The following is a 56,077-nucleotide window of genomic DNA, read 5'->3' as shown; positions in this document are numbered from 1 at the left end:
CGATGTCGGCGAAGGCTCGCCGCACCACATTGCCCTTGCCCTTGGTGTGCTCGGCCCGCACGATCGCCCCGGCCGCGCGCGCCCGCTCGGCGGTCGCGTCGGTACTCAGGTTGTCGTACACATAGACGACAATTCCCGGCACGGCAGCCTGCAGGTCGGCGACGACCTTGGCGACCGAAGCCTCCTCGTTGTGGCACGGGACCACGGCGGCGATACGAAGCTCGGTGGAGTCCACCCGGGTCAATCCTCGAGGTCGGCGGTGTGAATAGGAACACCGGGAGGTTACAGGGCAGCGCGGCGTAGCGCGTACCCCGGTAAGGGTCTGCGTGCGTTCGGTTCACCGAGCCTAATGCGTGCGGTCGGAGGAGTCGGGGTAGGACGTTGCGCCGGGCGGAGCGAAGGCGCGGTCCGCGCCGGCTGGGGTACCGTCGCCCGGTGTCCTACCCCGAGCAGCCCGTGTCAGCACCCGAGCGGTCCGGCTCCGTGCCACCGGTTCCGGCCGCCGAGCCGCTGGTCGCGAAAGTGATCGGCGCCCTGCGGCGCGGCGGGGCGTTCCTCGTGGTCGGTGCGATCGGGTTCCTTGTCGATGCGGGCACCTACAACCTGCTCGTGTTCTGGGGCGGGGAGGGAATTCTGTACCACTCTCCGTTGCCCGCCAAGATCATCGCGATCGCCGTGGCTACCGTGGTCACCTACTTCGGCAACAAGTGGTGGACGTTCGCGCACAAGAAGACCGGCAACCCTGGCCGTGAATATCTGCTCTACGCCGTGTTCAACGTAGCGGCCATCGGCTTGCAGCTGGGCTGTCTCGGCTTTTCCCGCTACGTGCTCGACCTGTCGACGCCGCTGTCGGACAACATTTCCGGCACCCTGATCGGGCAGATCGTCGCGGTGGTTTTCCGTTATTGGGCCTACGACAAATTCGTCTTTGTCGGCAGCCCGGCGAATGCCGAGCAACAGAAGTAATTGCGGCACCTTGGTTGCTGAACAGGCACGGGACGAGGTCGGTTGATATCCTCGCACCCGCCGCGAACGGCATCCAGGGGCTGTCTGTCCCGTCAACACCCGGAGCCAGCACCGGGAGCGCCGCCAATCGACACCGAGGATTTCGAGGACTTCATGGATCAGTCGGCTACCCAAGCCGTTACCGAAACGAACGATCGACCTTCGGCTGCTGAAGCGCCCGCCTCGCTGCGCGCCGACCATCGGGCGCCCGATCGGCTGCTGCTGCAGCGCGGCATCTTCACCGGACCATCGGCGAAGGTGAGCGACGAGCTGTATGCCGTCGTGAAGGGCCGCGCGCATCGGGAGCGACTGGCGTTACGACTGGAAAAGGGCGCGACCGCCCACACCAACACCTACTTCGGCCGGTTCGCCGCCAGCTATTGGCAGCGCTGGACCACCGTCACCGAGGTGCGGGCGACGATGGTGCTCGACGTGGCCGCCATGGCAAGGGTCCGGGTGGTCGCCTCCGATATCGCCGGGCATCGGCGGATCATCGAGACCGCCGAAATCACCGAGGACGGCCCGGTGACACTGACAGCGCCGCTGGACCAATACGTCGACGGTGGCGCGTTGTGGCTCGAGTTCGATGCCATCGGCGGCGACCTCGGGATCACCGAACTCACCTGGACCTCGGTCGCGCCCGACCATGTGCGGCCGGTGGCGATCGCGATCTGCACCTTCAACCGGGCGGCGGATTGCGCCGAAACGGTGGCCGCGCTGGCCTCGGACGCGACCGTGCTCGCCGCGATCGACGCGGTGTACGTGGTCGACCAGGGCACCGATCTGGTGGAGGACCGTCCGGTCTTCCAGAACACCCTGCCGGTCTTCGGCGACAAACTGCGCTACATCCGGCAGCCCAATCTCGGTGGTGCGGGCGGCTTCACCCGCGGCCTCTACGAGGTGTCCGCGGTGAACGAGCACGCCGATGTGATCCTGATGGACGACGACATCCTGTGCGAGCCGGAAACGGTGCTGCGGCTCAATGCCTTCGCCAATATGACGGTGGAGCCGACGCTGGTCGGCGCCCAGATGCTGTTCCTGCTGAACCCCGACTACCTCAATGTCGGCGCCGAAGAGGTGCACCTGCACGAACTCAAGCACGGGCAGAAGGTGCCGAAGGCCTTGCGCAACACCAGCATGCTCAAGCGCAACCAGGAGCGGCGCGTCGATGCGGGCTACAACGCCTGGTGGACCTGCCTCATCCCGGCGGAGGTCGTTGCCAAGATCGGTCTGCCGATCCCGATCTTCTTCCAGTGGGATGACGTCGAATACGGCGTCCGGGCCCGCGAGAACGGGTTCGTGACGGTCACCCTGCCGAACGCCGCGGTGTGGCACGCCGACTTCTACTGGAAGGACTACGACGACTGGGCGCGTTACTTCAGCACCCGTAACTCGCTCATCGTCGGTTCGATGCACGCCGATCTCGATGCCAAGGCCATCAGCCGCCAGCTGTTCCGCAGCCTGGCCGAACACCTGGTCGCCATGCAATACGGTCTGGTGCACACCACCCTGCAGGGCATCGAGGACTTCCTCCAGGGCCCGAAGGTGTTGCGCGACGGCGGAATCGAGGCGCTGGCCGCCGCCCGCACCAGCCGCGGCGACTATCCGGAGACGGCCAAACACGCGGCCGCGACCCCGCCGGTGCGCTCCGGGGATATCCAGCTGCGCAGGGCAGGCGGCGAACCGAGCCGCGCGACAGCCGTGCTGATCAAGCGCGCCATCGGCCAGTGGACCGGCCGTACCCAGCACGGCTTGATCGGCATCACCCGCGAGGACGCGCACTGGTGGCACGTCGCACTGTTCGACCATGTCGTCGTCACCGATGCCTCCCAGTCCGGCGTCCGAATCCGCCGCCGCGACAAGACGAGGGCCCGCGCCCTGCTGCTGCGCACTCTGCGCGTGCTGCGCCGCCTGCGGCGTGAACTGCCCGCCTTGCAGCAGCAGTACCGCGCCGCGGTCCCGGAGCTCACCAGCCGCGCGAACTGGGAACGCCTCTACGGCATCGAGTCCGACTAAGTCGCCGTACCACGACAGCCGAGCCGCGCCTGCCTCGCAGGTGCGGCTCGGCTGTCGTGCGTCACCGGCCGGTCAGAGGAACAGGTCGGTGGTCAGTTCGCCGTCGCCGGGGACGACGCGGTACTTGTCGAGATCGGTAATGCCATGGGCGGCAAGGACTTCATCGTCGAGGAAGAAGTTGCCGCTGGTCTCCTTCGACGGTGCGGTGAGGACCAGGTACGCGGCGTCGGCGTAGATGTCGGGGGTGCGGGAGGTGGCGACCATTTCTTCGCCGCCGAGCAGGTTCTTCACCGCGGCGGTGGCGATGGTCGTGCGCGGCCACAGCGAGTTGACCCCGATGCCGTCGCCCTTGAGCTCCTCGGCCAATCCCAGTGTGGTCAGCGACATTCCGTACTTGGCGATGGTGTAGCCCAGCGCCATGCCTGCCCACTTGGGGTCGAGGTTCAGCGGCGGCGAGAGGGTGAGGATGTGCGGGTTGCGGCCCGCCGCCGCCGACTCGCGCAGAGCCGGAATGCTGAGCTTGGAGAGCAGGAAACTGCCGCGGCAGTTGATGTCCTGCATGAGGTCGTACTTCTTCATCGAGATGGCGTCGGTGGGGGAAAGGTCGATCGCCGAGGCGTTGTTGACCACCAGGTCGATGCCGCCGAAGCGCTCGACCGTCTGGCGCACGGCCTCGGCCACCGACTCGTCGATGCGCACGTCGCCGACGAAGGGCAGCACCTGGCCGCCCGCGGCCTGCAGCTCGGCCGCCGCGGTGTGGATGGTGCCGGGAAGCTTGGGATGCGGCTGGTCGGTCTTGGCGATGAGGGTGATGTTCGCGCCGTCGGCGGCGGCCCGCTTGGCGATCTCCAGACCGATGCCGCGGCTGCCGCCCGACATGATCATCGTCTTGCCTGCGAGCGGCTTCGATCCCGGTTCCGTCATGACCTGCTCCTGTCGTCTGTGCCGCAGGTGGCGCCCCGCGGCCTTCCGCGTTTTGCACGTTAAGGGTAAACCCTGCCCCTATGCAACCAGTTGCATAGGGTGGTCGAAGAGAGGGCATCGGAACCGCGGGGTTCCGATGCCCTCGACTTCACCGGACCGTTAGATGCTCGCGATCATGACGATATTGAGCAGCATGATCAGTGCGGCTAATCCCCAGGTGATATAGAGGAACACCATGCCCGGCGTCTTCTGTGGCACCTGACCGATAGCGCCGTTGAGGAAGATGACCACGGGCGCGCGGTAATAGAACCGTGTGCCCTGCCCCTCGGCGATCGGTGCTGTGACATTGGCGGGGCCCATGTCGAACAGCCACGGGGTGCTGACCTTGACGTGGTACTGGCCCGGCCCGACGGGGATGTGATTCTGTCCCCAGCGCGTGTTCGGCACCCGCTGACCATTGACCAGGATCTTCGGCTTGGTCAATGCCAGCAGGAAGGCGACCCCCGAGTACGACGCATCGATGGTGATTCCGGGCGGCGCGGGCGGCGCACCGTAGGGCGCCTGTTGCGCGAACTGCGGTGCGGGCTGTCCGTACGGCTGCCCGTACGGTGCGGCCTGTTGCCCGAACTGCGGAGCTTGCGGCTGGCCGTAGGCAGGCTGCGGCTGGCCGTAGGCAGGTTGCGGGATCTGCGGTTGGCTTGCGTGTTGCTGATCCGGTGCGTACTGCGGCGGCGCACCGTATGGTTGCGGCGCACCGTACTGCGGTGCGGGCTGGCCGTATGCGGGCTGCCCAGGCCATTGCCCGGGCTGCTGGCCCTGAGGCGGATACCCGCCGGGGTAACTCATTCAACCCTCCCAGTTAGCGATCAATGCGAGCCGACCCTACCGTGATTCGGCCAGTTCACCGCCGCCGAGAGTTCCGCTCCTGGTAAGTCCTCCGGTGCTGCTTGGTGATGTCGCGCCAGGCTCGCTCCCGCTCGGCTTGCAGGCGTTTGTCGGTGCGGGCGGCCATCCAGGCGTTCTCGCGGGCCAGTTTGCGATAGCTGTCGACCCGGCGCTGGGTCAGCTCGCCGTTATCGATGGCCTTCTGCACCGCGCAGCCCGGTTCGCCATCGTGCGCACAATCGCCGAAACGGCATTGCTCGGCAATGGATTCCAGATCGCTGAAGGTCTTTTCGATGCCATCGGCCGCATCCCACAACCCGATGCCGCGCAATCCGGGCGTATCGATCAGCGTGCCGCCACCGGGCAGCGGTTGTAGCTCCCGGTGCACCGTCGTGTGCCTGCCCTTCTTATCGGCCGCGCGGACAGCATTGGTGGCGAACGCCTCTCGGCCGAGCAGGGCATTGGCGAGCGTCGATTTGCCCGCGCCGGAAGGGCCGATCAACGCGACGGTTCCGTCGAGCATCGCGGTGAGCACATCCAGCCCGAACCCACTGCTCGCACTGACCGCGAACACCGCAGCGCCCGGTGCGACGGCGCGCACCTCGTCGAGCGGAATATCCAGCGCCGCATCCGCTTTGGTGAGCAACACAATCGGCTGTGCATTACTTTCCCAGGCCAGTGCGAGCATCCGCTCGATGCGCCCGAGATCGACATCCCCGTCGGCCGCGGTGCAGACCAGCACGGTGTCGACATTCGCGGCGAGCACCTGCCCCTGCGACCGTCCCGATACCGCCGATCGCATGATCGCCGACCGTCGTGGCAGCAGTTGGCGCACCGTCGACTCGGCATCGACGCTCACCCAGTCACCGGTGCACAGGCCGCTGATCTCGGAATCCGATCGCGGACACCGAGCCCGGGCCTGCCCCGCAGGCGTCGCGACATCGCATTCGCTGCGGTCCATTCGAATCACCCGCGCGGGCACGCACCCATCCGTGATGAGCGCCTCGTATTCAGTAGCTACGGTTTCGGTCCAGCCGTAAGGGACAAGCAGGTCATAGTCGACCATGATGGAAGGAATCCTTCGTCGAGCACCGAGCCCGACCAGGGCTCAGCGAATGGAGTGAGAGGTGGAGGTCCGTCCGGCGGCGCGCAGTCGCGCGGCTCGCCCGGGCATGACAATCCGAAGCTCGGTAGTCACGCGGCCCACCTCCTCACCCATCTCGTCGAAGTTCCCCAACACACTGACAGCTGCGCCCAGCCCCGCGCAACCTATTTTTCCCGCGCCGAAGCGCGTGCGCGGTTGGGCGCGGGCATGGGGTGCGGCGGTCGGGTGCTACGAGGTCAGCGTTTGTCCGGCTTGCCGAACTGCTCGTTGCGGCCGAGGCTGCGCAGGTGGAACCATTCGCGCAGGCCGGCGGGGTCGCGGCGGGTGACGAGGAAGAACCAGGAGAAGCGGATCCATTCCTGGGGGAGCAGCTTTCGCATACCGGGCTGTGCCATCAGGTAGCCGCGGTTGCGGTAGGTGAAGTAGCGCTTCACCGGGTCATCGGGGTACTGGGTGTGCATGCGGCCGCCGAGGATCGGCTTGAATTCGGCGGCGCCATTGGGATGTAGGTAGGCCGTTTGTAGGCAGGTGCCGAAAGGTAGGCCGGAGCGGACCAGACGGCGGTGCACCTCGACCTCGTCGCCGCGGACGAAAAGGCGCAGATCGGGTACGCCGATCACGTCGACCGCCTTGGCGGAGATGAGGGCGCCGTTGAACAGGGAGGCGATACCGGGCAGGAAGTCCTCGTCGCCCAGTTCGGAACGCAGCCGCCGCCACACCACGCCGCGGCGCAGCGGGAAGGCGAGCCGATCCGGTTCGTCGATATCGCAGACCACGGGCGAGACCTCGGAAAGGCCGTGCCGGGCAGCGCAATCCAGCAGGATGGACAGCACCTCGGGGCCCTCGGGCCTGCCGTCGTCGTCGGCGAGCCACACCCAGTCCGCGCCCTGGGTGAGCGCGTGCAGCATGCCGAGCGCGAAACCGCCCGCGCCACCGAGGTTGTGCGCCGATCCCAGGTAGGTCGATTCGATCGGCTGCTGCCGGACGAGCTCGGCGACCTCGGGCTCGTTGCCGTTATCGATCACGATCAGGTGATCCACCGGCCGCGACTGGGAGGTGACGACTTTCAGCGATTCCGCGAGCAGCTCACGCCGCTTATGTGTGACTACGACCGCGATGATCCTGGCGTCTGGGCCGGTACCGGTGGGAGTGAATTCGGCGGGAGCGGTCGCCGGCGCCGCATCGATCGCGGTTGCCTCGACCGTCTGCGCCGCATCGATCGAGGCATCAGCCGCAGCCGCGGTCTCGGAGGTGTCCTGCGGCGTATCGACCGGAGACTGCCCCTCTGCGACGATCGGGGATTGCTGCCCGGTCGATTCGCTCATGCCTCCGCCTCGCTGACGCTCGGCTCCGGCATGCGCGGTGCGCACTGGCACACGATTCGCTCGCTGCGCTCGCTCATGCCTCCGCCTCGCTGACGCTCGACTCCGGCATGCGCGGTGCGCACTGGCACACGATTCGCTCGCTGCGCTCGCTCATGCCTGATTCCGCTCCAATTCTCGTTCGGTGCCCATTGTCCGCTCGGCTTCCATTTCGCGCAGCACGGTGGCGACGTGGTTTCCCGCGTCCGGTCCTTCGTACGCGCGCACGACTTCTTCGATACCGCCGCGCAAACGGATCTGCCCGTGGTCGATCCACATGGCGGTATCGCAGAGTTGCGCGAGGAATTCATTGGAATGACTGGCGAACACCAGGATGCCGGACCTGGCCACCAAGGACTGCAACCGAATGCGGGCTTTCTTCATGAATTCGGCGTCCACCGCGCCGATGCCCTCGTCCAGCAGCAGGATTTCCGGGTCGATCGAGGTGACAACTCCCATGGCCAGGCGAACCCGCATACCCGTCGAATAGGTGCGCAGCGGCATGGACAGATACTCGCCGAGTTCGGTGAAATCGGCGATCTCATCGATCTTGGACAGCATCTGCTTACGTGTCTGCCCGAGGAAAAGGCCGCGGATGATGATGTTCTCGTAGCCGGAAATCTCCGGGTCCATGCCGACGCCGAGGTCGAACACCGGCGCCACCCGGCCACGGATGCGCGCACTGCCGCGCGAGGGCTCGTAGATTCCCGAAAGCAACCGCAGCAGGGTCGATTTGCCCGCGCCGTTGTGCCCGACAAGGCCGATCCTGTCGCCTTCCTTCAGCGAAAGCGTGATGTCGCGCAATGCCTCGACGACCACGACATCGGACTGATTGCGTCCGATCGCGCCGCCCGCCTTACCGAGGAACGCCTTCTTCAGCGACCGCGATTTGGCGTCGAAAATCGGGAACTCGACCCACGCCTGGCGGGTTTCGATACTCACATGGTCGGTCATCGAGCCCCTCCTAAACCCAGTACGGCACGCGTGAACGGAACTGCTTCATCGCGAAGATCGCCACGATCCAGCCGATCACGGTGATGGCGCCGACGATCACCCAGTGGTACAGATGCTGATCGTCGCCGAGCAACGGCGCACGGATGATCTCCAGGTAATGGAACGTCGGGACGATTTCCGCGAGTTTCGCGCGCTCGCTGACCTGGCCGCCCTGCGCCTCCAGGCTTTTCGTATTCCACATGACCGGAGTCAGCACGAACAGCATCAGCGTGAGGCTGCCGAGGATCGGCGCGATATCGCGGTAGCGAGTGCTGAAGATGCCGAACACGATCGACACCCACATCGCGTTGAGGAACAGCAGCCCGAGTGCGGGGATGGCGAAGATCGCGGTCCAGTGCAGTTTCTCCCAGACACCGAATGCGACCAGCACAACCAGATAAATCAGCATGTTGTGCGCGAAGAACAGCAACTGCCGCCACACCAGGCGATAGACATGCACGCTCAGCGCCGAGGGGAGCTGTTTGATCAGTCCCTCGTTGGCGATGAACACATCAGAGCCCTCGAGGATGCTCGCGTTGATCACATTCCAGACGATGATGCCTACGGCCACATAGGGCAGGTAGTCCTTGATCGGCTGATCGAGCAGCGCCGCGTACAGCAGGCCGATCGCCGCGGCCTGCACGCCGGTCGCGATGGTGATCCAGAACGGCCCGAGCACCGAACGACGATAGCGCTGCTTGATGTCCTGCCAGCCGAGCGACAGCCATAGTTCGCGCTGCGAAAAGCCACTGCGGAAATCCTTGAAGGCGCGCTGGAAGGTCTGCGAATCCGACACGATCGGCGTCTCGACCGCGACGGACTCCACTGCGGAAGCGTCGTCTGCCGATGTGGTCGGCTGCTCGTCGGGGGTCACCGGATTCTCATTCGCTGACTTCTCGTTCGCGTCTTCCACCGAAGTCTCCGCGGAAGGCTCGTCGGAAAGTGCTTGGCTGGTATCTGAACGCACTGGGCTCTCTTCAGGACGCCCCGGGTCGACAGCGGAAACCGAGTCGGGACGAGCGGCAGCGGCGGGCACGGTGCCCGAGCCTACCCTCGTAAATTCCGGTCGGCCCGCGTGGCCACGCGGGGTCTACAGATACTGTCCGGTTCCGCCGGTGGTCTGGCCCGGTGCACCACCTCGCGGGTCGACCGCATGGATGCCGGGCGGCAGCGCGCCCTGACGCATCTGTTCCAGCTGGGCGCGTGCCGCCATCTGCTGCGCGAAGAGCGCGGTCTGGATGCCGTGGAACAGTCCTTCCAGCCAGCCGACCAGCTGCGCCTGGGCGATGCGCAGTTCGGCGTCGGTGGGGATGGCGTCGTCGGTGAACGGCAGCGTGAGCCGCTCGAGCTCGTCGCGCAGTTCGGGAGCGAGGCCCTGTTCCAGCTCGCGGACCGAGGATTTGTGGATCTCGCGCAGCCGGGTGCGGCTCGCGTCGTCCAGCGGTGCGGCGCGTACCTCTTCCAGCAGCTGTTTGATCATGGTGCCGATACGCATGACCTTCGCGGGCTGCTCGACCATGTCGGCGAGCGATTCGCCGGCGTCGTCGCTGTCATCCGACGCGTCGGATTTCTTGTCGCTGTCGGTGACAACCTGCGCGGTGAAGGGCGAGTCCGATCCGGCCTCCGCGGGGGCGGCCAGCGGTCGGCCATCGGGTCCGATCACGACGATGGATTCCGGTGCCTCATCCGATTGCGTCATGATCCCTATCATGTCGCGTCTGCCGCGAACACGCTAAGGCGGGCGGTCGGGGTCGCCGGAGTCCGTGCCGCGGCGGTGCGCAGGCGTTCTATTCTGTTCGGGTCGTGTGGTTCGGATTTGCTGAAAGTCGGTTGCCATGCTGAGTCCCAGGTCGTCACGCTCGTGCCTGCTGGTGTCCTTCCCCTCGAGAGGGAACGCGGTTACACAGCCTCGCCCGCTGCCCTTAGAGTGGCCAACATGACTTACGACGTCGCGAGGGTTCGGGGCCTGATACCGTCCCTGGGCGACGGCTGGATCCATCTCGACCCGCAAGCGGGCATGCTGGTCCCGGATTCGGTATCTCGTGCCGTTTCAACAGGTTTCCGCACCTCATCGTTTTCGCATATCGGACGCAACGGCGCCGCTGTGCGCAGCGCCGCGATTCTGGACGCGGCCCGTGAGGCCGTCGCGGACCTGGTCGGCGGCGATCCGGCGGGTGTGGTGCTCGGACCGGACCGGGCGGTGCTGCTGGCCTGGTTGGCGGAGTCGCTGAGTTCGCGCCTCGGGCTGGGCACCGGGATTGTGCTGTCGCGCTTGGACGACGAGGCCAATGTCGCGCCGTGGCTGCGGATCGCGAACCGCTACGGCGCACATGTGCGCTGGGCCGAGGTCGAGATCGAGACCTGCGAGATGCCTTCTTGGCAGTTCGAGGAATTGATCGGGCCGACCGCCCGCCTCGTCGCGCTCACCGCGGCATCGCCGATCGTCGGATCCGCGCCCGCGGTCCGGGTCGCCGCGGACCGTGTGCACGAGGTGGGCGGTCTGCTCGTCGCCGACGCCTTCGGTGCGTCGCCGTACGCGCTCATAGATATCGACGAGCTCAATGCCGACGTCGTCGCGCTCAGCGCCCCCGCATGGGGTGGCCCGCAGATCGGCGCGCTGGTGTTCCGTGATCCCGCGTTCCTGGACCGGATTCCGTCGATGTCGTTGAATCCGTATGCGAAGGGCGCCGAGCGGCTCGAGGTGGGCGGCCACCAGTACGCACTGCTCGCCGGGCTCACCACCTCGATCGACTTCCTCGCCGGGCTCGACGAGCGTGCCACCGGCACCCGCCGCGAGCGCCTGGAGATGTCGATCACCTCGCTGCAGGACTACCACGATCAGCTCTTCGAGCACATGATGGACGTGCTCGACAAGATCCCCAACCTGACCGTTATCGGCCGCGCTTCCACTCGCATACCGACCGTCAGCTTCACCCTCGCCGGAATGCAAGCCGAGAAGGTCGCCGCCAAGCTGGCCGACAACCGGATCGGCACCCTCAGCGGCGTCCACGGCGGCAGCCGCCTGCTGGACGCGCTCGGTGTCAACGATGAAGGCGGCGCGGTGACCGTCGGCCTCGCCCCGTACACCACCAAGTTCGAGATCGACCAACTCGGCAGGGCACTCGCCGCCCTCGAGTGACCATGGTCGACCGGGTGATGCCCGCGCCCGTGGTTCGGCAACTACCTGTGAACAGACGCGGGGCATGTCCGCCATGCCGGAGCAAGAGGTTACAAGGCGGCGATGAGGGCGATACCGATTGCCAGTGCTGTGGCGCAGGCCGCGCATCCACGCAGGATTGCGTTGGGGTAGCTGGTGCCGGCGATGCGGCTGAGTATCCCGCCAACCAAGCCGCAGATGACCGCGACTGCGAGCAACAAACACAGGGTGAGAGCGGTTGCTTGTGAATCCTGGGACTCGTGGACATGGTTGGCAATCGGCTGCATGGCGGCGCACGGCGATCCAACGCATGGATTGTCCGCATGCGTAGGTTGGGCTACGTTGACCAAAGAGTACTCCCGAGCGTTCGGATGGTTTGGTGATCATTTCGGCTCGCAACGAGACTCTGTGGCCGCCCCGGTCCTGGCAGGGAAACCCGGGGCGGCCAGTGCTTTTCGGGCCTCGTTCAAGCTGCAAGCGACCCTACGCCGCAACGCGGCGGTTCGTAAAAGCACTGACATCCGAAATGACGATGGTCAACAAATCCCGGCGCATTTGCATGTGAGCTGGATCACTGTTGCCGTGGCTGTGGCTCGGGCCCGGAGCTGCCCGCATAGCCGCTGTTCAGGGCGGTTATGAACGGATGTTCGACAGTTGCTAGAAACTTGCTGAGCAGTGATGCGATTACCGTAGCAATGTGTGCTACACCACATTTGATGATGCTTAGCCGGATTGGTCACATTCGCCCAGTAGCGACCTACTGGCTACCCAACATCTGGTACAGCGTCTGGTTCGGTTTCGCCGTCGGGCAAGACCCGCTTGCCGGCGGTCAGGGATCACCCAGGAGACCGCGAAATAGCCGAACCGAAAGCGGTTCCGGGTCGCTGATCCGGCTGACCCGACCGGATCTCGGCCCCGGCTGTCAGATGTCGCGGACGCGCAGGAGCACTTTTCCGAAGGTCTCGGCGGAATCGAGCATCCGGTGGGCCTCGGGGGCGTCCTCGATCGGGATCTCCGCATGGATGACCGGCACGATGGTGCCGTCGGCGATCAGCGGCCAGACCTGGCGGTTCAGATCGGCGATGATCGTGGCCTTGCTGTGGTTGCCGGTGGCGGGTCTGTTGCGCACGTTGTTCGCGTGGATGCTGCCCCATTTGCCGAGCAGCGCAGCCAGATTCAGTTCGCCGCTGACGCCGCCCTGCATGCCGATGACGACCAGGTGGCCGTGCTGGGCGAGTGCCGCCACGTTGCGCGGCAGGTAGGCGGCGCCCATGTTGTCGAGGATGATATCGGCGCCGGGGCCGCCCGCGCCGGACTCCTCGGCGCGGATCCGCGCGACGAAGTCGTCGTCGCGATAGTTGATCAGCACGCTCGCGCCGAGCTCCTTGCAGCGCTCCAGCTTCTGCTGCGACCCCGCGGTCACCGCGACCCGCGCACCTCGGGTCACCGCCAACTGGATGGCGTGGGTGCCGATTCCGCTGCCACCGCCGTGGATGAGCACCAGCTGGCCGGCGTGCAGGCCCGCCGTCGTGACGAGGTTCGACCACACCGTCGCGGCCACCTCGGGCAAGCCGGCCGCCGCACCGAGATCCAGTCCGTCGGGCACCGCAAGCAGCTGCGTCGCTGCCACCACGACCCGTTCGGCGTAACCGCCGCCGGACAGCAGCGCGCACACGCGATCGCCGACGTGCCAGTCGCGCACACCCTCGCCGAGTTCCGCGATCACGCCGGAGACTTCCAGGCCGATGATCTCGCTCGCGCCGGGCGGCGGCGGATAGAAACCCTGGCGTTGCAACAGATCCGCGCGATTGACACCGGCCGCGGCCACCTCGATCAGCACCTCACCATGCCCCGGCGCCGGGTCAGGAGCCGCCGTCCACTCCATCACCTCGGGCCCGCCGAAACCGTTCAGGTTGATTGCACGCACCTGACCCATATTGCCGGGTGCGCCGTCGGACTGGACGCGGGGCGGCATATTCGAGTCGTCGGCTCGGCAACTGTGACACCGCGCCGGATACTCGGCGCACCCAATCCGACGAGCATCCTGCGCGAACGGATCGAACGGACTACCGTCCCACCCGTGACCGGCTTCGTCGACTTCCAGAACGAGATCTACCTGGGTGGACTCGGTGGTTCGGTGCCCGAATTGCCGATGACGGCCGCGGGATTGGAGCAGCGAGCACAACAGCTGCTCGACCCGGCCGCCTTCGCGTACGTGGCGGGCAGCGCGTCGTCGGAACGGACGGCCGCGGCCAACCGCAGCGCGTTCGATCGGCATCGGATCGTGCCGCGGATGCTGCGCGGCACCTCGGGGCCGGGGGCGCGCGATCTGTCGGTGGAGGTGCTCGGCACCCGATTGGCCGCCCCGGTGCTGACCGCGCCCGTTGGCGTGCTCGAGCTGCTGCACGAGCGCGGTGAGGTGGTCGTCGGCGAGGTCACCAAGGAACTCGGCGTCGGCACGGTGCTGTCGACGGCGGCCTCCTCGACCATCGAGGAGGTCGGCACGGCGGCGGGCGAGTGGTGGTATCAGCTGTATTGGCCCAGCGATGACGAGCTCGCGCGTTCGTTCGTCGCCCGCGCCGAGCGTGCGGGCGCCAAGGCGATCGTCGTCACCGTCGACACCCCGAATCTCGGCTGGCGGCCACGCGATCTGGAGGTCGCGCATCTGCCGTTCCTGCACGGCAAGGGCATCGCCAACTATCTGTCCGATCCGGTCTTCCGCGCGAAACTGCCGACGCCGCCGGAAGAGAGCGAGGACGCGATGCGGGCGGCCATCCTGACCTGGGCCGGCGTGTTCGGCAACCACACCCTGCGTCCGGCCGACCTCGCCCGGCTGCGTGAATGGACCGATCTGCCGATCGCGGTGAAGGGCATCCTGCACCCCGACGATGCCCGCCAGGTCGTCGACGCCGGCGCCGACGCGGTAGTGGTGAGCAATCACGGCGGCCGCCAGGTGGACGGCTCGATCGCCGCGCTGGACGCCTTGCCCGCCGTGGTCGCGACCATCGGCGACCGCGCCGACGTGCTGTTCGATTCCGGCGTGCGCACCGGCTCGGACCTGCTGATCGCGCTGGCGCTCGGTGCGAAGGCGGTGCTGTACGGCAGGCCGTGGGCCTACGGTCTCGGCATCGCGGGGCGGGCGGGCGTGCGCCACGCGCTACGCGTGCTGCTGGCCGATTTCGACTCCGCGCTCGGCCTTTCCGGCTGCGCGAGTCCGGGCGAGCTGGACCGATCGTTCGTCGCGACCGCACGCTGACCCCGACGCGGCCTGGATTTCCCCAGTTCAGCCGGGCTTAGAATGGACAATGTGCATCCCGAACCGAGCTGTCGCGTGCCCGCCGAGCCGAATTGGCTCGACCCGGCGCAGGCGCGCGCATGGCGGGCCTACATGGATGGCCACCAGCGCCTGATGGCAGCGCTGAATCGGCAGCTGCAACGCGACAGTGATCTCAGCCTCGCCGAATACCGGATCCTGGTCCTGCTGTCGGAGGCGCCCGGTCGATCGCTGCGCATGAGCGAGCTCGCCGACGGCGTGCTCTCGTCCCGGAGCAGGCTGACCCATCAGATCCGCCGCATGGAAGTCCAGCGCATGGTGCGCCGCAACACCTGCCTCGAGGACGGCCGCGGAGTGCTGGCCGAACTCACCGAGGAGGGCATGCGCAGACTGGAGGCGGCGGCCCCCGGGCACGTCGACGCCGTCCGCCGCGACTTCATCGGCCTGCTGACACCCACTCAACTGGAAGCGATCGGCGAGGCCTTCGCGTGCATCGACCAGGTGATCGGGGAGCGTGCCGGCTGACCCGTCCGCTACGATCGTGACCCTGGAGACGTGGCAGAGCGGCCGAATGCACTCGCCTTGAAAGCGAGCGTCGCGAGAGCGACCGGGGGTTCAAATCCCTCCGTCTCCGCAAAAGTCGGGTCATTCGTCCCTCGCCGTCAGCTACGCCGGACGAAATTCGGGCGGATGTCGAGGTCCGGCGGGTCGTAGTACCGATGGAAGGTGGGGGTCAGTCCCGCGGAGATCGGGGGGTTGACCCAGGTCCAGTCGGTGGGACACGCGCGGCCCGCGGCCTCTTCGCGCTCGACGTGGTCACAGAACTGTTTGGCGACAGTGTGGTGGTCGACGATATAGACGCCGGATCTGCGGAAGCTGTGCAGCACTGCCCGATTCAGTTCGACGAGGGCTTGGTCACGCCACAGCGTGCGTTCGTGGCGAGTGTCCAGACCCATCATCTCGCCGATCAGCGGGAGCATGTTGTAGCGGTTGGTGTCGCTGAGGTTGCGCGCACCGATTTCCGCGCCCATGTACCAGCCGTTGAACGGGGCGAACGGGTAGGTGATGCCGCCGATCTCCAGGTTCATATTCGAAACCGCGGGCACCGCATGCCATTTCAGGCCGAGCCCGGCGAACCAGTCGAAGTCGGGGTGTTCGAGCTCGACCTCCCGTGCCAGCTCGGGCGGGACATCGAACCAGCGGATCGGCTCGTCGGGCGTGCTGATGAGCACCGGCAGAATGTCGAAAGGTGTTCGCGCGCCGCGCCAACCGAGCTTTGTCGCGAACTCGGTGAGCGCGACATTGGCCGCATCGCCGGTGACCGAGCCGTCGCCATTGCGATATCCCGCATAGCGGATCAATTGTGGACTGACGATGCGGAATTCGCGTCCGTCGGCCTGGCGTGGCGGGCCGACGGTGATCATCGACTGGACCGCGCCGCCATTGGTGGCCATGTGCAGATGCTGCCAGCAGACCTCGGCGAGCTCCCGGGCCGAGCGCACTCGCCGCGCATCGAGCAGTTTCAGCGACCGCCAGTGTTTCCGGCCGACACAGCGGGCGTGGTTGCGCCACGCGAGTTTGGCTCCGATCAGGATTTCCTCGGCCGTCTGCTGGTAGCCGCCGACCTGCTCTAGCTGTTCCAGTGCGCTGCGACGGCGGTGCGTCGACAGGTGGGCCAGTTCGGGCCTGCGGAAGAATTCGTCGCATTCACGCATGCGCCGCCGTAGCTCGAGGTTGAAAGGCTCGGTATCGGTAGGGGTTTCGAGCGTGTTGTCGAGCGACGCTGCGGGTAGCACTTGTTTCACAGTTTTCTCCGGTCGGGCATCAGGTGCTGCGGCCAAACAGACAGACATCTTTCGAGCAGAGATTCGCGCACGTAGGCGCAGTGGATCCCGATGACATCCGGTGGACCGCGAGATAACTCGCGGATTGCGGCGGTCACGCGGCGGGCCTCGTGGTGGCCGACCGATGGCGCGGGGCGAGCGACTGGTTCGCCGCAGGCGCACATCGCAGCGTGACCTCGCTGCCGGTGTTTGCTCACTGCGATCATGCTCGTCCCAATCGACGGCTGAAAAGACCCGTGTAGCAGCGTACGACCGGTGTGCTGGTCGTGTGCCTGGATTGGCGGTTTTGGCTGCGCGTGAGCGGCGGGCTGTTCTGATCCGGCATGTCGCAGTACGGTCGATCGGTTCGGCTCGCATCGCCGCGATCGATATCACCACCGAAAGCTGGTGGCAGAGAACGGTAGCCAGAAAGTCCAAATGGTCGGTTTCTGGTCCGCAAGCCGTGTCAGATGTATCCGGTCGGCCTGTTGTCCGGGCTCGGCTTCGACACCAGCACCGAGGTCGGCCTCGGCTCGCGGGCGGCGCGGCCGCGACCGAGTTGTCGTGGTACTCGATTCCCGTACTACCAGTGTTGCTTTCGGCGGACATGGCGCTGTTGATCGGCCGGACGGGAGATCATGTCGATCTCCGTCGATAAGCTCGAGGTCGAATCGGGGGTCATCGGATGGCACGGGAACCTGGATCCAGGTGATCTGGGCTACATCGTCGTCGGTCTGTTCGTAGTGACCTGGGCGGTCGCTGTGGCGGTGTGGCGCTTCGCCGAGGTGGAACGGCGCTGGCAAGACGGCGTCTGCGCCGACTGAGAATTAAACGTGGCGCAGATCACTCCTCGCGCTGGTGGTGGTACGGCGGCGGAGGCCACCTTCGCATTTCTGGCAGGATGGCAACCATGCTGTCTCGGCGCGGGGTGCGGCGCTGGGTGTCCAGCGCCATGGTGAGTGTCGCACTGATAACGGGTGCGGTGGTGATCGGCGCGTCATCGGGATCGGCGGCGCCGGGCGATGTGCCGCGACCGAGCACCGGATCCTCGGACGGGCCCGGTCCGGCCGAGCCGACGACCGCGCCCGCGCCCCTGGCGTCCATCGATCACATCGAACCGATCAATGATCGCTGGTTGCGGGTGTACGTGGACTCGCCCGCTATGAGCCGCGTCGTCGAGGTGCAGGTGCTGCTGCCGCGTGAGCGCGACCACGCGCGCCCGACGGTCTACATGCTCGACGGTCGCGCCGCGAACCCGACCAGCAACAACTGGACCGAACAGGGGCACGCGGAGGAATTCTTCGAAGACAAAGACGTCAATGTGGTGCTGACGGTGGGCGGCCCGGCCAGCTTCTACACCGACTGGCAGCAGCCCGATCCGGTGCTCGGCACCAACAGGTGGGAAACGTTCCTCACCAAGGAGCTGCCGCCGCTGGTCGATGCGAAATTCGAGGGCAACGGGCGCAATGCGGTCATGGGTGTCTCGATGGGCGCCGAGGCCGCGATGATGCTCGCCTTCCGGCAGCCGCGGCTCTACGCGGCAGTGGCCGCGCACAGCGGCTGTTTCTCCATGGGAACCGACTTCGGGCAGGCACAGGCCCGCACGATCGTGGCCACCTACCGCGGCAAGCCGGACAATATGTTCGGCACGCAGAACGATCCCGCCTGGCTCGCCCACGACGTCATGTTGAACGCGGAGGCCTTGCGCGGCAAGGCAATCTACCTCTCGGTGGGCAGCGGCCTGCCCGGCGAGTACGACACGCCCAACAACCCGGAGATAGTCAGCACCATCGGATTCGGTGGTCCGCTGGAGGCCGCCACGAATGTGTGCACGCAGCGGCTCGCCGAACGGTTCGCCACGCTCGGTATCCCGGTGACCTCGCACTTCCGGCTGACCGGAACCCACTCGTGGCCGTACTGGCGTGATGAACTCGCCCGGTCGTGGCCGACGGTGTCGCGGGCCCTCGGCGTCGCCTAGCCCAAGCGCGAGCGTTCAGCCGAACTGTGCCGCGCCGCCGAACTCGGCCGCGACGCTCGGATCGGTGGCGAAGCGCAGGAACTGATCGTTTTCGTGCGGGTCGCCGATCGTCACCCGGACGCCGTCGACGCCGTAGGGGCGCACCAGCACGCCGGCCTCGGCGCTCGCCTCGCCGAACTCGGCGCTGCGCGCACCGAGCGGAAGCCACACGAAGTTCGACTCGCTCGGCGGTACCGAGTAACCGGCCGCGAGCAACGCGTCGCGGATTCGCTCGCGTTCGACGACGAGAGTGTCGGTCCGGTCCAGCAGTTCGTGCCGCGCCTCCAGCGAGGCGATCGCGGCGGCCTGTGCGACCCGGTTCACGCTGAACGGGATATGCACTTTCAGTAGCGCGGTGATCACCGCTGGATCGCCGACGGCGTAGCCCGCCCGCAGGCCCGCCAGGCCGTAGGCCTTGGAAAAGGTACGCAGCACAACGACATTGGGCCGGGTACGGCCGAGCTCGATGCCGTCGGGGTGGTCCTGCGGTGTCAGCCGCAAGTACTCGTAATAGGCCTCGTCCAGCACGATGAGTACCTGCTTCGGGATCGCGTCGAGGAAGCGCTCCAGCCGATCCTTGCCGAGCGCGGTGCCCGTCGGGTTGTTCGGATTGCACACGAAGATCAGCTTGGTGCGTTCGGTGACCGCGGCCGCCATGGCGTCCAGATCGTGCTCCAGCTCCGGGGTGAGCGGCACCCGCACCGCGGTCGCATTGCCGACCTGGGTGACGATCGGGTACGCCTCGAACGAGCGCCAGGCGAACAGCACCTCGTCGGTCGGCGTGGAGCAGGTGATCTGCACGAGTTCCTGGCACAGTGCGACGCTGCCGCAGCCGACGGCGACATTCGACGTGGTGACGCCGAGGAAGTCCGCGAGCGCCGTGCGCAGCTCTATGGCCTGATTGTCCGGATACCGGTTTGCCGATTCGGCGGCCTCCGCGATCGCCTTCGCCGCGGCGGGCAGCGGACCGAAGGTCGTTTCGTTGCTGGCCAGCTTGACCGCGCCGGGATGGTTGCGGCCAGGGACGTATGCCGGAATGGAATCGAGGTCCGGCCGGATCTTCGCGCTCACTCTCCAAGCCTATGCCGGGCACCGGAAAATCTGTGGGTAGGGCCGCTCACGTGCAATTTCTCGCGCAGAACAGGATGTCGCCCTACGCTTGTTCCATGTCGGGCACTTATGACGATATTGCGCCGCTGCGCCGTGGCGACGACATGATTTCCGATCCAGACGCGGAATTGCCGGTGGACAACCGGCAACAAGCGGCCGATAAACAGGTACCCATCACCGTGACCGAGCCGGAGGGCAATGCCCGCGGCGGGATCGTGGTGCTGCACGAGTCCCGTGAGTTCACCGGGTCGTTGCTGGAGCTCATGGCCGCGCTGGCGACCGAGGGCTGGACGGTGGTCGCGCCGAACCTTTTCCATCGGGTCGACGGTGAACCGGCTGCCGAGGTCTTCGGCGACGAGCTGTTCGAGGATTTCGACGCCTGCTTCGACTGGCTGACCCGCCGTGGTGTGTTCCCCGACTGCATCGGCGTGCTCGGCTTCGACCACGCGGGCACCGCGGCCTTCCTCGTCGCCACCAACCGGCCGATCGGCGCCGCGGTGAGCGTCGCGGCGCCCGGCATCGTCGAGCCGCTGACCGACCGGGCCGACGCCCTTGTGAACGCCGCCCCGAATCTGCAGGCTCCCTGGCTCGGCCTCTACGGTTGCGACGACCCCGCCACCCCGCCCGTCGACGTCGACAAACTGCGCGACGCGGCCGCCCGCGCCGCGGTGGCCAGCCTCGTCATCAGCTACCCCGGCTTGCAGCATCGCGCCGATCGCCCCGGCCTCGACGACGACATCGATTTCATCGACCCGCAAACCAGGATTTTCGACTGGTTCGACAGCAATCTACGCTGATAACCAGGCGTTTTGCGATCTGGACAATAGCTGCTGTAACCTTCATGCTCGGCGGTTCGAAAGGACCGGTGCCCTCGAAGAGAAGGCTCCAGGAGGCGTGCCAGAGCGGCCGAATGGGACTCACTGCTAATGAGTTGTCCCTTCACGGGGACCGGAGGTTCAAATCCTCTCGCCTCCGCCACAACCCCGGTTCGCCGGGCAACAACTGAACACCGCATGCGCCCGTAGCTCAACGGATAGAGCATCTGACTACGGATCAGAAGGTTAGGGGTTCGAATCCCTTCGGGCGCACAGAAATCGGCCCCCGAGCTGCGATAGCAGTTCGGGGGCCGATTGGTAATCAAGGTGTTTTGCCCCGAATCCGGTACTTTGCCCATACAAACGAGCCGTTACTTTCCCTCGGCGTATCGGTCCGGGGTGCTCCGAACATCCGGTCCCTGAGTCTGCCGCTGAAGGTAGTGCTGCTCGGTGGTCGACAGCTTCGCGTGCGACAGCTGAGCCTGAGCCGGACCGAGGTCGGTTCGAACCACTGTCGCCACCGTCCGCCGGAAGGCAGGCCTTATCGGGCAGGCGGGTGAGCCAGCCCCTGATGTGCAACCCAACCCCTAACAGGGCCAATGGTGGTCGCCGAGCACGCGCGACAGGCGGCATGAGCGTACGTTCCGGCGCTACTCGACTGCCATGGCGCGACGTTCCGCCGGGTAGTTGAGCGGGCTGAGCGTGTCATGAAAGGCTGCACAGATGGACTGGCGGGCCGAGAGCCCCGAACTGTGGGCGTTCCTGGGGTCATTGCGGCTCGGCGAGATCCTTTCCGGCACCGTCACAGCGATTGAATCGTTCGGCGTGTTCGTGGCGTTGGATGATGGCCCCCCGCATCCGCTCTACCCGGGCGTCGGGTTCATCACGATCCCAGAATTGTCCTGGAGACGTTTCGAAGCGGCTTCCGACGTTGTTCAGGTCGGGCAGCGCGTTTCCGGTGAATTCCTGCAGTTCGACACCTGGAATGCCGAGGCCAGGCTGTCTTTGCGAGCAATGCGGCCCGACCCCTTCCATGCCTTTGCCGAGTGCACCACCGTCGGCAGGGAACTACACGGGCACGTCACCAAGCTGGTGCCGTTCGGCGTCTTTGTCCAAGTGGCGGGTGGGATCGAGGGGCTGATTCATCGCCGAGACCCCACCCTGACGCCGGACGATGTCGTCCAGATCGGGGACGATGTCATGGTCGTTGTCACCCATGTCGATCGGGAAAAACGTCAGCTGTTCCTCTCCCGACAAACCACCGGTCGGCTCTGAGCTTCGAGCACCCTGGATCAGGAAGGGCTACCGCCCCAGTACGGCCGAAGTCGCCAGTTGTGCACTCAACTCGGCATTTGCGTGCGTTCGGCAGGCCGCGGTCCGATCTGCTCGGCTCGACCCGTAAGCGGCGCGCAGACAGCCGGCTAATCGGAGATGATCAGCACCTTTTGGCGGCGGAACACGTGGACCGCTGACTTGCTGATGTCTTCAGCTCTGCAATGATCCTGTGTAACAACCTGTTCCGAAACGCGAATATGCATTCATGAGTCGTAGGACAACGCGATCGATCAGCGTCGCAACGATGGCACTCGGTGCCGCACTGCTGCTTGCCGGATGTGGTCCCGCCTCGAACGGCAGCACGTCCGCGCCGAGCACCCCGAACAACACGGTCACCTCGGCCAATGCAGTCACCGCGACCACAGCGGCGCCGACATCGGTTCCAGCCCCGGCGACGACCGTCGCGTCCGAGTCCACGACGGCGGCGCCGGGCACCGATGCCCCGGCGACGACCGTCGCGTCCGAGTCCACGACGGCGGCGCCGGGCACCGACACGGATCGGCCCGCCGGCAGCTGGAACCCTTGTGACACTCCCGATTCCGCGCTCGCGAGTGCGGGCTTGAACGTCGCCAGCGAGCAATCGATCTCGAATCCCGGTTTCCCCACCGAGAAGTCCTGCAAATGGAAGACCGCCGACAACGCGCTCGAGTTCTACGTCATGGCCTACGGCACGCCGGTAGGTGAGCTGCGCCAGACCGGTAAGTACGTCGACTTCAGTTCGGTCACGGTGGCCGGCCGTAAATCTCAGCAATTCCGTGCGGCGCAAGACACTCACAAGCTCGGGTGCTACATCGCGGTGCCAGCGTCTTTCGGTGGTGACATTTTGCTCTTGGCGTCACGAATCTGGAACCCTCAGGGCGGCACCGACGGATTCAACTCCTGCGACGATGCCCAGCGCATCGCCAACTCCCTGGTCAACCACATACCCTGACGCACTAACGCCCGGGTGCAATGGTCCTGCTCATCTTTGCCCGAAGCCTATTCTCGGACACACCGACCCACGCCCCTGTCAGTGCCAGTTCTGCTGCGTGAACCCAGGGATCAAAGGGCCGATTCGAGGGGTGGCTGTTTCTTTTCCATCCCTGGCTCAGGACTGGTGGGCCGACTTGATGATGCGGAACTCCGCGCCGAAGGGGTCACGCAGTCCGGCCATGTGGCGGAATGGCGTGTCCTGCGGGGACAGCGTCACGGTGGCGCCAGCGGCGGTGGCACGTTGCAGAGTCGCGTCGGCGACGTCGACGTAGGTCAGCCAGGCGGATTTGGGCGCGGACGGCTCGTCCTGGATGCCGCCATGGCGGCTCATGCGTTGTGTCACTTCCAGGCGGGGAGCGCCGGGAGGTCGCCGATCAGGTCGGTGCCGGTGGATCGGCCGAGGAGCCAGGCCAAGAGGGACGTGGCGGGGCCGCTGATGGTGTGGGAGGGTGCGGTGGCGCCGATGGTCGCGGTGAAGCCGGTGTCGGTGGCGTGGATGGCGAATGGCGCGGCGGCGGGGTCGGTCGCGGCGGCCTTGGTCAGGTCCGCGGCGGCTCGCGGGAGCAGGCGGGTCACGAAATCGGTTGGCCAGTCGGCGGGTTGGTAGCCTGCGGCCAGGTCGACGTGATGGATTTCGACCTCCTGCAGCCGCATCCAGATCACCTCGGTCGCGGGGATGGGCCTGCCCTGCCTGGTGCGGACGATGGCTTCCCACGCCTCCGCGGGCGCCTCCATGGCGAGGGTGAGCCAGCGGGTGGCGGCCGCCTCGTTGTCGGCGAGCTGATCGGCCAACGGGCGTGGGGCGCCTGCCTCGATATCGGCATCGCGGATGTGCATGCTTGCGTACTGGGGTGTCTCGTTGCCGGTGCGGGCCCAGATCAGCAGGTTGACCAGGCTGTCGGCATTGCGGGCCAGGTGCGCGAGTACGTGTCCGCGCGTCCAGCCGGGCAGTAGCGAAGGACCGGTGATGTCGCTATCGCTGAGACGGCGCGCGGTGTCGAGGAAGCGGGTCGTCGCCTCGGCGACAGTGTCGAGCTGGACGGTGGTTTCCGGAGCATCGCTTGTCACGATGCCGACCCTAGCGACCCGGGCTCGGCCCTGCCCCGTAAAGCGCGGAGTCCGGCAGGAGTGACTACTCGCCGATGACCGCGTCGGCCTCGATCTCGACCAGCAGTGCCGGGGTGATCAGTGCCTTGATCTCGTACATGGAAGCGGCGGGACGGATGTCGCCGAAGACCTCCGCGTGTGCCTTGGCGATCTCCGGCCAGCGGGAGATATCGGTGACGAAGATGCGCGTGCGGATCACATCCTCGAGGCTCGCGCCCGCGTCGGTGAGCGCGGCGGCGATGCGGCGCAGGACTTCCCTGGTCTGCTCGCCGATATCGGCGCCGCCGACCGCGCCCCCGCCGGGGAGCGAGGCGGTGGTGCCGCTCACCGCGATCACGTTGCCGAGCCGGACGGCGCGGGAGTAGCCGACGATGTCTTCGAACTCGGAGGCCGAGGAGATATTCACACGAGCGGTCATGAAGACATCATGGCATCGACTCGTCACTCGGACTTCTTTCCATCGTCGGATCGACACGGTAGGCAGACAGGCGTGAACGCTCATTCTCGTCCTTGCATCGCCGCAGTCGCCGTTCTGTGCGTCGGCGTGCTCGCCGCAGGCTGCTCGGCTTCGGACCCGGAGGTGAACTTCACCGTGGCCGAGGACCAGCCGCTGGTGATCTCGCTGGATGATCTGCTCGGCGCGACGGGTGGCAGTGCCGCCGTCGCCCTCGCCGATCCGCGACACGGCTCGCTCAGCAGGCGCACCGACGGTGCGCTCGTCTACCAGCCGAAGCCCGGATATACCGGTCCCGACGAATTCGGCGTCACCACAACCGATGCGGTCCGTGTGTACACCACCGACCTGCCGCCGCTCGGCGAGTTCGGCGGCGCCACCGTGCAGGCCAGCGGTTTCGGCTCGGCATGGACGCCGGTGCCGGGATCGAAGGACGAGTTCTACGGCCTCACCGACCGCGGCCCGAATGTCGACGGTCCCGGCAAGAACGAGAAGCTTTCGCCGACACCGGGATTCGTCCCCAAGATCGGCCGGTTCAAGCTGGTCGGCAACCGCGCGACGCTGCGGTCCTCGATCGATCTGCACACCGCGAACGGCACCCCGTTCAATGGCCAGGTCGATGTCGCGGCGAGCACCGGTGAAACCATCCGCGACCTCGCGGGCGTCGTGCTGCCGCCCACCGATCACGGGCTCGATCCGGAGGGTCTGGTCGCGCTGCCCGACGGCAGCTTCTGGGTTTCCGACGAATACGGTCCGTTCCTTGTGCATTTCGACGCCAAGGGCGCCGAGATCGAGCGGCTCGCCCCCGGCGCCGGACTGCCCAAGGAGATCGCGCTGCGCACCCCTAATCAGGGCATGGAGGGCCTGACCATCACCCCGGACGGCGGCACCCTCGTCGGTATTGTGCAGAGCGGCCTGAAAACCCCCGGACTGGATGGCTCGGCCAAGGAGGTGCCGATGACCCGCATCGTCACCGTCGACCTGAAAACCACAGCGCTGCGCGAATTCGTCTACCCGCTGGAGAACCCGAAGCAGACGAAGGTCGCGGTTTCGGAGATCACCGCGCTGAGCCCGACCACTTTCCTGGTCGACGAACGTGACGGCGAGCTGCCGCCCACAGCGAACAAGAAGCTGTGGACTATCGACATCTCCGCCGCCACCGATGTCGGCCCGCAGTCGAAGGTGCCCGGCGCGCAATACGATCCGGAACGCGGCGGCCTGCTGATCGACGGCAAGCCGCTGGAGACCCTGGTCGGCGTGGTGCCGACCGCCGAGGGCAATGCGGCGTTGAGCCGGGTGGGCGTCAACCCGGTCGCCAAGACCGAGAACCTGGATCTCACGGCACTTGTCACCGGCCTGAATGCCGACGGTGAGTTCTACGGGCACGACAAAATCGAGGGCATCGCGACCCTGGACGGCGGTAAGACGATCTACATCGCCAACGACAGCGACTTCGGCTTGGCGGGCAGCAAGGGTGAGCAGCCGCCGTTCGGGCTGAAGCCCAAGACCCTGCCGGACGGTGTCCAGGACACCGGCGAGATCCTGCTCGTGGACACCGGCAAGCTGCCCGCGAAGCTCGACAGCCACACGGTGCGCCTGCGGGTCGGCTAACTATCCGGGTCGGTCCATTCCCGACCCTCCAGAATCACCGCGGCGGCCAGCGTGATCAGCCATAGCGACATCGATCCGACCTGGATTCGCTGGGCGATGCCGAGCGCGTAATTGCCGGTCAGGTTGTCGGCGACCAGCATCCATACGGTCGCCGCCGACCCGATCGCCAGCACAACCAGACCGGCCTCGCGCAGGATCCGCCAGCGGTGGTACCGGAACGCCGCGAGGCTGAAGGCGAAGGCGGCGACCGCGATGGCGGTCACCGCGATGGTGCTCGTCAGCGCGTGCGGCTGATGCAGCTGCGGGAACAGTTCGCTGCCGCCTCCGCCGCACGCGGCATTGTCCTGCGGGGTGCAGTCGCGCAGCGGCAGCAGCACATCGCCGACGGTCGCGGCGCCGAAACACAACAGCGCCACCCAGCCGACGGTGGTGAACCGGCGCCGGGGAAACAGCAGGAGCCCGGCAATGGCCGCGGGAATCAGCAAGGCGCCGACGATCTTGTCGGCCGACGCGAATATCTCCCGGTAGGGCTTGCCCTCGGCGTCCAGTTCGCTGAGGAAAGAGTTCACCGGGTCGATGTCGATGGGCAGGAAGAATTCGAGCAGCCACGACGAATAGCAGAGTCCGGCGATCGCGATGGCCGCTGCGATGAACCAGGAGGCCACACGTACCCGCCGCTCGGCGATCTTCCGGCTACCACTCACCCGACCCATTGTCCTGTTCATTTCCGGTCCGGACACCGATTGGTCAGTGTGTCCCAACCGACATGGCTCGCACATCATTCCCAACCTGCGCACAGGATCCTGTCAGGTCTATCGGACACCCTGTGGGGGAGACAACACCGAAGGAGTTCCCATGATTGCTTTCGCGACTGCCCTTGGCGGGATCGCTGTGATGTCCGCAATGGCGGTATCGGGCTATCTGGCCACCCATGCTCCGCGCACCTTGGTCCGGGTGCGTCACCGGTAATTCAGCGACCGGCCTCGATAACGGTCTGCACCCGATTCGCCGCCGTCACGGCGTCTTCGTGTTCCCACACGCGAACCACTTGCCAGCCGGCCTCGGCCAGCGCCGAATCGGTGGCGCGGTCTCGCGCCACGTTGCCGAGCAGCTTCTTCGCCCACCATTCCGCATTGTTCTTGGGATCGGTGGCGTGCTGCGGACAGCGATGCCAGAAGCATCCGTCGACGTAAACCGCCACCCGCAGCCGGGGAAACACCAGATCGGCCCGGCGACGCTGACCGGGTAGCGGCGCGCGATCGACGAAATACCGCAATCCCCTCCTGTGCAGTTCCCGGCGCAGCGCGAGTTCCGGCTCGGTTCCGCTGCGCCGCTGCCGCGCCATGCGCGCACTCGTCGCCGCATCGGTCGTCGGCCGCCGTGCCGAAGCGTCCGCGCTCATGCCGCCCAGCCGCCCATTCGATCGAGATGGCTTTCCATATCTGCCAGGAAGCCGGGCGGAAATCGCAGACTGCCCATACCTGTTCTGCGCAGAAATCCGGCGGTCGCGCGCGCGGAGAGCAGCCGGGAATCGGTGAGGAAATTGCCGAGATCCTCATACGGCTCGTGCACCGGCCAGGTCGACACCGGGACCCGGTGGGCAACACCGCGGCGACCCCACGCGGCGGTCGGCCACGGCTGGCCGGGCGCCAGCGGCTGATCGTCGGGAATCGCGCCGTTCGGGTCGGCGAGGCGCGCGCCGACCCACTCCGCCATCCGGACATTCACCGCGTTGCCCACCAGCTTCCAGCGATGCCCCTGCCGAATACCCGGCGCATCGGTCGCGGGCGCGGTCCAGTCGGAATCGAAGCCCTGCAAGCGTTCTCCGTCGACGATGCCCGGCGTGACCACCTCCCCGGACGGCAGCCGCACCGCGGGCGGGCTCGCGATGCCCAGCGCCGAGCCGCCCTTGATGGTGGGGATCGCGTTCACCGCCCAGCCGAGTCCACGCACGCCTTCGGTCCAGTAGAAGCCGCACGGATCTCGTTCGGGATCGCCGACGGTCCGCTCGCCCGCGTCGTCGCCGAACAGGACCTGGCGCGGGTCCTCGATGCGGGAGGCGAGCATCAGCACCCGCTGCCGACGCTGCGGCAGCCCGAACGCGCGCGCGTCCACCACCCGATAGGCCCAGGTGTATCCGAGTTCCTCGAGCGCCTCGGTGATGTGCCGCATCGCCGCGCCACGACCGAGCTGCAACATGAACGGCACGTTCTCGATCAGCAGCCAGCGCGGCCCGCGCTTGCGGCGCACCAGCCGGAACACCTCGTCGACGAGGCCGGAGCGTTTACCGGTGATGCCCGCGGTGCGTCCGGCCTGCGAGAGGTCCTGGCAGGGAAAGCCCGCGGCGACGAGTTCGGTGTCTGCGGGGATGGCGCGCAGCTTGGTGATGTCGCCGTGCAGCGGCACATCGGGAAAGCGCGCGGCGAGCACAGCCTGGGCGCCCGGCTCGATCTCGCAGAGCAATTCGGTGTCCCAGCCGTGCGTGCCTAGTCCGAGCTCCAGCCCGCCGATACCGGCGAACAGCCCGACCATCCGCCCGCGCGTCACAGTCATCCCTTTCCGCGATCCCACGAGGGGCGCTGTTAGGCCGTAGCGATTGCTTGCAGGTCGCTCGAAAGGACCAGCAGCGATTGCGAACCAGCAGCGATTGCTTGCGGCGATTGCGCTCCGTGCTCGCACAGCAGGTTACTCGAGCCGGGATCTCGGTGACGGCCGCCCACCCGGCCGCGTGTCCAGTACCGAGATCCGGACGCGCGCACCGATAATGCCAATGGGCTATCGGCCGGGTATCGTCATGGCCGTTCGACGGCAGGAGGCGAATCCGCTCCTGGCCACTGCTGACCTTCCGGCGCTCCAGCGTCGACGCGCAGTTCCCGGTTTATCCCAAGTGACGCCAGGAAAGTGAGCGATATGCAGATTCCGTCCACCAAAAACGGGGCCTACCCCAGCGTCGTCGTCACCAGTCTCGCGGCGACCACCTCGATCGCCGGCGATGTCGATTCCACCTGGAAGGGCCTGCTCAATGGGGAGAGCGGCATCGACGTCCTCGAGGACGACTTCATCGACGACTTCGGTCTCCCTGTCCGCATCGGCGGCCACCTGAAGGTCGCACCGAGTGCGATTCTGTCCAGGGCGGAGGCGCGGCACCTGTCCTACGTGGAGCAGATGGCCGTCTGCCTCGCCCGCGAGGTCTGGCGTAATGCGGGCAGCCCGGAGGTGGACGGGGACCGCCTCGGCGTCGCGATCGGCACCGGCCTCGGCGGCGCCGAGGCCATCATCGACGCCCGCGACAAGATGGAAAACGGTGGCTACCGCAAGGTTTCGCCACTCACCGTGCAGGCGATCATGCCCAACGGCGCCGCCGCCTCCGTCGGCTTGGAGCTCGGCGCCCGAGCCGGTGTCGTGACGCCGGTGTCGGCCTGCTCGTCCGGGTCGGAGGCGATCGCCAACGCGTGGCGGATGATCGTGATGGGCGATGCCGACATGGTCGTCACCGGCGGCGTCGAGGGCTCCATTCAGGCGCTGCCGATCGCGGCATTCACCATGATGCGCGCGATGAGCACGCGCAACGACGACCCGAAGTGCGCGTCGCGGCCGTTCGACGTCGATCGCGACGGCTTCGTCTTCGGAGAGGCGGGCGCGATGATGATCGTCGAGACCGAGGAGCACGCCAAGGCGCGCGGCGCGACCATCCACGCGCGGCTGATGGGGGCGGGGATCACCTCCGACGGTTTCCATCTGGTTGCTCCCGACCCCGAGGGTTCCGGCGCGGCGCGCGCGATGACCAGGGCGCTGCAGAGCGCCGGATTGACCAAACACGATGTCGACCACATCAATGCCCACGCGACCGCGACCCCGATCGGTGACACCGCCGAGGCGCGCGCGATCGGCAAGGCGATCGGCAACCACGCGTCGGTGTACGCGCCGAAATCGGCACTCGGACATTCCATCGGCGCCGTCGGCGCGCTCGAGTCGGTGATCACCGTGCTTTCGGTGCGTGACGGCATCGTCCCGCCGACGCTGAACCTGGAGAATCAGGATCCGGAAGTTGACCTCGACATCGTCAAGGGTCAGGCAAGGGCCGGGCGCATCGAGTACGCCGTGAACAACTCTTTCGGCTTCGGCGGACACAACGTCGCACTCACTTTTGGCCGGTTCTGAGTGACCCGGGGCCACCGGACCTGCTAGTCTTCCCGGCGCTCCTGTGTCTGTCTGTGTTCAGTGTCATGGCTTAGTGCGTGCGTTGGAAAAGGATAAGGCGATGATCGGCGAAACCTTCGGCGACTATTTGGACGAGCAGGGCAATATCACGATCTTGGGTGACAAGACCCTGATCGACTTCGTCGACAAGCACAGCGCGGAGAACGGTGACGGACTCGCGTACCGCTATATCGACTACTCACGGGAACGTGATGGTGAGTACCTGGACCTGACCTGGCGCGAGTTCGGCGTCCGGCTGCGGGCGGTCGCGGCTCGACTCCAGCAGGTGTCGAAGTCGGGTGATCGGGTGGCGATCCTCGCCCCGCAGGGCCTCGACTACGTCGTGTCGATCTTCGCGGCCGTCTACGCGGGCAATATCGCGGTGCCACTGTTCGATCCCGAAGAGCAGGGCCACACCGATCGCCTGCACGCGGTGCTCGGTGACTGCGCGCCCGCGGCGATTCTCACGGTCGGATCCGCCGCGTCGGGGGTGCGGAACTTCTTCCGGCATCTGCCCGCGGCGCAGCGTCCACGCATCATCGCCGTCGACGCGATCCCCGACAGCGTCGGCGCGACATGGGTGCGCCCGCAGATCAATATCGACAGCGTGGCCTATCTGCAGTACACCTCGGGGTCGACGCGGACGCCGACGGGCGTGGAGATCACCCACCGCTCGGTCGGCACGAACCTGCTGCAGATGATCGATGCCATCGGCGTCACCGAGAACTCGCGCGGCGTCACCTGGCTGCCGCTGTTCCACGACATGGGTCTGCTGTGCGTGATCCTGCCGACCATCGGCGGCGGCTTCATCACGATCATGTCGCCGAGCGCGTTCGTGCGTCGGCCCTACCGCTGGATCAAGGAATTGGCCGCGGCCTCCGACGGCGCGGGAACCTTCGCCGCCGCACCGAATTTCGCGTTCGAGCATGCCGCGGCCCGAGGCAAGCCGAAGGTGGGCGAGGCGCTGGATCTGTCCAATGTGATCGGCTTGATCAACGGCAGTGAGCCGGTATCGGTGTCGTCGATGAAGAAGTTCAACGAGGCGTTCGCGCCCTACGGTCTGCCGAAAACCGCCATCAAGCCGTGCTACGGCATGGCGGAGGCGACGCTGTTCGTCTCGGCGACCAAGTACCAGGACGAGGCCAAGGTCGTCTATGTGGATCGCGGCGAGCTCAACGGCGGACGCATGGTCGAGGTCGAGCCGGGCACTGACAACGCGATCGCCCAGGTTTCGTGCGGCTACGTCGCGTTGTCGCAGTGGGCGGCGATTGTCGATCCGGAGACCGGCATCGAGCGCGCCGACGGCGAGGTCGGCGAGATCTGGCTGCACGGCGAGAATATGGGCATCGGCTACTGGGGCCGCCCGGAGGAATCCGTCGCGACTTTCCAGAACAAGCTCACCAAGCGGCTACCCGACGGCAGTCATGCACAGGGCACTGCTTCCGACGCGAAGTGGATGCGCACCGGTGATTTCGGCGCCTACTTCGACGGCGAGCTGTTCATCACCGGCCGGGTCAAGGATCTGGTGATCGTCGACGGCCGCAACCATTACCCGCAGGATCTGGAGTTCTCGGCGCAGGAATCCAGCACCGCGCTGCGCCCGGGATTTGTCGCGGCGTTCTCGGTGCCTGCGAACCAGTTGCCCGCGTTGGTGTTCGAGCTGGGCAGTCACTCCGGGCTGAACTACGACGCCGACGACACCTCCGAGCAATTGGTCATCGTCGCCGAGCGCGGCTCCGGCGCTGGCAAGCTGGACCCGCATCCGGTCGCGGACACCGTGCGCGTGGCCATCGCGCAACGGCACGGCGTCACCGTTCGCGACGTGCTGCTGGTGCCCGCCGGTTCCATCCCGCGCACCTCCAGCGGCAAGATCGCCCGCCGCGCCTGCCGGTCCGCCTATCTCGAGGGCACCCTGCGCGGCGGATATCAGCAGCAGGACTTCCCGGACGCGCCGAGCGATCAGCAGACGGCCGTGTGAGAAACCGACGCTACAACCGGGTTTCGTCGGTGTAGTCGAATTCGCGGACCTCGGCGCCAAGGATCTGGGCGTCGAGGTCGCCTTCGGTGCCTGCGCCGCGGAACCGGTCGAGCGCGGTACGGGTGGACCAGCGCTCGTAGACGTTGACGCGATCCGGTTCGACCAGATCGGCGCCGAGGCTGAAATCCAGGCAGCCCTCGGTCGCGCGGGCGAGCTCGACGACCTCGCGGCAGCTCGCGAGGTACTTCTCCCGGTCGGTGACGCGCAGGTAGCCGGCGACGATGATCACTTCCGGAGTCTATGCCCGGCGGGTCCGGCGCGTGCTTGCTTGACCTCGAGATAACTCGAGGTTGTTGGCTGTGGACATGACTGCGGTTCCGACCTGCCCGAGCGTGACTTCCCTTGCGGATACCGGTGCGCCGGTCGCGGACCAGCCGGAAAATCGGTTGGCCGGAGCGCGCGGCAATGCGACGCTGGATTGTCGGACCTCGATGCGAACATCATTGGGAGGTCTGTTCGCGACACCGCCGATCCACAGACCACGAGGGGGAGCTTTGTCTGTCATGCTCGAACGGCCGTCGGTCGAATCGGAGGCCGATAGACCAGAGCGGCTCGCTGCCGCCGCGCCTGGACGCTTGCATTCGCTGCGTCGGTTTCTGCCATATCTCCGGCCGTCTCGCGCCGCGCTGATCGGCGCGACGGCGCTCGCCGTGGTCGCCACCCTGACCGCGATCGTGATCCCGCTGCTGATCGCGCGCATCATCGATGGCCCGATCGCCCATCGCGATTTCTCCGGCGCGGTCCTGCCGGTGCTCGCGGTGCTGACACTCGGCCTGCTGGAGGCACTCGGCGTGTGGGGACGCCGATGGCTGGTTTCCAAACCCGCGACACACTTCGAAATCTCGATGCGCGCCAAGATCTTCCGCAAACTGCAGTCGCTGGCGATCGGGCGCCACGACGCCTGGGAATCGGGACAGCTGCTCTCACGCGCGATCGATGATCTGGCCACGCTGCGCCGGTTCGTCGCGTTCGCGGGCCCGTTCCTGGTGCTGCACTTCGTCATCATTCCCGTCGGCCTGCTGGTGCTGTGCGCGCTGAGCTGGCAGATCGGGTTGATCTTCGGGATCATCTCGATCCCGCTGGTGTACATCTGCACGCGGTTCGTGCGGCGCTATGAGGTGGCGTCGCGGCGCTCGCAGGATCAGTCCGGCGATCTTGCGACAACGGCCGAGGAGTCGGCGCAGGGCGTCCGGGTGCTGAAAGCGTTCGGCCGCGGCGTGTTCTTCGGCGGGCGCTTCACCGCGCAGTCGCGCGAACTGCAGCAGACCGAAATGCTCAAGGTCCGGCTGGACGCGACACTGTGGTCGGCCATGATGAGCCTGCCGCAACTGGCGATCGCCTTCGCGCTCGGCTACGGCGGCTACGCCGTCGCGCACGGCACGATGACGCTCGGCACCCTGGTCGCGGCCATCACGCTGTCGACGTTCCTGCAGTGGCCGATCATCTGGACCGGATTCCTGCTTGCCGAGCTCAATGATTCGCGCACCGCTGCGGACCGGTACTGGGAGATCATCGACACTCCGGTCGACATCACCGATCCCGCCGACCCGGTGGAGCTGCCCGCGCATATCGCGGGCGAGCTGACTTTGGACGGAGTGCGGTTCGCCTTCCCTGACGCGAAAGGGGAGGTGCTGCACGATGTCTCGCTGAAGGTGCGCCCTGGTGAGACAGTGGCGCTCGTCGGCGCGACGGGCAGCGGAAAAACCGCGCTGCTCAACCTGATTCCTCGGCTCTACGACGTCTCCGACGGTGTCATCACCATCGATGGCATCGATATCTCCGCGATGCGGGTGTCGGATCTACGGTCGCTGGTCTCGGTCGCATTCGAGGATCCGGTGCTGTTCTCGGCGAGCGTGCGCGAAAACGTCGCGCTCGGTGACCCCGAGGCCACCGATGTGGATGTGCGCCGCGCGCTCGACATCGCCCAGGCCGCGGACTTCGTGGATGACCTGCCGTGGGGGCTCGACACCAGGATCGGTGAGCAGGGGCTCAGTCTCTCCGGCGGTCAGCGTCAGCGACTCGCGCTGGCCCGCGCGGTGCTCGGCCCCGTCAGCGACAACGCACAGAGCACTCGACATGGCAGGCAGGGCCTGGGTGATCGGACCCGGATCATGGTGCTCGACGACCCGCTGTCGGCGCTCGACGTGGAAACCGAAGAGCGCGTGCAGGAACGGCTGCGCACCGTGTTGGCGGGAGCGACCACGCTGCTCGTCGCGCATCGGCCGTCCACTGCGGCGCTGGCCGACCGGGTCGCGGTGCTCGCCGACGGCCGGATCGTCGCCGAAGGCTCCCACGATCAACTACTCAAGACCAACAGCCGTTATCGCGAGCTGATGGGAGGTGAATCATGACGACGGAAGCGGAGGCGACCACGCAGCGGGAGGCCGAACCGGCCACCCGGGATTCGGTCGCCGATTGGCGCGGCATCGCCAGTGAGGACAAAGAGGTCACCCAGACCGGAAACCTGGTGCTGGCCGGTCGATCCCGGCGACTGCTGCTCGATCTGGTCCGGCCGTACCGCAAGACCGCGGTGCTCGCCATGGTGCTGATCGTGGTGGACAACGCCGCGATGGTTTCGGCGCCGCTGTTCATCGCGCACGGTCTCGACACCGGCATCGCCGAGGGAGCCCGCGGCAACTGGACTCCGTTGGCGCTCACCGTCGCCGGTTACCTCGGCACAGTCGGCCTCGGCGTGCTCACCACGTTCTTCTTCCTGCGGGTCTCCGGCACACTGAGTCAGAGCGTGCTGTTCGACCTGCGGGTCCGCTCGTTCGAGCATATGCAGCGGCTCAGCGTCGCCTTTCACGAGAAGTACACCTCGGGCAAGGTTGTCGCCCGATTGACCGGTGACATCGAGACACTCCAGGAACTGCTGGAGAGCGCGCTGAATCAGGCACTGAGCGCGATCCTTTCGGTGCTCACCATCGCGGTCCTGCTGGTCTATCTCGATCAGACACTCGCCGCGATCGTGCTCGTCGGTTTCGTCCCACTGGTGCTCGTCACGCGCTGGGCGCAGCGCAGGCAGCGCGCGGGCTATCGGCGCACGCGCGGCGCCATCGCGAAGGTCGTCGTGCAGTTCGTCGAGTCGATGGGCGGCATCCGCGCGGTGCAGACCTTCCGGCGCGAACAACGCAACGAATCGGTACTGGCACTGGAGGATTCGGAGTATCGGCAGGCCACCACCGCCGCCATGCGCGGCATGGGGGACTACGCCGGACTCACCCGGCTGCTCGGCAACCTGACCACCGTGATCGTCATCGTCGTCGGTGCGTGGCGGGTGATCGAGGGTGACCTCGCGGTCGGTGTCCTCGCCGCGTACCTGCTGTACCTCAATGAGTTCTACGGTCCGCTCGACGAACTGGCCCAGGTCTTCAACTCCTATCAGTCCGCGGCGGCGGCGCTGGAGAAGATCTCCGGTGTGCTGGAGGAGGAGCCGTCGGTGCCGGAACCGACCGAGCCGACCTCACTCGGCAAGGCCGCGGGCGCGATCGGGATGGATCGCGTGTGGTTCGGATACGACTCCAGTGCGAACCGGCCCGCGGAGACCGGTGCGCAGCAGGTCGACGGCGGCGAGAATGCGCGGCCCGACGATGCCGAGCCGCTGCCCGCGGTGGGCCCGGCCGCGCCCGCGGTGGGTGGCGAAAACACAAAGACGCTGCGGCCCAACGGCATAGCGCTCGACAAGGAATCGAAGCCGGAAGGCAGGTCCCGCACAGTGCTGCCGGAGTTCACCTTGGACATCCCGGCGGGCCAGGTGATCGCCCTGGTCGGCGCGACAGGTGCGGGCAAGTCGACACTGGCCAAGTTGCTGACACGTTTCTACGATCCGTCCGGCGGCACGGTGACCCTGGACGGCATCGACCTGCGCAAGCTGACCGACGTCGACCTGCGGCGCAATGTCGTGATGGTGACCCAGGAGTCGTACCTGTTCTCCGGATCGGTGGCCGACAACATCCGGCTCGGCAGACCCGACGCCACCGACGAGCAGGTGTACGCGGCGGCCCGCGCGATCGGCCTGTACGACTTCGTGCAGGCGTTGCCCGAAGGGTTCGACACCGATGTGCGCAAGCGCGGCGGCAGGCTCTCGGCGGGCCAGCGGCAATTGGTGTCATTCGCGAGGGTGTTCCTCGCGGATCCCGCGGTGATCGTGCTCGACGAGGCCACGTCGAGCCTGGACATCCCGAGCGAGCGGCTGGTCCAGCAGGCATTGGAAACGGTGTTGCGCGACCGCACCGCGGTGATCATCGCGCACCGGCTCTCCACCGTCGCCATCGCCGACCGGGTGCTGGTGCTGGAATCCGGCAGGATCGTGGAGGACGGCACCCCCGACGCCCTGATCGACGGCACCGGACGGTTCGCCGGTCTGCATGCGGCCTGGCGCGAGTCGCTGGTGTGATGCGGGGCCGACGGCCGCGTCCCTTACGGTAGATACGTGACGAACCCAGCCTCTGGCCCTGACAGCCAACCGGCATCGCGGTGGCCGGCGATTCTCACCTGGCGTGCGCACAACGCCGTGCGGATGGAGTCGGTGCGCGTGACGCTCAACGGCAACCGCATCCGCGCCGCGGGCCGGATGATCGGTGGCGCCTGCGCGGACCATCCCTCGTTCAGTGCCTCCTACGATCTGGTCACCGATGAGAACGGCGTCACCAAGCGGCTGTCGCTGCGCAGCACCACCGCGGCGGGGGAGCGGCACGCGTCCATCGCACGCGACGAAGAGAACTACTGGCTGGTGGATGCGGGTGGCAGCCACGTGCGCTCCACCTTCGCGGGTGCGCTCGACGTGGATGTCGTACTGAGCCCGTTCTTCAATACCCTGCCTATCCGCCGTTTCGGCATGCAGCACGCGGTCGGCGATGTCCAGGTGCCGGTCGTCTACGTCCGCCTTCCCGATCTGCTCGTCCAGGAAGCCAGCCTTACGTACAGCAGCGGCACGGATGGGATCAGCGTCCTGTCGCCGGTCTCCAGCGCCACTGTCACCGTCGACGCCGACGGCTTCCTGCTGGACTACCCGGGCCTGGCCGAGCGAATTTGACGGCGGCCCCCGCCGGTCGGTGACGCGTGACCGGAAGCACGGTTGATCGCTCCGACCATGCCCGGTCCACTCATGGACGACTGTCGCCGCGGACGCCTTTCCCCGCGGATCGGCGCTGAGGCTGCGCATCGAGCGGAAGCTGCCCGCGTAGGTCGAAGCTCGATCAGCATCGCGGTCAGCCGAACATGCGGCCCCTCAGTCCAGGCTGGTGATGACCCCGCCGCGCCGACCAGCGTCGCGCAACCGCTCCAGCCAGTCGTGGCCGCCAGGACGGATGCCGGTGATCTCCCAGCGTTGCGCCGTTTCGTAGCGCTGTCGTGCCGCGAACCCGGCGTCGACGAGATCCGCAAGCGATCCCGTCTCTCGCAGGCTGTCGCGGGCGGCGGCGAGCACCGTGAGCGTGTCGTCCAACGTGGCGAGTAGCGCCCCGGAATTCGGTTCGCAGATCGCACGCACCAGGTCCGGCGCGGTCCCCGCCACTCTGGTGCCATCGCGGAACGAGCCCGCGGCGAGCCCGAGCGCCAGCTCCCCGCCGCCGTCACCCGCGATCGCGAGCGCCTCGGCCAGCACGTGCGGCAGGTGCGAAATCCTGGCGACGGCGCTGTCATGCTCGTCCGCGACAACCGGCACGACCACCGAACCGCAGGCCAGCGCAAGCCGCACCACGCGCGTCCATGGTTCCGGGTGCGTGCCCTCGTCGACGCCGACCGCCCACGCCGCGCCGTGAAACAGGCCAGGATCGGTGGCGGTCCAGCCGGATTCGGAGGTGCCCGCCATCGGATGGCCGCCCACATAGCGCGCGGACAGCCCGTGCTTGCGCACCGCCGCCGCCACCGGAGCCTTCACGCTCACCACATCGGTGAGCGTGCACCTCGGCGCGAAGGCGGAAACCTCCGTGAGGATGTAGTCGACCGCGGGCATCGGCACCGCGACGACGATCGTCGCGTCGGTGTCCGCGGCCCGGGTCAACGCGCCGAGCAGATCGCCGGTGACCTCGAATCCGTCGGCGCGTGCGGCCTGCGCACCCGGCTCCGACCGGTTGTATCCCCAGGCGTCGAAGCCCGCGCCGACAGCCGCGCGAAGCAGCGAACCCCCGATCAAGCCCGTCCCGAGGACGCACACGGGTGCTTTCTGGTCACGAGTCACCGGAACAGATTCGCATACGACTTCAACATTTCGGCTCGAGCCGACTACCGTTGCGGCCATGGCAGCACAGCGCTCGGGCACGAACAGGGCGGCGTCGGATGATTACGACGACGTAGAAGGGTTCGCAGTGGCCGTTGTCCGCGAAGAAGGGCAATGGCGGTGTAGTCCGCTGAGTTCGGCTGCACTCACCGATCTGTCGGCGGCGGAGAACGAGCTCAAGGCATTGCGCAGTTCAGGCGCGGTGTTCGGACTGCTCGACATCGATGACGAGTTCTTCATCGTGCTCCGGCCCGCGCCCAGCGGCACCCGCATGCTGGTATCGGATGCGACGGCCGCGATCGACTACGACATCGCCGCCGATGTGCTCGAGGCTCTCAATGTCGAAATCCCGGATATCGACCCCGACGAACTCGACGACATCGAGCCATGGGAGGAAGGCGACCTCGGCGTCCTCGCCGATCTCGGCCTGCCCGAACCCGTGCTCAGCGTGATCCTCGCCGAGACCGACCTGTACCCGGATGAACAACTCGGCATGATCGCCCAGCGGCTCGGCTTCTCCAACGAGCTGTCGGCGGTGCTGGACAAGCTGCCGCGCTGACAGTGTGCCGTCCGACGTGGGCTTGCTGAGAGACGGTCTCTCCGACTCCGACATGGTGCGCGCCGCGATCGCCGCCGCAGGCGACGCGGGCGTCCGTGACGTGCCGGTGGGCGCGGTCGTATTCGATTCGGCGGGCCGTGAACTCGCTCGCGCGGCCAACGCGAGGGAAGCCCTCGGCGACCCGACCGCCCACGCGGAAATCCTCGCCCTGCGCCGCGCCGCGGAGGTGCACGGCGACGGCTGGCGCCTGGAAGGCATGACCCTCGCCGTAACCCTGGAGCCATGCACAATGTGCGCGGGCGCATTGGTGCTTGCCCGGGTGGGCCGCCTGATCTTCGGAGCCTGGGAACCCAAAACTGGCGCCGTCGGCTCCCTGTGGGACGTAGTCCGTGACCGCCGTCTGAACCACCGCCCTCAGGTCCGTGGCGGCATCCTCGAGTCGGAGTGTGCGGCCCTTCTCGACGATTTCTTCCGCGCCCAACGCTGAGCCCGGACAGCGGAGCCTCAGCTCAGGTACTCGGTGCGTGCCAATCCCTCGGCCGGAAATTGGGGTTGGGGATGATTCCTGCCGAAGGGTCCTCGGGGTCTATCAGGACTCCCTTGATCTTGTCGGCCGGAATCCCTCCCTGGTATGCCACTTCGTGTTCGTCCCTTTCCGTCACTGCGTCGTTCAGCTTTTTCCACATGTTCGCGTCGACGCCTCCAGGAGCATCCTCGATGACATAGACGTGCCCGCCGTCTTGCCTGAACGCATTTGCGGCGGATAGCTCTCTCGCTGTCGCCACGTAGTTCGAGTCGTCGACTTCAGCTAGGTGGTCCAGGAAATCGGTGTTGTCGCCGTGCGGTTCGAAGCCGTGTTGGAAAATCTCGGCCGGCGGTCGCTGGTCGCCGCGGTAGGTCTGTGGCCAGGCGTACAAGCGTCCGCGATCGAACGGGCCGTATGGCGCCCAATGGCGACCGCTGTCGGTGAAGGTCTGCTCGAATATTCGATCGGCCCAGTCACCCATGGCCATGGCGTGTGCTCGCCCGGAAACCCCCTGCCGGCGGAGATCGTCGTCCATCATCCGCATGGCTTCGTCCCAAGCCCGCTCGTCCACAAAGCGACTGTCGTCGGCGAGGTGCGGGCTGACGTGCTGCTCTGCCCAGGAACGAATGTCTTGATAACTCTGCGGTGAGTCCCTGTCCAGCGTGAGTCGGGGCCGCGGCGGCGGGCTCGATACCACGTCGAATTCATTGTCGATCGCGCCGAACCTGCCGGCGATATCGTTGTTGGTGCTGTCGAGTTCGCCGGCAGTGTGGCGCAGTCCGCCGGTGTCCGAGTAGATCCGGCCACTGACCCCGCCGGTCAGAGCCCGCGCCGCACTGACGCACCGGTGGGCAGCGCCCAAGAGAACCTCCTGGATCCTCTCGAATCCTGCCACGCCGCCGCTGCCCCTATTCGCGTATCTCCAGCCCGTCTTGCCAGCATCAATGTGCCGGATTTCCGTTCAGGATCAGGCGAATGTATCAGCGATCGCTATCAACGCGAGTGCGGTTCGGAATTGCCGGACGCGGCCGGGTCCGCGGCAGCCTACGGCATCGTCGGTTTGGTTAATCCCTGGCATTACAAGGGGTTTCGGGATCCACGCAAGCGCATCGGGTAGTCCGGTGAAACCGCTGTCGTCACCAACCGCCGCGACATAAGGGCACAGGGTCGGCTGCGCGAACCTCATCACAGAGCACCCGGAGCAGTTGGCACCCGTACTGAGCTTTCTCGAAGCCCGCAGCATTGCGGAGCCACGGTAGAGAAGGCCCCAGGGCGATGCGCGAGCAACTCCGTGCCGCACGTCACACTGTGCGGAACGCCGGAGGGTGAAGGGCTGAAACAAAACGTTCAGTGCCGGACTCTGGGCTTCCGTGGCCGCAGAACCTGCGCATTTCCCGCCTTTGCAGGCGATTTATCGATCCGGCGGTGGTCCGGTATGGTTGTCGGCGGTGGCGTGTCCGAGCGGCCTAAGGAGCACGCCTCGAAAGCGTGTGAGGGGTAACCCCCCTCCGAGGGTTCAAATCCCTCCGCCACCGCCAAAGCCCCTCACCTGCCCGCGCAGGTGAGGGGCTATTTTCTTCTCTGTAGTAGGGGATTTGGTCTTGGCCGTGTCGACCGGTCGACATGTGCCTCGATGAAATCGGACTGGTGCTGGACCGAGCCTTGGGGCTCAGGAATCTGTGTCGGCAAAACCATAGGCGAGGACTCGGCGAGGTCACCGCGCGGGCAGCCGCGAGATTCGGCCGTCTGTCAAGCTTTTCGTCGGTCTTGAAGACAGCGGCCACCCGTCCGTCATCGTGGTCAGGATGGGTGCTGCGCGCAGGATGGTTGTGCACCATCCGGGATGGGCACCGCCTGTCCGCTCTGGGCGGGAAGGCTGGCGGCGATGCCGTTGAGCACACGGTCGAGCCCGTACCGGAAGCGCTCCTCGGGGGGTAGATGCGGGATCCGCGCCTGTCTGATCGAACGATTGAACATCGGGTACTGTCCGCCGGCGACGATCCGTGCGACATACGGTCCGACGTAACCACTCATCCACTGGGCCATGTCCATGCCGGTGCGGCGGGCTTCTTCCAGCCATCCGATCTCCCGGTGGACGGCGCTGTGAGCGTAGTCGCTGACCATTCCGACGAGGCTGGCGATTTCATCGATGTCCAGCCCGAAGCCGTCGAGTACGGACATTGCGAATTCCTGCACGCGCAAGGAGTTCGGCCCAAGGGCGGGGCGCCGATTGGCGAGGATGATCTGCCAGGGGTGGCGCAAACCGACCGCGCGGATTTGCTCAGCGACGAGCGACAGGTCGCTGCGCCAGTCTCCGCTCGTTTGTGCGGGGAGGTCGATCTCGCCCAAGGCGGCGTCGATCATGAGGTCGACCAAGTCGTCGCGGCCGGTCACATACCGGTACAGCGACATCGCGCCGGTGCCGAGTTCGGCGGCGATTCGCCGCATCGTCGCGGAATCCAGGCCCTCCTCGTCGGCGACCCTGACGGCGGCCTCGATGATCTGGGCCCGACTGTAGCCAGGCCGACGACCCGGACCGGAACGCTCCAGCTCCTCCGGGCGCATCCAGATTGTCGTGTTCTCCTGGCTGGACATGCACTTCCCCTTTCTTGCGTACAGCGTACTTGAATTACGGAAGCCAATTCGAGTACGCTGTACTCGAATTGGCGGCAGTGGACGAAGGGATGAGAAATGGGTACTCGACCTACTCTGAGTGATCCGGAGGGTGGCGCGAGGGCGCATGAGGTGGCGGCCGAGTTCGCCGCCGGATTGCAGCGGGCCGGCGACGCCGACGGGTACGACTCCGACTTTGCGGCAGATGTGTTGTGGGGCAGCCCTTTCGGGGCAAGTGTGGCCGGATATGCCGAGCTGAACATGATCCACCACCGACTGATGGCGGCGAACGTCGCACCGCCGTCGCGATTCGAGGTGGTCGCCGCACTGACCCCCGCGCCCGGTGTCGTGGTAACGCAGATTCGCAGGCAGGCCGCCGATATCGACGGGTTCTCGGAGATGGCGATGTACGTGCTGGTCGAACGTGGCGGGCGGTGGTGGCTGGCGGCAGCGCAGAACACTCCCGTCGGGGTGTCACCGCTGCAGAGCGAAGCCGCCGCCAGCTCCTGATGATCCTCGAGCGCTAGGTCGCCCGTCTTCTCACCGACATCGCGTGCCGTGACCGGTGCGCAGCCGCCAGCGCTCCTGCCCACGTGAAGGGGGGCCTAAAGCCGCCCGGCCCTACGTCGCCTGAACAGGAAGGAACGATCACCATGCCACTGACCGGAGAGTACGAACGCGGCACCCTGGAGTGGGCCGCGAACCAGGCCGAACAAATAATGAAATCCGGTGGCACAGAAGGCACGACGGCACTGGGCATGCCGGTCATCCTGCTGACCACCATCGGCAACAAGACCGGAAAACTACGCAAAACACCTTTGATGCGGGTCGAGCACAATGGCGAATACGCTGTGGTCGCCTCACTGGCCGGAGCGCCCAACCACCCGGTCTGGTACTACAACATCACCGCCGACCCGCACGTCGAGTTGCGGGACGGCACGGATGCCGATGACTACACCGCTCGCGAAGTTTTCGGCGAGGAGAAGGCACTGTGGTGGGAGCGCGCTGTCGCGGCGTACCCGCCGTACGCCGACTATCAGAGCAAGACCACCCGTCAGATCCCGGTCTTCGTCCTGACCTCACGCAGGTGAAGGTTCGCGCACCTCTCGGCTTGGCCGTGTTTGTCTGCTCGGAGGGTAAAGCGGTGAGATCACATCGCCGATCACGGTGGCGTGACGTTGCTGTGCCGGGCCGCGCCTGGGTGGCCGACTGGGCGTCCGCCGGGTAGCGCTGCGTCCGGAACGCGAATCGATCCGGACCAGATAACGTCTCGGCCCCGTGTAGCATTCTGTACACCACGTAGCAGTTTGGGTAGCCTGGGGGTGTGAAAACGATCCAGCAACGCGACCTCCGCAACGACAGCGGCAAAGTCCTCGCCGCAGTCGAAGCCGGCGAGAGCTTCACCATCACCCGCAATGGCAAACCTGTCGCCGAACTCAGGCCCCTGACACGGCGAACGTTCGTGCCCATCGGCGAACTCGCCCGCACCAGCGCCCACTTGCCGCGTATCGACTACAACGAGTGGCGCGCCGACATGGATGCGATGATCGATCAGGAGATCCCTGGTCGTGAGTGAACCCACCATCTCCCGGCATGTGCTGCTCGACACATCGGTCCTTATCGATTACCGCGAGGTGCAATCAGCGCTGCCCGATGAAGCGGAAGCCGCCATCAGTGCGATAAGTCTTGCGGAACTCGCTGCGGGACTGCATTCCACCAAAGATCCGATGAAGCAAGCCCAACGCCAGCTCCAGTTCCAGTGGGTCGCGAAATCGTTCAACCCACTCGCGTTCGACGCCGAGACGGCCAACGTGTATGGGTCGTTGGCTTTTCTCCTCGAGCAGATCGGGCGCAAACCCCGAGGACGAGTGGCCGACCTCCAGATAGCGGCTACAGCAGTCCAGTACAGCTTGCCGCTGTACACCCGCAACCCAGACGACTTCAAAGGGCTCGGACCGCTGCTGAACATCGTCGCGGTGTAGACGGGCGGAGGGCAGCGGACGGCTGGTCTGGTTGGCGGAACGGGACCGCGTCACAGCGCGGCACATGGTCGACTCGGTCGAGCCGCATTTCTGCCCGCGGGCGGTGTCGATAGCTTTGGGGAGTTCTGCGCCGACGATTCACCGGGGGTGGCGCAATGGGGACCGATCCGTACCCGGCAATGCCTTGGGCCTGGCGTCCCAGAACCAGGAGTGTGGCATCGCATCACTGCCGACTGGCCCATGTTCGAAGTCGCCTTCACCGATTTCCTAGTCCTGTTCACGGGCGTACTTCAGGTCTCATGCGGCGAGCTGTGGACGGCGTTGGTATCGCCCGGCGGGGTCTGCGGCGGGGCGAGCATGTCGTATTCCCGGTCGAAGACCTCGCGGCGCTCGTAGGCCGTGGCCACATCCGGATCGCTGGGGCCGACACCAGTTTCGCGCATATGCTTCGCGATCGAGTCGTCGAGCCAGCGTCGTTGATCGGCGATCCGTTCCCGCGCCGCGGCCCGCTCTGCCGGCGTGCCGTCTCGGGCGATGGTTTCGTTGTTGTGCACTTTCCACGCAACGCCGTTGTCATCGAGCGCTCGGCGCAGCTCGGGTGCCGGTTCGCTGGGCAGCAGAACATGGTCGATATCGTTCAGCGTCACTTTGCCGTGGACCTGTGCCTCCGCGAAAGACGCCTTGGTGAACGCGGCTGTGTGGTATTGGCGGTCGACCGCTTGAAGCGGGTGGCCGGGCTCCGTGGAAGCAGCGGACTCAGACGACTTCGGGAAAGCGTGGTACGACTCGGGCTGGGGATTCAAGATGTGGGAGGGAAAGGCCGATTCCCGATCGTTCATGCTGTCGCCGATGGTGAAAGTGGTCCGCTGCAGCACTTCGGGTTTGAGGACCACTTGCACCTCTCCGTACGCACTGAGACGGTCGCTGTGGCCGATCCCCATTTTCCAAGACGTATCGTCCGGCCTTTCGTACCAGCCGAGACCGTGGGGTCCGGTCGCCGCGACATATTCCCCGTTCAGCATCACGTATCCATAGATCGGACGCTGGTCGTCCGGTAGCGTTCTGCGGTCGTAGCCGAACTGGATGCGCTCTAGCCAGACCCGGCGTTCCACCAAGGGCTCGCCGGCGGACCTTCCGGTTTCGAACATCGACTTGAAGCGTCCGTCGCGAAGAACGGCCTCCAATGCCTCCGGTTTCATCCGTATCGCAACGGGTTTACCATCCAAGATCTTTTTCAGTTCTGCGGTGACCTCCCGTCGGAACTGCGTCGGATCTTTGCGACGTTGCGCCGCGATATCGTCGAGTTTGCGGTTGATAGTAGTCAAGACTCTGAGCGCCTCCACGTCGTTGGCGGAGAGTTCGGAGAAGTTGCGCCTATGCCTGTCCCGGTATATCGCGGCATCATTGGCGCGGCGCGCAGATCTCATGCGGTCGAATAGCTCGAGGGCCCGATCGATGGGGGCGGGGAACGGCACGAGCTCGTCGGTGGGCGGTAGGTCACGGGTCCACACAATGGTTCGACCCCGCGCGTCCTCCATTTCCGTCATTCCGAGCGAGTGCCTGATGTGGTTGGTCACCGCCTCGGTGTGGCGATGCTTGTAGTGGTACGCCTCCTGCTTGAAGATCGAGACGAGTTTGCCCGATACCTCCTGGCAGATCTGCGCCAACCGGCTGGAGACTATTGCGAATCCCCTTCCGGATTCCGTGCACACACAGGTCTTCCTTTCTCGGAGCCGATGATGTTCCCCCGACTTCGTGGAGGCGTACTGAGCGAGTCGGTAGAAATCAGGCCGATGGCCATCGTGCGATTCAGTTGGTCGATCAGGACGCGGGATGCGCTCAGATCGAGCCCGGTGGTCGGAACGCTCGCGGGATCGCGCTTCCACTGGGCGAATCGGGCATGCTCCACTACCTCGGTCGCGTCGATCTGATCACGGAATACTCGCTGGACAAGGGCGGGATCGATACCGGCCTGTTCCGCCGACATCTCGACGGCTCTCAGGACCACCTGTTCCCGGGTCGCGTCCCGTTCAGCTGGTCGACCCTGCTTCGGGACTGGTCGAGGATATATTGCCGCTCCATACGCGCGGATAGGACTTGCTCCAAGCCGTCTGGGACATGCCGCCGTCCGCTGCGCGACTGCCGGGCGGGGTAGTGCTGGTCCAGCCACTCGGCGAAGGTTGGTCCGGCGAGGACCGCGTCGGGCCCGGGGAGTAGGGCACCGTTTGCTTGGAGTTCGTGGTTGGGGTCTTCGAGGTCGGTGATTTCTTCGACTCGGGAGGGGGTCCCGCGGCGGGCGGCCAGTCGGGATGTCGCCGCGGCGAGGTTGAGCTCTTCCGGGCCTGCTATTTCGATGGTCGTGGTGGGAGCCGTTACGTCGGTGGCGAGTTCGGCCAGTTTTTCGGCGACGGTGCGGGCGGCGACGAGTTGGGTGCGGGTTGCGGGGACGTAGGCCACATCGTCGCGAGTGGTCCAGTCCAGCATCATCTCGGTGAACTCGTGGAACTGCGCGGCGCGCAGGATCTGCACGGGCACCGGGCCCTCGTTCATGGTGCGTTCCTGCACGAGTTTTCCGGCGTAGTGACCGGCGGTGAACGGGTCGATGCCGATGATCGAGACCAGGACGATTCGGGTGACACCGGCTTCGGCCGCTGCTTGTTGCAGGTTTCGGGCGGTGGTGCCGAAGAAGTCCGTCACCGCGTCGGTTTCCGCGGTCGGTGCGTTCACCGCGTCGACGACAACCTGCACACCGGTCAGCGCCTCGGCGAGACCTTCGCCGGTGTAGACGTCGACGCCGGTGGCGCGGGCTATCGCCACTACCTCGTGGCCCTGATTCTTCAGCACGTCGGCCACCTCGCGGCCGATCCGCCCGCTTGCTCCAGCTACTGCGATCTTCATCGTCTGCTCCCTTCGGTCATCTGAGGAGGAGACGAAACGCCGCGGCGGAGTGTGACATCGGCATCGATGCGCATACGGTGCGGGGCTTCTGCTGGTTGTACGGCCTGCTCCGCCGGGCGAGCTGGGCTGCTCGGACTCGGTGGGCTGCGTAGCCTCTCGGGCGGCGGATGACTCGAGATCCGGCGGCGGACCCTGGGTGATCTTCGAATTCGCGGGTATACGCGCAGTAGACGAGTGCTGGAAGGACGCGATGACAATGCGCCGCCGAAGAGCCCGCGTGGGAAACATGCGCGGCAGATATATGAGTGAGAGTCCTATGAGAATTGGCAGTCTGCTGGTACTGATCTGGTTGGTGATCGGCGTGATCGCGGCGGGTCAGCGACACTATTTCGACAGCGGCCCGGTCAACTGCGCCGGGTTCGGCACCATCGCCGTCACCGTGATCGCCGGTCCACTCAACTATATGGGTGTGAATCCGAAGATCTCGGATTGCAATGTGCCGCAACCTAGTCCGTAGCAGTTAGGGCAGCGCCGGCCAGTTGGTCCGCCGTTCGCGGTGGTCCACCGCAACAGTGCGGCCCGAGGGCGCGGCACGCAAACGTCGGCGAATGTGTGGGCGGGTTGCGCGCTTACGCGGATAATCGGCACACGTGCGGGTATCCGCTCGATAGGAAGCACGGGACCGAGGCCAGGCAGGAGACGTCGTGGCAGGGCCCGTGCCGCGACGATGCGCAGGTGAAACATGAAACGGGGCACTGCTCTTGTCCTGATCTGGCTGGTCATCGGCGTGATCGCGGCGGGCCAGCGTAACTATTTCGACAGCGGTCCGATCAATTGCGCCGGGTTCGGCTCGATCGCGTTGACCGTGCTGGTCGGCCCGCTCAACTACATGGGCGTGAACCCCAAGGTTGCGGACTGCAATGTCCCGCAACCGAGTTCATAGCCGCGGTGTCCCGAGGGCGCGGGACTCGCCCCGTTCCGGCGTGCAGGGGAACGCTTGCGCGCCGGAACGGGTGCGATAGATGGTGCCGTCCTACACCGCGACGATCTCTCGATGCGACTGCGACTGCGACTGCGACTGCGACTGCGACTGCGACTGCGACTGCGACTGCGACTGCGACTGTTGGGTTTTCGGCTCTCCCGTGAGGCGGGCAGCCCCCGCCGCCGCGGCGATGACCAGGCCGACTCCGATCCATTGCGTGAGGTGCAGCCCCTCACCGAGCAGCAGCAGCCCCACGCCGGCCGCGACCGCAGGCTCCAAACTCATCAGGACCCCGAACGTCGAGGCTGTGATTCGGCGCAGTGCCTGGAGTTCGATGGCGTGCGGGACCAAGGAAGACAGCACAGCGATACCGACGACGCCGAGCAGCACGATCGGGTCGAACAGTGCCGAGCTTGCGTCCGCCGCGACCAGGGGCAGCGCGAGGATTGCGCCGAAGCCCAATGCCCATGCCAGCCCGTCGTGGCCCGAGGTGTGTTCGCCGACCACCTTGCTGAACACGATGTAGCTGGCCCAGCCCGCGGCCGCGAGCAGCGCGAACAGCACGCCGGTCCAGGACATGGGTCCACCGGTTTTCATCAGCAGCAGCACGCCGCCGCCGGCCAGTAGCGCCCACAGTAGGTCGCGGCCGCGGCGCGAGGTCGCGACCGCGACGCCGAGCGGCCCCAGGAAGTCGATGGTGACCGCGATGCCGAGCGGAATGCGATCGATCGCCGCGTAGAAGAACGAATTCATCACGGCCACAGACACTCCGAGCCCGATGATGCCGGGCACCGCGTGTCGTTCGATACGTAGCGACGGCCGCCACAGCACCATCGCGATGATGCCTGCCATCAGCAGCCGTAGGGCCGCGGTCGGGCCGGTGCCGAGGATGTCGAACAGCTGCTTGGCGATGATGGCGCCGAATTGGATGCTGAGCATGGCGGCGAGGATGAGGACGGGCGCGCTGCCGAACATGGAAGCTGTTCTGCCGGAGTGTGATTGCGGTAACGCAACGGTGGGTGGGATTTCTTTGACCGGGCCGATAACCACGGTTGACTCCATTCTGCGGACACGCGCCTACGCCACCGGTGAGTGCCGGGGGTGCGCGGTCGTATCTCGTATTCGGTTGTGCGGGAGGGGGATTGGACATGGCCGTGGGGATCGGCGCGCGCTGGTAGTGCGCGCGATCACCCAGGCGTTTCGCATTCGGTTTCAGCACGAATGGGCTGGGATGTCCGGGATTCGAGCGGGAGGGTCCGTCAGGCGACGGGCGTCGACGTAGTACAGGCCGGTGGCCGAGCGGTGGGGAGCGGGTTCGCCATCGGCGGCATTGCCTTCACGAGCGAAAGATAGGCGCTCTAAGTGGCAGGCAAAAGACTGGTCGGTTGATTAGAAGCGTGGAGCATGTGACGGACTGTATCGCAGATTGTGTTGCCTCGCGCGGGGAGTGATTGGAGTCAACGGGGGTACTCACGGTAGACGCGAGTGCAGAAAGAAGGCGATGACAATGCGCGAGCGACCGATCGACGCACGACCGGTACACCGAAGGGGTACTCGGCTGCTGAGCACAATGCTCCTCGTCTGGTTGGCCATCGGCCTTATCGCCGCCGGTCAGCGCCACAATTTCGATAGTGGCCCACTCAATTGCGCAGGTTGGGGCACCATTGCCGTCACTGCCCTCGCAGGCCCACTCAACTACGCGGGTTTGAACCCCACGGTCACCGACTGCCTGTTGCCCCAACCCAGCCAGTAGGTGCGGCCGACATGAGCACGCCCCCAACCAATGGGGGCGCGGGAATTTTGTCGTACCTAGCCGAAAGCGGCCGGTACCGTCACCGACTCCGGGTGCGGCTGTCCGCGCAGCGCACCCTCCACATCGATATCGGGCACGGTCTTGTCCAGTCAGCGCGGCATCCACCAGGCCCATTTCCCCATCAGCACCAGTGGTGACGGGATCAGGACCATCCGGACGATGAACGCGTCGAACAGCACGCCCGCCGCGAGCGCGAAACCCATCGACTTCGCGGTGGCGTCGGATTCCAGCGGGAAGGATCCGACACCAGGGTCAGCAGCAGGAACGCGGCCCCCGCGACGATTCTCTGAGTCTGCTGCCGAGCGCGCACAAGATCGAGAACCCGGACGGAAAGCACTCGGCCCCGCACCCAGGTTTCGGGTGCGGGGCCGAGCGGTTGTCTCAGCGGCGGACGGCTCAGCCGACCGGGACCGGCTCCTTGTCCACCCCGACGGACTGCTGCTGCAGTTCACGCAGCTTCGAGCCCTCGACGTCGATGTCGGGCAGGATCCGGTCGAGCCACTTCGGCATCCACCAGGACCACTTGCCCATCAGCACCAGCAGCGACGGGATCAGGACCATCCGGACGATGAAGGCGTCGAGCAGCACACCCACCGCGAGCGCGAAACCGAACGACTTCGCCGTGGCATCGGATTCCAGCAGGAACGAGCCGAACACCGAGATCATGATGATCGCGGCCGCGGTGACCACGCGGGCACCGTGGTGGTAGCCGCTGACCATCGCGTCCTTGGGGGACTTGCCGTGTACGAACTCCTCGCGCATCCGGGTCACCAAGAACACCTGGTAGTCCATGGCGAGGCCGAACACGAGACCGATCAACATGATCGGCAGGAAGCTGATGATCGGGTGCGGGTCGTCGATCAGCCCGAACTTGCCCTCCTGGAAGATCAGCACCGTCGCGCCGAAGGTCGCCGCCATCGAGAGCAGGAACCCGAGCGCTGCCGTCAGCGGCACCAGGATCGAGCGGAACACCAGGATCAGCAGCAGGAACGCGGCGCCCGCGACGATGGCGAGATACGGCACGATCTTGCCGAGCAGCACATGGTCGACGTCGGCGAAGATCGCCGTGGTGCCGGTGATGCCGTATTCCATGCCGTACTCGGATTTCAGCGATCCCTCGGCGTCGCGAGCGTCGCTGACCAGATCCTTGGTGGCCTGGTTGTTCGGACCCGACTTCGGCACGCCGTTCAGCAGTGCACCGGCCTTGTCGTCGCCGCTCCACTGCGGCTCGGTCACGTAGTCCATGCCGGAGTAGGACGCGAGCTTGCTGCGCAGTGCGTTGACCGCGTCCACGCGGCGTTCGGCAGGCACGCCGGTGAGGTCGGCGGCGACGTTCAGCACGCCGTTGCTGCCTTCCCCGAAGCCCTCGGTGCGCAGCTCGTACGCCTTTCGGACAGTCGAGGTCTTCGGCATGCTGTCATCGCCGGGCAGGCCGAGGTTCAGGCCGGCCGCGGGCGCGGCGAGCAGGCCGAGGACGACGACGCTGAGCAGCAGCGTGACGGCGGGGGCCTTGCCGATGAGCCTGCCGAAGCGCTGGCCGTTGCTGATCGAGGTGTCGTCTTCCGGATCGTGCTTGGCGACGAACGGCAGCTTGGGCTTGAACAGGAACCGGCCGAACGCGCCGATCAGCGCCGGCATCAGCGTGATGGCGGTGAGCACCGCGAACGCGGCGGCGATCGCGCCACCCAGGCCCATGAAGGTGAGGAACTCGACGCCGACGATGCTCAAACCGCCGAGCGCGATGATCACGGTGAGACCCGCGAACACCACGGCCGAGCCTGCGGTGCCGAGTGCGGTTCCCGCGGCCTCTTCCGGCGAATCCTGCACCGCCAGTTCATGTTTGTACCTGGAGACGATGAATAGCGCGTAGTCGATCGACAGCGCGATACCGATCATCGAGGCGAGGAAGGTGGTGAAGCTCGGGACCTCGATCACCGAGGTGCCGAGGAAGATCAGCGAGGTGGCCGCACCGAGGCCGACGATCGCGGTGATGATCGGGACGAAGGCGGCGACGATGGCACCGAACGCGACGATCATGACGACGAGCGCGATGCCCATGCCGATCTGCTCGGACTTGCCGCTCGGCGCCTCTTGCTTGGTCGCGATCGAGCCGCTCATCTCGACGGTGAGTCCGGCGTTGCGCGCGTCAGCGGCCACGTCGTAGGCCGCGGTGCGCTGCTCGTCGGTGACGTCGGTGAACTTCTTGATCGAGAACGGCACGCTCATGAACGCGACCGAATCGGGCGCGGTCTTGCTCAGCACATTCAGCGGAGCGCCGCTGCACTGCGACGGATCGGGGTTGGCCAGGCAGCCCATCTTCTCGGCCGCTTCGATCGGGTTCGCGACCGGCTTGCTGTGGTCGACGATATCCAAGCCGCCGAGCTTGGCGATGAACGCGTCCAGTGCCGCACGGTTCGCCGGGTCGGTCAGCTTCTGCCCAGCGGGCGCGCCGATCACATACGTTCCGGTGACGGCGTCGAACTTGAAGGCGTCCGATGCGCCGGGAAAGTGCTTGTCGAGGATGTCGTTCGCGCGTGCGGACGGTAGCTCCGGCATGCTGAAGTCGTTGCTCATCGGCTCCTTCAGCTGGGCCCCGAGGCCGCCGAGGAGGACGAAGAGGATGAGCCAGACCGGAAGCACTATCCATTTCCGGCGGAAAGCGAACTTTCCCCATCTATACAGATAAACGGACACGAGGGATTCTCCTAGCGATGACTGGGGGGTGCTGGTTCTCGGCCTGTAGACAGCACTCGCGGGGTGCCCTGCCGCCCCCGCCTCCACTGACGCTTTCTGCCTACCGTGCGGTAGGTAGACTACCTATTGCCTAAGCGGAGGTACAACCTCAATTTTGGTGGCAACGTTAGTTCAGCGCACGAGTGATAAGAGGATCATCCATGGCCGTCCGTGCCGCGTCCGACACCGTTACCGCAGGTGGCGGGACCAAAATCGCGATTCGCGACGCTGCGGTGAGGCTGTTCGGAGCCAAAGGATTCGAGCAGACGAGCCTGCGCGAGGTCGCAGATGCGGTAGGAATCACAAAGGCATCGCTCTACTATCACTATGCTTCGAAGCTCGATCTGCTCCTCGCGATCATCGATCCGATCATCGATCACATGCGCGCGGTCGTCGAAGACATCGACGCGGTGCCGCACGACGCGGAGGGCGTGCGCGCCGTGCTGCGCACCTATCTGCGCGGAATGATCCGCAACCGCGACGCCGGGGCCCTGTGCGTGCGCGACACCGTGGCGATCATCAACGCCATGGCAGACCGGTACCCCGACATGATGGATTCGAATCAACGCCTGCGGTCCTGGCTGGCCGGGCCGGACGCGGACGACGAGGCGATGCTGCGCGCGTGCGCGGCGCTGGAAGTGCTCGGGGTAGCGCTGCTTTCCAAGGAGTTCGTGCCGGGCGCGGCCGACTCGCTGCTGGAATCGACACTGCTGGACGCGGCGACCTGTGTATTGACCGCCTGCGGTACCGCGTAGATTCGACCAGGTCATCGGAGAGTTCAGGGGGTTGGTGCTGTGCACATCACCGCGAAGGTCGATTACGCGGTGCGGACCTTGCTCGAGATCGCCCGCGCACCGCGGGTGAGCCAGGCCCAGCCGCCCGCCGACGTCCCGGCCCTCGATGCGACCCCGCTCGCGCAAGCCGGCCCGGTGATCACGGCCGCCGCTGTGGTCAAGGCCGATGTCATCGCGACCGCGCAGCGCATTCCGCCGAAGGTGCTGGAAACCGTCCTCGCCGAGCTGCGCAGGGCCGATCTGGTGATCAGCAGGCGCGGCCCCGATGGCGGCTACTGGCTGGCCCGTCCGCCCGCCGAGATCTCCATCGCCGACGTGATCAGGGCCATCGAGGGACCGCTCGCTTCGGTGCGCGGTGAGCGCCCGGAGGATGTGAACTATCCGGGCGCGGCCGAGCCGTTGCAACAGGTCTGGATCGCGCTGCGGGTGAATATTCGCGCGGTGCTGGAAAACGTCTCCATCCAGGACATCGCGCTGGACGAGCTGCCTGGATTCATCGACGCGCTGACCGAGGACCCTGGCGCGTGGGCGCGCAGGTAAAGCGCACGGTGCAGTGCCGCTGGTCGATAATCATCGCGACCCGCCTCCCCGTTTGCAGGTAGCCTGCCAAGCATCATGTTGATCAGATTGCTGCGTACGTATCTGTACCCCTACCGGGCACAATTGACGGGAGTCGTTGTCCTGCAACTGATCTCCGTCATCGCGATGCTGTACCTGCCCAGTCTGAACGCCGACCTGATCGATAACGGCGTCACCAAAGGTGATATCGGCTACATCTGGAACACCGGGCTGTGGATGCTCGCGGTGACCTGTGTGCAGATCGTCGCGTCCGCGTTTTCGGTCTATCTCGGCGCTCAGGCCGCGATGGCCGCGGGGCGGGATCTGCGTGGCGCGGTGCTGCACCGGGTCGGCACCTTCTCCGCCCGCGAGGTCGGGATGTTCGGTGCGCCGTCGCTGATCACCCGCACCACCAACGATGTGCAGCAGGTTCAGCTGCTCGTCGTGATGTCCGCGACCATCCTGGTGATGGCGCCGATCATGTGCGTCGGCGGCGTGGTGATGGCGCTGCGCGAAGACCTCGGCCTGTCTTGGCTGCTGCTCATCGCGGTGCCCGCACTCGCCATCTCGATGGGCTTCATCGTCGCGCGGATGGTGCCCGGCTTCCGCGCCATGCAAGCCAAGATCGACGAAGTGAACCGGGTGCTGCGCGAGCAGATCACCGGTATCCGCGTGGTGCGCGCGTTCGTCAGGGAGCGGCAGGAGACCTGGCGCTTCGGCGTCGCGAACACCGAGCTGACCGACACCGCGCTGCAGGTCGGCAGGCTGGCGGCGCTGATGTTCCCGCTGGTGATGCTGATCAGCAATGTCACCGCCGTCGCGGTGATCTGGTTCGGCGGCCATGCGATCGACGCGGGGACCATGCAGATCGGCTCGCTCACCGCGATGCTGTCCTACATCATGCAGATCCTGACGGCCGTCATGATGGCCTCGTTCCTCGCCATGATGGCGCCGCGCGCCGCGGTCTCGGCCGACCGGATCGGTGCGGTGCTGGAGACCGAATCCTCGGTATTGCCGCCGCGACTGCCGCAGCCGTTCAAAGGCGATCCCGGATCGATCGACATCGCGTTCGCCGAGTTCGCCTTTCCCGGCGCCGAGAAGCCGGTGCTGCGCGCCATCGAGTTCAAGGTGAAACCCGGCACCACCACCGCGATCGTCGGGTCCACCGGTGCGGGCAAGACGACCCTGCTCAATCTGATTCCCCGGCTGATCGACGTGACCGACGGCGCGGTCTACGTCGGCGAGACCGATGTCCGTCACATCGACCTCGAACTGCTGCGTCAGCAGATCGGCTTGATACCGCAGAAGGCGTATCTGTTCTCCGGGACGATCGCCAGCAATCTCCGCTACGGCAAGCCGGACGCCACCGACGAAGACCTGTGGCGGGCTCTGGAAATCGCACAGGCCGACGACTTCGTGCGGGACATGCCCCTGGGGCTGGAGGCGCCGGTCGCCCAGGGCGGCACGACCGTCTCTGGTGGTCAGCGGCAGCGTCTTGCCATCGCCAGGGCACTGGTGAAAAAGCCGCGGATCTACCTGTTCGACGATTCGTTCTCCGCGCTGGACGTCTCCACCGACGCCAGGCTGCGCGGAGCGCTCCGGCCGGAGACCAGGGACGCATCGGTAATCATTGTGGCGCAACGGATTTCCACGATCCGCGACGCCGACCAGATCGTGGTGCTCGAGGACGGTGCGATGGCCGGGATCGGCACCCACGAACAGTTGATGCGTGACTGTCCGGAATATCAGGAAGTCGTCGCGTCGCAGCTCAGCGCGGAGGAGGTGCGATGAGGCCAGGAACGCCGAATCCCGGTGCGCCGGACGCCAAGGCGAAGTCTTTCAAGCCGTCGTTGAAGCGGCTGCTCGCCCGGCTTGCCCCGGAACGGGTGTACGTCGTGGTGATCGTGCTGCTCGTCATCACCGCGGTGGTGCTCAATACGCTGGGTCCGTACATCATGGGCAAGGCGACCAACCTGGTCTTCGACGGTGTGGTCGGCAAGCAGCTGCCCGAGGGCATCAGCAAGGACCAGGCGATCGAGTCACTGCGGTCCAAGGGCGACAACACCTTCGCCGACATGCTCGGCGCGATGGACGTCATCCCCGGCGTGGGGGGGGGGGGGGGGGGCCGGGGGGGGGGGGGGGGTGGGGGGGGGGTGGGGTTCAAATGCGCCGGGGGGGTGGGGAGGTGTGTGTGGGG

At 66.2% G+C, this 56,077-nt stretch carries 52 protein-coding genes, 4 tRNA genes and 3 pseudogenes (1 of these 59 only partly in view); 32 read left to right on the top strand and 27 right to left on the bottom strand.

Translation table 11 applies throughout. The features are described 5' to 3' along the window. Positions 1-235 carry the beginning of a glycosyltransferase gene (locus tag ACFU4Z_RS12445; protein ID WP_379062043.1) on the bottom strand. It extends 755 nt beyond the left edge of the window, so the window shows 235 of its 990 coding nt (coding positions 1-235); its start codon is at positions 233-235; the stop codon falls past the left edge of the window. A gap of 200 nt (positions 236-435) precedes the next feature. Between ACFU4Z_RS12445 and ACFU4Z_RS12440 the strand changes: the two genes are divergently transcribed. Further along, positions 436-966 (top strand): GtrA family protein, encoded by a 531-nt coding sequence (locus ACFU4Z_RS12440; protein WP_379062041.1) that lies wholly within the window; start codon positions 436-438, stop codon positions 964-966. Positions 967-1,119: 153 nt separating this feature from the next. Then, the gene (locus ACFU4Z_RS12435; RefSeq protein ID WP_379062038.1) at positions 1,120-3,021 is read left to right on the top strand and encodes a glycosyltransferase; all 1,902 of its coding nucleotides are present in this window, start codon (positions 1,120-1,122) and stop codon (positions 3,019-3,021) included. Positions 3,022-3,093: 72 nt separating this feature from the next. On the opposite strand, the gene ACFU4Z_RS12430 is transcribed toward ACFU4Z_RS12435, so the two are convergent. The 7 genes from ACFU4Z_RS12430 to ACFU4Z_RS12400 form a co-directional block, all read right to left on the bottom strand. Then, positions 3,094-3,945 (bottom strand): SDR family oxidoreductase, encoded by an 852-nt coding sequence (locus ACFU4Z_RS12430; protein ID WP_379062036.1) that lies wholly within the window; start codon positions 3,943-3,945, stop codon positions 3,094-3,096. 159 nt (positions 3,946-4,104) lie between these two features. Beyond that, on the bottom strand, positions 4,105-4,791 hold the full coding sequence (locus ACFU4Z_RS12425; RefSeq protein ID WP_379062034.1) for a hypothetical protein: 687 nt from the start codon (positions 4,789-4,791) through the stop codon (positions 4,105-4,107). Positions 4,792-4,846: 55 nt separating this feature from the next. Then, positions 4,847-5,896: a ribosome small subunit-dependent GTPase A gene (gene rsgA / locus ACFU4Z_RS12420; RefSeq protein WP_379062032.1), complete on the bottom strand. Its 1,050-nt coding sequence runs from the start codon at positions 5,894-5,896 to the stop codon at positions 4,847-4,849. A 275-nt stretch (positions 5,897-6,171) separates the two neighbouring features. Next, entirely contained in the window at positions 6,172-7,260 is a 1,089-nt protein-coding gene (locus ACFU4Z_RS12415) for a glycosyltransferase (protein WP_379062030.1), read from the bottom strand. A 150-nt stretch (positions 7,261-7,410) separates the two neighbouring features. Beyond that, positions 7,411-8,250, bottom strand: a complete 840-nt coding sequence (locus ACFU4Z_RS12410; protein WP_379062028.1) for an ABC transporter ATP-binding protein — start codon at positions 8,248-8,250, stop codon at positions 7,411-7,413. A gap of 10 nt (positions 8,251-8,260) precedes the next feature. Next, a complete protein-coding gene (locus ACFU4Z_RS12405; RefSeq protein ID WP_379062537.1) occupies positions 8,261-9,115 on the bottom strand; it encodes an ABC transporter permease in 855 nt (284 codons plus the stop codon). A 264-nt stretch (positions 9,116-9,379) separates the two neighbouring features. After that, positions 9,380-9,988: a bacterial proteasome activator family protein gene (locus tag ACFU4Z_RS12400; RefSeq protein ID WP_379062026.1), complete on the bottom strand. Its 609-nt coding sequence runs from the start codon at positions 9,986-9,988 to the stop codon at positions 9,380-9,382. 237 nt (positions 9,989-10,225) lie between these two features. Between ACFU4Z_RS12400 and ACFU4Z_RS12395 the strand changes: the two genes are divergently transcribed. Then, positions 10,226-11,428: a cysteine desulfurase-like protein gene (locus ACFU4Z_RS12395; protein ID WP_379062024.1), complete on the top strand. Its 1,203-nt coding sequence runs from the start codon at positions 10,226-10,228 to the stop codon at positions 11,426-11,428. A gap of 940 nt (positions 11,429-12,368) precedes the next feature. Here the strand turns inward: ACFU4Z_RS12395 and ACFU4Z_RS12390 are convergent. Further along, complete coding sequence (locus tag ACFU4Z_RS12390; protein WP_379062021.1) at positions 12,369-13,373, bottom strand: NAD(P)H-quinone oxidoreductase; 1,005 nt, start codon at positions 13,371-13,373, stop codon at positions 12,369-12,371. Between the two features lie 153 nt (positions 13,374-13,526). Here ACFU4Z_RS12390 and ACFU4Z_RS12385 point away from each other — a divergent pair, with 153 nt between their 5' ends. The 3 genes from ACFU4Z_RS12385 to ACFU4Z_RS12375 all read left to right on the top strand — a co-directional run bounded on the left by ACFU4Z_RS12385 (position 13,527) and on the right by ACFU4Z_RS12375 (position 15,354). Then, entirely contained in the window at positions 13,527-14,702 is a 1,176-nt protein-coding gene (locus ACFU4Z_RS12385) for a lactate 2-monooxygenase (protein WP_379062019.1), read from the top strand. Between the two features lie 42 nt (positions 14,703-14,744). After that, complete coding sequence (locus tag ACFU4Z_RS12380) at positions 14,745-15,245, top strand: MarR family winged helix-turn-helix transcriptional regulator (RefSeq protein ID WP_379062016.1); 501 nt, start codon at positions 14,745-14,747, stop codon at positions 15,243-15,245. 24 nt (positions 15,246-15,269) lie between these two features. Then, positions 15,270-15,354 (top strand) — tRNA-Ser (locus ACFU4Z_RS12375). Between the two features lie 28 nt (positions 15,355-15,382). On the opposite strand, the gene ACFU4Z_RS12370 is transcribed toward ACFU4Z_RS12375, so the two are convergent. After that, complete coding sequence (locus tag ACFU4Z_RS12370) at positions 15,383-16,435, bottom strand: nitric oxide synthase oxygenase (RefSeq protein WP_379062535.1); 1,053 nt, start codon at positions 16,433-16,435, stop codon at positions 15,383-15,385. Between the two features lie 560 nt (positions 16,436-16,995). Between ACFU4Z_RS12370 and ACFU4Z_RS12365 the strand changes: the two are divergent. Next, positions 16,996-17,367: pseudogene (locus ACFU4Z_RS12365) on the top strand (HoxN/HupN/NixA family nickel/cobalt transporter); the annotation flags it as partial. A gap of 86 nt (positions 17,368-17,453) precedes the next feature. Beyond that, positions 17,454-18,521, top strand: a complete 1,068-nt coding sequence (locus tag ACFU4Z_RS12360) for an alpha/beta hydrolase (protein WP_379062013.1) — start codon at positions 17,454-17,456, stop codon at positions 18,519-18,521. 15 nt (positions 18,522-18,536) lie between these two features. Here ACFU4Z_RS12360 and hisC read toward each other — a convergent pair whose 3' ends face one another. After that, positions 18,537-19,631: a histidinol-phosphate transaminase gene (hisC, locus tag ACFU4Z_RS12355; protein WP_379062011.1), complete on the bottom strand. Its 1,095-nt coding sequence runs from the start codon at positions 19,629-19,631 to the stop codon at positions 18,537-18,539. Positions 19,632-19,726: 95 nt separating this feature from the next. Between hisC and ACFU4Z_RS12350 the strand changes: the two genes are divergently transcribed. The 3 genes from ACFU4Z_RS12350 to ACFU4Z_RS12340 all read left to right on the top strand — a co-directional run bounded on the left by ACFU4Z_RS12350 (position 19,727) and on the right by ACFU4Z_RS12340 (position 20,758). Then, a complete protein-coding gene (locus ACFU4Z_RS12350) occupies positions 19,727-20,467 on the top strand; it encodes a dienelactone hydrolase family protein (protein ID WP_379062009.1) in 741 nt (246 codons plus the stop codon). Positions 20,468-20,558: 91 nt separating this feature from the next. Then, a tRNA-Ser gene (locus ACFU4Z_RS12345) sits at positions 20,559-20,648 on the top strand. Between the two features lie 37 nt (positions 20,649-20,685). Further along, a tRNA-Arg gene (locus tag ACFU4Z_RS12340) sits at positions 20,686-20,758 on the top strand. Positions 20,759-20,856: 98 nt separating this feature from the next. Here ACFU4Z_RS12340 and ACFU4Z_RS12335 read toward each other — a convergent pair. Further along, a pseudogene (locus ACFU4Z_RS12335) lies at positions 20,857-21,021 on the bottom strand (site-specific integrase); the annotation flags it as partial. A gap of 235 nt (positions 21,022-21,256) precedes the next feature. Between ACFU4Z_RS12335 and ACFU4Z_RS12330 the strand changes: the two are divergent. Together ACFU4Z_RS12330 and ACFU4Z_RS12325 are read left to right on the top strand one after the other, a co-directional pair. After that, positions 21,257-21,760 (top strand): S1 RNA-binding domain-containing protein, encoded by a 504-nt coding sequence (locus ACFU4Z_RS12330; protein WP_379062006.1) that lies wholly within the window; start codon positions 21,257-21,259, stop codon positions 21,758-21,760. 304 nt (positions 21,761-22,064) lie between these two features. Beyond that, a complete protein-coding gene (locus ACFU4Z_RS12325) occupies positions 22,065-22,751 on the top strand; it encodes a DUF3558 domain-containing protein (RefSeq protein ID WP_379062003.1) in 687 nt (228 codons plus the stop codon). Between the two features lie 156 nt (positions 22,752-22,907). On the opposite strand, the gene ACFU4Z_RS12320 is transcribed toward ACFU4Z_RS12325, so the two are convergent. From ACFU4Z_RS12320 to ACFU4Z_RS12310, 3 genes are all read right to left on the bottom strand, one after another. Then, complete coding sequence (locus ACFU4Z_RS12320; RefSeq protein ID WP_379062000.1) at positions 22,908-23,123, bottom strand: VOC family protein; 216 nt, start codon at positions 23,121-23,123, stop codon at positions 22,908-22,910. An 8-nt stretch (positions 23,124-23,131) separates the two neighbouring features. Beyond that, positions 23,132-23,860 carry a maleylpyruvate isomerase family mycothiol-dependent enzyme gene (locus ACFU4Z_RS12315; RefSeq protein ID WP_379061997.1) on the bottom strand — a complete coding sequence of 243 codons (729 nt, stop codon included), beginning with the start codon at positions 23,858-23,860 and terminating at the stop codon, positions 23,132-23,134. 64 nt (positions 23,861-23,924) lie between these two features. After that, complete coding sequence (locus ACFU4Z_RS12310) at positions 23,925-24,317, bottom strand: RidA family protein (protein WP_379061995.1); 393 nt, start codon at positions 24,315-24,317, stop codon at positions 23,925-23,927. 72 nt (positions 24,318-24,389) lie between these two features. Here ACFU4Z_RS12310 and ACFU4Z_RS12305 point away from each other — a divergent pair, with 72 nt between their 5' ends. After that, entirely contained in the window at positions 24,390-25,964 is a 1,575-nt protein-coding gene (locus ACFU4Z_RS12305; protein WP_379061993.1) for an esterase-like activity of phytase family protein, read from the top strand. On the opposite strand, the gene ACFU4Z_RS12300 is transcribed toward ACFU4Z_RS12305, so the two are convergent. From ACFU4Z_RS12300 to ACFU4Z_RS12290, 3 genes are all read right to left on the bottom strand, one after another. After that, positions 25,961-26,668 carry a DUF998 domain-containing protein gene (locus ACFU4Z_RS12300; RefSeq protein WP_379061991.1) on the bottom strand — a complete coding sequence of 236 codons (708 nt, stop codon included), beginning with the start codon at positions 26,666-26,668 and terminating at the stop codon, positions 25,961-25,963. The genes ACFU4Z_RS12305 and ACFU4Z_RS12300 overlap by 4 nt on opposite strands. 266 nt (positions 26,669-26,934) lie before the next feature. Continuing rightward, complete coding sequence (locus ACFU4Z_RS12295) at positions 26,935-27,366, bottom strand: very short patch repair endonuclease (RefSeq protein WP_379061989.1); 432 nt, start codon at positions 27,364-27,366, stop codon at positions 26,935-26,937. Continuing rightward, positions 27,363-28,517 (bottom strand): DNA cytosine methyltransferase, encoded by a 1,155-nt coding sequence (locus ACFU4Z_RS12290; RefSeq protein ID WP_379061987.1) that lies wholly within the window; start codon positions 28,515-28,517, stop codon positions 27,363-27,365. Before ACFU4Z_RS12290 ends, ACFU4Z_RS12295 begins: the two co-directional genes overlap by 4 nt. Before the next feature lie 357 nt (positions 28,518-28,874). Between ACFU4Z_RS12290 and ACFU4Z_RS12285 the strand changes: the two genes are divergently transcribed. Both ACFU4Z_RS12285 and fadD32 read left to right on the top strand, forming a co-directional pair. After that, entirely contained in the window at positions 28,875-30,125 is a 1,251-nt protein-coding gene (locus tag ACFU4Z_RS12285) for a KasA/KasB family beta-ketoacyl-ACP synthase (protein ID WP_379061984.1), read from the top strand. 100 nt (positions 30,126-30,225) lie between these two features. Next, positions 30,226-32,142: a long-chain-fatty-acid--AMP ligase FadD32 gene (fadD32, locus tag ACFU4Z_RS12280; RefSeq protein WP_379061982.1), complete on the top strand. Its 1,917-nt coding sequence runs from the start codon at positions 30,226-30,228 to the stop codon at positions 32,140-32,142. 10 nt (positions 32,143-32,152) lie between these two features. Here the strand turns inward: fadD32 and ACFU4Z_RS12275 are convergent, their stop codons facing one another. Continuing rightward, positions 32,153-32,431 carry a putative quinol monooxygenase gene (locus ACFU4Z_RS12275; RefSeq protein WP_379061980.1) on the bottom strand — a complete coding sequence of 93 codons (279 nt, stop codon included), beginning with the start codon at positions 32,429-32,431 and terminating at the stop codon, positions 32,153-32,155. 274 nt (positions 32,432-32,705) lie between these two features. On the opposite strand from ACFU4Z_RS12275, the gene ACFU4Z_RS12270 reads away from it, so the two are divergent. From ACFU4Z_RS12270 to ACFU4Z_RS12260, 3 genes are read left to right on the top strand one after another with little or no spacing between them, the layout of a single operon-like run. Then, entirely contained in the window at positions 32,706-34,553 is a 1,848-nt protein-coding gene (locus ACFU4Z_RS12270) for an ABC transporter ATP-binding protein (protein WP_379061977.1), read from the top strand. Next, positions 34,550-36,598, top strand: a complete 2,049-nt coding sequence (locus ACFU4Z_RS12265) for an ABC transporter ATP-binding protein (RefSeq protein ID WP_379061974.1) — start codon at positions 34,550-34,552, stop codon at positions 36,596-36,598. Before ACFU4Z_RS12270 ends, ACFU4Z_RS12265 begins: the two co-directional genes overlap by 4 nt. Positions 36,599-36,634: 36 nt before the next feature. Next, positions 36,635-37,237 (top strand): putative glycolipid-binding domain-containing protein, encoded by a 603-nt coding sequence (locus ACFU4Z_RS12260; protein WP_379061972.1) that lies wholly within the window; start codon positions 36,635-36,637, stop codon positions 37,235-37,237. 195 nt (positions 37,238-37,432) lie between these two features. On the opposite strand, the gene ACFU4Z_RS12255 is transcribed toward ACFU4Z_RS12260, so the two are convergent. Further along, on the bottom strand, positions 37,433-38,383 hold the full coding sequence (locus tag ACFU4Z_RS12255; RefSeq protein WP_379061970.1) for a prephenate dehydrogenase: 951 nt from the start codon (positions 38,381-38,383) through the stop codon (positions 37,433-37,435). A gap of 58 nt (positions 38,384-38,441) precedes the next feature. Between ACFU4Z_RS12255 and ACFU4Z_RS12250 the strand changes: the two genes are divergently transcribed. Both ACFU4Z_RS12250 and ACFU4Z_RS12245 read left to right on the top strand, forming a co-directional pair. Beyond that, complete coding sequence (locus ACFU4Z_RS12250; protein ID WP_379061967.1) at positions 38,442-38,981, top strand: tRNA adenosine deaminase-associated protein; 540 nt, start codon at positions 38,442-38,444, stop codon at positions 38,979-38,981. Between the two features lie 52 nt (positions 38,982-39,033). Beyond that, on the top strand, positions 39,034-39,468 hold the full coding sequence (locus tag ACFU4Z_RS12245; RefSeq protein WP_379062533.1) for a nucleoside deaminase: 435 nt from the start codon (positions 39,034-39,036) through the stop codon (positions 39,466-39,468). A 22-nt stretch (positions 39,469-39,490) separates the two neighbouring features. Here the strand turns inward: ACFU4Z_RS12245 and ACFU4Z_RS12240 are convergent, their stop codons facing one another. Then, positions 39,491-40,078 carry a hypothetical protein gene (locus ACFU4Z_RS12240; RefSeq protein ID WP_379061965.1) on the bottom strand — a complete coding sequence of 196 codons (588 nt, stop codon included), beginning with the start codon at positions 40,076-40,078 and terminating at the stop codon, positions 39,491-39,493. Positions 40,079-40,954: 876 nt separating this feature from the next. Here ACFU4Z_RS12240 and ACFU4Z_RS12235 point away from each other — a divergent pair. Beyond that, positions 40,955-41,045, top strand: a tRNA-Ser gene (locus ACFU4Z_RS12235). A gap of 262 nt (positions 41,046-41,307) precedes the next feature. Here the strand turns inward: ACFU4Z_RS12235 and ACFU4Z_RS12230 are convergent. Next, entirely contained in the window at positions 41,308-42,102 is a 795-nt protein-coding gene (locus ACFU4Z_RS12230; RefSeq protein WP_379061963.1) for a TetR/AcrR family transcriptional regulator, read from the bottom strand. Positions 42,103-42,198: 96 nt separating this feature from the next. Here ACFU4Z_RS12230 and ACFU4Z_RS12225 point away from each other — a divergent pair, with 96 nt between their 5' ends. From ACFU4Z_RS12225 to ACFU4Z_RS12210, 4 genes are all read left to right on the top strand, one after another. Further along, positions 42,199-42,630 (top strand): DUF4440 domain-containing protein, encoded by a 432-nt coding sequence (locus ACFU4Z_RS12225; RefSeq protein ID WP_379061961.1) that lies wholly within the window; start codon positions 42,199-42,201, stop codon positions 42,628-42,630. A 143-nt stretch (positions 42,631-42,773) separates the two neighbouring features. After that, positions 42,774-43,211, top strand: coding sequence for a nitroreductase family deazaflavin-dependent oxidoreductase (locus tag ACFU4Z_RS12220; protein WP_379061958.1), 438 nt, complete (start codon positions 42,774-42,776; stop codon positions 43,209-43,211). A gap of 233 nt (positions 43,212-43,444) precedes the next feature. After that, positions 43,445-43,696: a type II toxin-antitoxin system Phd/YefM family antitoxin gene (locus tag ACFU4Z_RS12215; protein ID WP_379061956.1), complete on the top strand. Its 252-nt coding sequence runs from the start codon at positions 43,445-43,447 to the stop codon at positions 43,694-43,696. Continuing rightward, positions 43,689-44,102: a type II toxin-antitoxin system VapC family toxin gene (locus ACFU4Z_RS12210; RefSeq protein ID WP_379061954.1), complete on the top strand. Its 414-nt coding sequence runs from the start codon at positions 43,689-43,691 to the stop codon at positions 44,100-44,102. The genes ACFU4Z_RS12215 and ACFU4Z_RS12210 overlap by 8 nt, the downstream gene beginning before the upstream one ends. Before the next feature lie 290 nt (positions 44,103-44,392). Here ACFU4Z_RS12210 and ACFU4Z_RS12205 read toward each other — a convergent pair whose 3' ends face one another. Together ACFU4Z_RS12205 and ACFU4Z_RS12200 are read right to left on the bottom strand one after the other, a co-directional pair. Further along, positions 44,393-45,769 (bottom strand): hypothetical protein, encoded by a 1,377-nt coding sequence (locus ACFU4Z_RS12205; RefSeq protein ID WP_379061951.1) that lies wholly within the window; start codon positions 45,767-45,769, stop codon positions 44,393-44,395. Positions 45,770-46,100: 331 nt separating this feature from the next. Continuing rightward, positions 46,101-47,000 (bottom strand): SDR family oxidoreductase, encoded by a 900-nt coding sequence (locus ACFU4Z_RS12200; protein WP_379061949.1) that lies wholly within the window; start codon positions 46,998-47,000, stop codon positions 46,101-46,103. Between the two features lie 316 nt (positions 47,001-47,316). On the opposite strand from ACFU4Z_RS12200, the gene ACFU4Z_RS12195 reads away from it, so the two are divergent. Continuing rightward, the gene (locus tag ACFU4Z_RS12195; protein ID WP_328408142.1) at positions 47,317-47,517 is read left to right on the top strand and encodes a hypothetical protein; all 201 of its coding nucleotides are present in this window, start codon (positions 47,317-47,319) and stop codon (positions 47,515-47,517) included. Positions 47,518-47,742: 225 nt separating this feature from the next. After that, positions 47,743-47,943, top strand: a complete 201-nt coding sequence (locus tag ACFU4Z_RS12190; protein WP_328408144.1) for a hypothetical protein — start codon at positions 47,743-47,745, stop codon at positions 47,941-47,943. A 90-nt stretch (positions 47,944-48,033) separates the two neighbouring features. Here ACFU4Z_RS12190 and ACFU4Z_RS12185 read toward each other — a convergent pair whose 3' ends face one another. The 3 genes from ACFU4Z_RS12185 to ACFU4Z_RS12175 form a co-directional block, all read right to left on the bottom strand. Next, positions 48,034-48,957: a DMT family transporter gene (locus ACFU4Z_RS12185; protein WP_379061946.1), complete on the bottom strand. Its 924-nt coding sequence runs from the start codon at positions 48,955-48,957 to the stop codon at positions 48,034-48,036. Positions 48,958-49,884: 927 nt separating this feature from the next. Then, positions 49,885-49,998, bottom strand: coding sequence for an MMPL family transporter (locus ACFU4Z_RS12180; RefSeq protein WP_379061944.1), 114 nt, complete (start codon positions 49,996-49,998; stop codon positions 49,885-49,887). A gap of 193 nt (positions 49,999-50,191) precedes the next feature. Next, on the bottom strand, positions 50,192-52,489 hold the full coding sequence (locus ACFU4Z_RS12175; RefSeq protein WP_379061942.1) for an MMPL family transporter: 2,298 nt from the start codon (positions 52,487-52,489) through the stop codon (positions 50,192-50,194). 200 nt (positions 52,490-52,689) lie between these two features. Here ACFU4Z_RS12175 and ACFU4Z_RS12170 point away from each other — a divergent pair, with 200 nt between their 5' ends. From ACFU4Z_RS12170 to ACFU4Z_RS12155, 4 genes and pseudogenes are all read left to right on the top strand, one after another. Then, the gene (locus ACFU4Z_RS12170) at positions 52,690-53,283 is read left to right on the top strand and encodes a TetR/AcrR family transcriptional regulator (RefSeq protein ID WP_379061940.1); all 594 of its coding nucleotides are present in this window, start codon (positions 52,690-52,692) and stop codon (positions 53,281-53,283) included. Between the two features lie 39 nt (positions 53,284-53,322). Continuing rightward, the gene (locus ACFU4Z_RS12165; RefSeq protein WP_379061938.1) at positions 53,323-53,862 is read left to right on the top strand and encodes an RrF2 family transcriptional regulator; all 540 of its coding nucleotides are present in this window, start codon (positions 53,323-53,325) and stop codon (positions 53,860-53,862) included. Positions 53,863-53,937: 75 nt separating this feature from the next. Continuing rightward, the gene (locus ACFU4Z_RS12160) at positions 53,938-55,671 is read left to right on the top strand and encodes an ABC transporter ATP-binding protein (RefSeq protein ID WP_379061936.1); all 1,734 of its coding nucleotides are present in this window, start codon (positions 53,938-53,940) and stop codon (positions 55,669-55,671) included. After that, positions 55,668-56,077, top strand: a pseudogene (locus ACFU4Z_RS12155) (hypothetical protein); the annotation flags it as partial. The gene ACFU4Z_RS12160 and the pseudogene ACFU4Z_RS12155, both read left to right, overlap by 4 nt.

Source organism: Nocardia sp. NPDC057440, from assembly GCF_042802915.1.
Lineage (GTDB): Bacteria > Actinomycetota > Actinomycetes > Mycobacteriales > Mycobacteriaceae > Nocardia.
Note: the sequence above shows the minus strand (reverse complement) of the source record. Positions and strands in the feature narration are given on the sequence as shown.

Bases quoted from the DNA above. Each gene is read 5' to 3' on its own strand.
- ACFU4Z_RS12435 (WP_379062038.1), top strand. From the start codon at position 1,120: ATGGATCAGTCGGCTACCCAAGCCGTTACCGAAACGAACGATCGACCT.
- ACFU4Z_RS12430 (WP_379062036.1), bottom strand. From the start codon at position 3,945: ATGACGGAACCGGGATCGAAGCCGCTCGCAGGCAAGACGATGATCATG.
- ACFU4Z_RS12425 (WP_379062034.1), bottom strand. From the start codon at position 4,791: ATGAGTTACCCCGGCGGGTATCCGCCTCAGGGCCAGCAGCCCGGGCAA.
- rsgA (WP_379062032.1), bottom strand. From the start codon at position 5,896: ATGGTCGACTATGACCTGCTTGTCCCTTACGGCTGGACCGAAACCGTA.
- ACFU4Z_RS12415 (WP_379062030.1), bottom strand. From the start codon at position 7,260: ATGAGCGAATCGACCGGGCAGCAATCCCCGATCGTCGCAGAGGGGCAG.
- ACFU4Z_RS12410 (WP_379062028.1), bottom strand. From the start codon at position 8,250: ATGACCGACCATGTGAGTATCGAAACCCGCCAGGCGTGGGTCGAGTTC.
- ACFU4Z_RS12400 (WP_379062026.1), bottom strand. From the start codon at position 9,988: ATGACGCAATCGGATGAGGCACCGGAATCCATCGTCGTGATCGGACCC.
- ACFU4Z_RS12395 (WP_379062024.1), top strand. From the start codon at position 10,226: ATGACTTACGACGTCGCGAGGGTTCGGGGCCTGATACCGTCCCTGGGC.
- ACFU4Z_RS12380 (WP_379062016.1), top strand. From the start codon at position 14,745: ATGGACAATGTGCATCCCGAACCGAGCTGTCGCGTGCCCGCCGAGCCG.
- ACFU4Z_RS12370 (WP_379062535.1), bottom strand. From the start codon at position 16,435: ATGCGTGAATGCGACGAATTCTTCCGCAGGCCCGAACTGGCCCACCTG.
- ACFU4Z_RS12360 (WP_379062013.1), top strand. From the start codon at position 17,454: ATGCTGTCTCGGCGCGGGGTGCGGCGCTGGGTGTCCAGCGCCATGGTG.
- ACFU4Z_RS12350 (WP_379062009.1), top strand. From the start codon at position 19,727: ATGTCGGGCACTTATGACGATATTGCGCCGCTGCGCCGTGGCGACGAC.
- ACFU4Z_RS12325 (WP_379062003.1), top strand. From the start codon at position 22,065: ATGGCACTCGGTGCCGCACTGCTGCTTGCCGGATGTGGTCCCGCCTCG.
- ACFU4Z_RS12320 (WP_379062000.1), bottom strand. From the start codon at position 23,123: ATGAGCCGCCATGGCGGCATCCAGGACGAGCCGTCCGCGCCCAAATCC.
- ACFU4Z_RS12310 (WP_379061995.1), bottom strand. From the start codon at position 24,317: ATGACCGCTCGTGTGAATATCTCCTCGGCCTCCGAGTTCGAAGACATC.
- ACFU4Z_RS12295 (WP_379061989.1), bottom strand. From the start codon at position 27,366: ATGAGCGCGGACGCTTCGGCACGGCGGCCGACGACCGATGCGGCGACG.
- ACFU4Z_RS12290 (WP_379061987.1), bottom strand. From the start codon at position 28,517: ATGACTGTGACGCGCGGGCGGATGGTCGGGCTGTTCGCCGGTATCGGC.
- ACFU4Z_RS12285 (WP_379061984.1), top strand. From the start codon at position 28,875: ATGCAGATTCCGTCCACCAAAAACGGGGCCTACCCCAGCGTCGTCGTC.
- fadD32 (WP_379061982.1), top strand. From the start codon at position 30,226: ATGATCGGCGAAACCTTCGGCGACTATTTGGACGAGCAGGGCAATATC.
- ACFU4Z_RS12270 (WP_379061977.1), top strand. From the start codon at position 32,706: ATGCTCGAACGGCCGTCGGTCGAATCGGAGGCCGATAGACCAGAGCGG.
- ACFU4Z_RS12265 (WP_379061974.1), top strand. From the start codon at position 34,550: ATGACGACGGAAGCGGAGGCGACCACGCAGCGGGAGGCCGAACCGGCC.
- ACFU4Z_RS12250 (WP_379061967.1), top strand. From the start codon at position 38,442: ATGGCAGCACAGCGCTCGGGCACGAACAGGGCGGCGTCGGATGATTAC.
- ACFU4Z_RS12245 (WP_379062533.1), top strand. From the start codon at position 39,034: ATGGTGCGCGCCGCGATCGCCGCCGCAGGCGACGCGGGCGTCCGTGAC.
- ACFU4Z_RS12230 (WP_379061963.1), bottom strand. From the start codon at position 42,102: ATGTCCAGCCAGGAGAACACGACAATCTGGATGCGCCCGGAGGAGCTG.
- ACFU4Z_RS12225 (WP_379061961.1), top strand. From the start codon at position 42,199: ATGGGTACTCGACCTACTCTGAGTGATCCGGAGGGTGGCGCGAGGGCG.
- ACFU4Z_RS12220 (WP_379061958.1), top strand. From the start codon at position 42,774: ATGCCACTGACCGGAGAGTACGAACGCGGCACCCTGGAGTGGGCCGCG.
- ACFU4Z_RS12200 (WP_379061949.1), bottom strand. From the start codon at position 47,000: ATGAAGATCGCAGTAGCTGGAGCAAGCGGGCGGATCGGCCGCGAGGTG.
- ACFU4Z_RS12195 (WP_328408142.1), top strand. From the start codon at position 47,317: ATGAGAATTGGCAGTCTGCTGGTACTGATCTGGTTGGTGATCGGCGTG.
- ACFU4Z_RS12190 (WP_328408144.1), top strand. From the start codon at position 47,743: ATGAAACGGGGCACTGCTCTTGTCCTGATCTGGCTGGTCATCGGCGTG.
- ACFU4Z_RS12185 (WP_379061946.1), bottom strand. From the start codon at position 48,957: ATGTTCGGCAGCGCGCCCGTCCTCATCCTCGCCGCCATGCTCAGCATC.
- ACFU4Z_RS12180 (WP_379061944.1), bottom strand. From the start codon at position 49,998: ATGGGTTTCGCGCTCGCGGCGGGCGTGCTGTTCGACGCGTTCATCGTC.
- ACFU4Z_RS12170 (WP_379061940.1), top strand. From the start codon at position 52,690: ATGGCCGTCCGTGCCGCGTCCGACACCGTTACCGCAGGTGGCGGGACC.
- ACFU4Z_RS12160 (WP_379061936.1), top strand. From the start codon at position 53,938: ATGTTGATCAGATTGCTGCGTACGTATCTGTACCCCTACCGGGCACAA.